Here is a 57,671-nt window from a genome sequence, read left to right on the forward strand (position 1 = left end):
GAGCGCGCACTGGTCGTCTCCGAGTGGAACCACACCGAACACGAGACCACGCCCAGCACTCTGCTCACCGCCTTCGAGGCTGCTGCGGCAGCTCGTCCCGACGCCACGGCTCTGGTGTACGAGGGCGACGTCCTGACTTACGGAGAACTGTCGGCGCGGGTGAACGGCCTCGCTCGCCATCTGATCGACATGGGCGTCGGCCCGGAGACTCTTGTCGGCTTGTCCATTCGACGCTCGTTCGATCTTGTGGTCGGCATGTACGCCATCGTGGCGGCAGGCGGAGCGTGGGTACCGATCGACCCGGATCATCCTGCCGAACGCACGGCCTACATCCTCGACTCCGCGCAGCCTCGGTGCGTACTGATCTCGTCGCGTGACGACGTGTCGCTGCCCGAGGGCACCGACACGGTCGCCGTCGATCTGGTCGATTTGTCCGCCCGGTCGTCCGCTCCGGTCCGCGATGCGGAACGGATTGCGCCGCTTCGTGTTTCGAACACCGCGTACGTCATCTACACCTCCGGCTCCACCGGCCGCCCGAAGGGCGTCGCCGTGGAGCACGCCGCCATCCACAATCAGATGGAGTGGATGCTGGCGGAGTATCCGATGGATACCACCGATGTCTATCTGCAGAAGACGGCGACGACGTTCGACGTCTCGCTGTGGGGTTTCTTCCTGCCGCTTCGAGTGGGCGCGACGATGGTGCTCGCCACCCCCGACGGGCATCGCGACTCGGTCTACGTGGCGAACAGGATCGCCGAGCATCGCGTCACGGTCACCGACTTCGTGCCCTCGATGCTGACCGTGTTCGTCGCCAACGCGCCAGCCAACACCTGTGCTTCGCTGCGTCACGTCTTTGTGATCGGCGAGGCGCTTCCGGTCGAGACGGCAGCAGCATTCCGATCCGTCTGCGCCGCAGGACTGCACAACCTCTACGGTCCCACCGAGGCGGCGGTCTCGGTGACGTACCACGAGAGCAGCCCACAGGACACGCGAACCGTCCCGATCGGTGTGCCAGAGTGGAACACCCGGGCCTTCGTACTGGACAGCCGGCTGCGACCCACTCCGGTGGGAGAAGCGGGCGAGCTCTACCTCGCGGGCGTCCAGCTCGCGCGGGGCTACGTGGGTCGCCCCGACCTGAGCTCGGATCGGTTCGTGGCCAACCCCTTCGGCGACGCCGGAGAGCGGATGTATCGCACCGGCGACCTCGTTCGGTGGCGCAGCGACGGAGTGCTGGACTACATCGGACGCACTGACTTCCAGGTGAAGTTCCGTGGCCAGCGCATCGAGCTGGGCGAGATCGAAACCGTGCTGCTCGCACACGAATCCATCTCGCAGGCAGTGACATTGGTCGTGCAGACGGTCACCGGCGACCAACTCGTCGCCTACGTCGTCGCCGGGCCGGGGAAGTCCATCGACTCCGCCGAGGCCATCGAATTCGCCGGGCATGCGCTGCCGTCCTACATGGTTCCCGCAGCAGTGGTCGTGCTCGATGCGCTGCCGCTCAACACCAGCGGGAAGCTGGATCGAAAAGCGTTGCCGGAGCCGGTGTTCACCAGCGCCAAGAAGTACCGAGCACCGCAGAGTCGCGCGGAATACGTCGTCGCCGGAATCTACGAGGACCTGCTCGGCGCGTCCAAGGTCGGTCTGGACGAGGACTTCTTCGAGCTCGGCGGCAACTCGCTGATCGCCACACAATTGGTGACACGAGTCGGCGGCGCACTCGGAGTACGCCTGGGAGTGCGCGAGCTGTTCGAGGCTCCCACCGTCGGCGCACTGGCTGCCCGGGCCGAGTCGGCCGCCGGCCGCGGATCCGACACCCCGATCCTCGAATCCCGGGAACGCCCCGAGCGCATCCCACTCTCGCCTGCACAGCAACGCATGTGGTTCCTCAACCGGTTCGATCCGGCCACTGCGGTGTACAACCTGCCGTTCTCGGTCCATCTGAGCGGCCCACTCGACGTGAGTGCCCTGTCGGCTGCATTCGCAGACGTCGTGGAACGACACGAGACGCTGCGCACCGTGTACCCGGAAGTGGACGGATCGCCCGAGCAGGTCGTGCTCAACGCGGCCAGGACACCGGCCACGATCACCCCGATCCGCATCGAACGGCACGAGCTCGGTGGCCGACTGCACGAGTTGGTGGCCAAGGGCTTCGACGTCACGATCGACACGCCGTTCCGAATCGCGCTGTTCGAGATGTCGCCCACCGAGTACGAACTGGCGATGGTCCTGCACCACATCGCTGCCGACGGAGCCTCCTTCGGACCGTTGGCGCGCGACGTCCTGCTGGCCTACTCGAGCCGGATACAGGGCCGCGCTCCCGAGTGGACGCCGCTCGAGGTCCAGTACGCCGACTACGCGCTCTGGCAGCGTGCGGTACTCGGTCCCGAAACCGATCCGCATTCGCTCGCTGCACGCGAAATCGCCTATTGGAGTGCCACACTCGAGGATCTACCCGATCAGCTGGCGCTGCCGTCGAGTAGGCCCCGCCCCGCCGTGTCGTCCAACGCAGGCAGCAAGCTGCGCATCGAGATTCCGGCCCGGTTGCACAGTGCTCTGGCCGATCTCGCCCGCGCGAACAACTCGTCGCTGTTCATGGTGATGCAGTCGGCGTACGCGCTGTTGCTGGCTCGACTGAGCGGCACCACCGACATCGCCATCGGCGCGCCGGTGGCCGGTCGCGGTGAGCCTGCACTCGACGACCTCGTCGGAATGTTCGTCAACACGTTGGTACTTCGTACCGATGTCGATCCTGCACTGTCGTTCGAGCAGCTGCTCGCTCGCGTCCGCGACACGGACCTGTCGGCATTCGCGCATGCCGACGTTCCGTTCGAGCGCCTGGTCGAGGTTCTCAATCCGGTCCGCTCGACATCACGGCACCCGTTGTTCCAGGTGGCGCTCTCCCTGGAATCGGCCATGTCTCGTGAACTCACCGTCGGCGGGCTCCGCGCCGTGGCCGCCGAATTCGATGTCCCGATAGCGAAATTCGACCTCCAGCTCTGGCTCACCGAGCATCAGGTCGACGGAACTGCCGCGGGTATCGATGCGGTGTTCGAGTACGCGACCGATCTGTTCGACGCAGATGTGGTCGACAGCTTCGCGCGGCGCTTCCTCGGAATTCTGGACGCAGTCACCACCGACGCGTCGGTTCCGGTCGGCGATGTCGACATCGTGGACGCCGCCGAATACGAGTCCGTCGTGTCCACCTGGAACGTGTCCGGGCCGGACGTCTCTCGCGACGTGACGTTGATCGACCTGCTCGACGCCGCGGCCTCGGCTCAGCCGGACGGAGTGGCCGTGCGCTTCGGCGACACGTCGTTGACGTACGCCGAGTTCGATGCTCGGACCAATCGCCTTGCCCGCGTACTGATCTCGCACGGCGTCGGCCCCGAGAGCCTCGTCGCGGTCGCCCTACCGAGGTCGGCGGAACTCGTCGTCGCGCTGGTTGCGGTCGTGAAGGCCGGTGGCGGTTACCTCCCCGTCGATCCGAGCTACCCGCTGGACCGCGTCGAGTACATGCTCGACGATGCGCGTCCGACATCGATTCTCTTCTCGGGAACGGACCCGATCGAGCTGCCCGCGGACGTCGAATCTCGTATCGGCGCAACGTTCGTCGACATCGACACGGTCGATCTGTCGTCGATCTCGGACGCACCGGTGACCGACACCGATCGCATTCGCCCGCTTCGCCCCACCAACGTCGCGTACGTCATCTACACCTCGGGGTCTACCGGTCGCCCCAAGGGTGTTCTGGTGCCGCACCGCAACGTGGTTCGGCTGCTCGCGAACACCGATGCGGTCTACGGCTTCGGAGCCGACGACGTGTGGACGATGTTCCACTCCTACGCGTTCGACTTCTCGGTGTGGGAACTGTGGGGTCCGTTGCTGTACGGCGGCACTCTGGTGGTCGTCGACTACTTCACCTCGCGCTCACCCGAAGCGTTCCATCAGCTGCTCGTGGACGAACGAGTGACGGTGCTCAACCAGACTCCGTCGGCGTTCTACCAACTGTCCGAGGCCGATCGCAGTGCGGCCTCGACCGGCGGCGAGCTGTCTCTGCGCTACGTGATCTTCGGCGGCGAGGCGCTCGAACAGCGTCGATTGAGCGGCTGGTTCGAGCGGCACGGCGATCGTGCACCGCAGCTGATCAACATGTACGGCATCACCGAGACCACGGTGCACGTGTCGTATCAAGCGTTGGGCTCCGCGTCCGTCGCAACGACCGCATCGGTGGTCGGCAAGCCGATCGCAGGGCTGCGCGTCTACGTTCTCGATACCCGGCTCCATCCGGTCCCGGTCGGGGTGCCCGGCGAGATGTACGTTGCCGGTGGACAATTGGCGCGCGGATACCTGGGACGCGCACCGCTCACCGCGGTGCGGTTCGTGGCCGATCCGTTCGCCTCCGGCCCCGATGCCGGGTCGTTGCTCTACCGCACCGGCGATCTGGCGCAGTGGAACGCATCGGGCGAGCTCGAATATCTGGGCCGCTCCGACGATCAGGTCAAAGTGCGCGGCTTCCGAATCGAGTTGGGTGAGGTCGAGGCCGCGGTCACCGCGCACCCCGCCGTCACCCAGGCCGCCGTCGTCGTCCGTGAGGATTCGCCCGGGGCGGCCCGGTTGGTCGCCTACGTGGTCTCGGCGGTGGCGAACGGTCGGCCGACCCTCGACCTCGAGGATCTGCGAACCGGTATCGCCGAACTGTTGCCGGAGTACATGGTTCCGTCGGCGTTCGTTGCACTGGAGACGATTCCGTTGACGGTCAACGGAAAGCTGGACCGGCGCGCACTGCCTGCGCCGGTGTTCGAGGTGCGAGATTTCCGCGCACCGACGACACCGATCGAAGAGATCGTCGCCGACGTCTTCGCCGAGGTCCTCGGCGTCGAGAGAGTAGGACTGGACGACGACTTCTTCGAGCTCGGCGGTAACTCGCTGATCGCCACCCAGGTGGTCTCGCGGCTCGGAGTGGCACTCGACGCCACCGTGCCGGTGCGCATGCTGTTCGAGGCGTCGACGGTCGCGCTGCTCGCGGTGCGCGTCGAACAGGCGGCGGGGGAGGGCGGCCGGACTGCACTGGTCGCGACCGTCCGTCCGGAGCGCATCCCGTTGTCGCTTGCGCAGCAACGCATGTGGTTCCTCAACAGGTTCGACGTCGACTCCGCCGCATACAACATTCCGTTCGCGCTGAAGCTGACCGGCGACCTGGATGTCGCCGCACTGCAGGTCGCCATCATGGATGTGATCGACCGGCACGAGTCGCTGCGCACCGTCTATCCCGACACCGCGCACGGACCGCAGCAGTCCATTCTCGACGCCGCTCAGACGGTGCCGAACCTGATGCCGATTCCGACCTCGGCAGCCGACATTCAGCGACAGGTCTTCGCGCTCGCGTCGACGACGTTCGACGTCACCGTCAACGTTCCGATCCAGGCGCGACTGTTCGAGATCGGCCCACGCGAACACGTGATCGCCATGGTGGTGCACCACATCTCGGCCGACGGATGGTCGATGGGACCGCTGGCCCGAGACATCATGATCGCCTACGCCTCGCGCACCGCGTGGGAGAACCCGGCCTGGATGCCGTTGGAAGTGCAGTATGCCGACTACAGCCTATGGCAGCGTTCGGTTCTGGGCTCCGAGGACGATCCGCAGTCGTTGATCTCCGGTCAGGTGAACTACTGGGCCGACATCCTCGCCGGTCTACCCGACCAGCTCGATCTGCCGACCGACCGGCCGCGCCCCAGTCGCCAGTCCTACCAGGGCTCCTCCATCGGATTCGACGTGCCTGCCGATGTGCACCAGGGCCTGTCCGCTCTGGCACATACCCACAACGCATCGCTGTTCATGGTCGTCCACGCCGCACTGGCCGTGCTTCTGGCCCGACTGTCGGGCACCGAGGACATCGCCATCGGTACTCCGGTCGCCGGCCGCGGTGACGCAGCGCTCGACGACGTCGTCGGCATGTTCGTCAACACGCTCGTTCTGCGCACCGACATCGACTCCGGACGCACGTTCTCCGAACAGATCGGCCGCGCGCGCGAAGTCGCGCTCGGAGCCTTCGGCCACGCCGATCTACCGTTCGAGCGTCTGGTCGAGGTCCTCAACCCGTCGCGGTCGCAAGCTCGACACCCGCTGTTCCAGGTCATGCTCTCGTTCGAGAACCTCACCCGAACACACGTCGACCTGCCGGGCCTGTCGGTGGACAGCGTCGCCCTCGATGCCGAAATCGCCAAGTTCGACCTGCAGCTCACCGTGACCGAGTCGATCGGACTGGACGGCCGCGGACAGGGCATGTTCGCCGAACTGACCTACGCGACAGACCTTTTCGATGCCGAGACCGTTCGCGGGTTCGCCGACCGGTTCGTACGGATGCTCACGGCCGTGGTGGCCGATTCGTCGGTGGCCGTCGGCGACATCGATCTGCTCGACGACGGCGAGCACGATCGCGTGGTGGCCGAATGGAACGACACCGAACACGAGGTCCCCGCCGACATCACTCTGGTGGACCTGTTCGACCGACAGGTCGCCCTGACCTCGGACGCAACTGCACTGGTCTTCGAGGGTGAGCGGCTGACGTATGCCGAGTTCGATGCACGGGTCAACCGTCTTGCGCGCCATCTGGTCTCGCTGGGCGTCGGGCCCGACACGTTGGTCGGCCTCGCGATCGCCCGCAGCCTCGACCTGTTCGTCGGCATGTACGCGATCGTCAAGGCCGGGGCCGGATACGTGCCGATCGACCCGACCCAACCGGCGGATCGCAACGACTACATCGTGGCCACCGCGGCACCGATCCGGGTGTTGTCCACCGTGCGCGATCACGTCGAATTCCCCGACGTCGACACGATCGACATCGACACGCTCGATACTTCGAACCTGTCCTCGGAACCGTTGCGCGACAGCGACCGACGCGCCCCACTGCGTTCGCGGAACCTCGCGTACGTCATCTTCACGTCGGGTTCGACGGGCCGTCCCAAGGGTGTCGGGGTGTCGCACGACGCGATCGTCAACCGACTGCTGTGGATGCAGGGCGAATACGCCCTGACTCCGCGCGACGTGGTGCTGCAGAAGACGCCGTCCACGTTCGACGTGTCGGTGTGGGAGTTCTTCTGGGCGCTCCAGGTCGGTGCCTCGGTGGTGATCGCCGTTCCCGACGGTCACCGAGATCCCATCTACTTGCTCGATGTCATTGCACGCGAACGTGTCTCGGTGGTGCACTTCGTGCCGTCGATGATGTCGGTGTTCGTGCCCGAAGTCGAGCGGCGTCGCAGCGCGGGAGCCTCGCTCCGACTGATGTTCGCCTCCGGCGAGGCGCTACCGCCCACCACCGCTCGCGCACTGCGGCGTGCGGTCGCCTCGGTGGAACTGCACAACCTGTACGGACCGACCGAGGCTGCCGTGGACGTGACGTACCATGCGGTCACGGATTCGGATTCCGACGTGATGCCGATCGGTGCTCCGGTCTGGAACACCGCTGTCTACGTGCTGGATTCGCGACTGCATCCCACCCCGGTCGGTGTTGCAGGTGAGCTCTATCTCGCCGGCACCCAGCTCGCGCGTGGCTATGTGGGACGCCCCGACCTGACCGCGGACAGGTTCGTCGCTCACCCGTTCGCCGATGGCGGCGCGCGGCTGTACCGCACCGGCGACGTCGTGCGCTGGAATCGCGACGGCGAGCTCGAATACGTCGGGCGTTCCGACTTCCAGGTCAAGTTGCGCGGCCTGCGCATCGAACTGGGTGAGATCGAAACGGCGCTGCTCGCGCAGCGGTCGGTCTCTCAAGCCGTTGTCGTGGTCCGCCGCGACCAACTCGTCGGATACGTGGTTCCTTCGGGGGTGTCGGTCGACACCGGAGCCGTTCTGTCGGCGCTACGCGGCCGTCTGGCGGAGTACATGGTGCCGTCGACACTGATCGTGCTGCCCGAGTTCCCGCTCGGCGCCAGCGGAAAGCTCGACCGAAAGGCGTTGCCCGACCCCGCATTCGAGGTCACCGAGTACCGCGAACCGACCAACGACATCGAACGCACCGTCGCCGAGGTGTACGCCCAGGTGCTGGGCGTCGAGCGCGTGGGTCTCGACGACGACTTCTTCGAGCTGGGCGGAAACTCGCTCATCGCAACGCAACTCGTGTCCCGACTCGGCGTCGCGCTGGACACCCGGATCGCCGTTCGCGAGCTGTTCGACGCGTCCTCGGTGGCCGACCTCGCAGCCAGACTGGGCACCCTGGTCGCCACCGGCAGCAGGCCGCCGCTGGTACCGCAGCAGCGTCCGCAGCACATTCCGCTGTCGCTGGCGCAACAGCGGATGTGGTTCCTCAACAAGTTCGACGTCGAATCGGCGGCCAACAACATCCCGATCGCCGTCCGGTTGTCCGGTCTGCTCGACCGCCGGGCCATGCAGATCGCGGTCGCGGACGTCGTCGCCAGGCACGAGTCTCTACGGACGGTGTTCCCGGAGACCGACGGCACGGCTCATCAGGTGATCGTCGACGCGCAGTCGGCCACACCGGAATTGACGCCGATCGAAATTTCCGCGCATCAGGTGGCCGATGCCATGCGCGAGCTGGCGACGACAGGATTCGACCTGTCGAAGGACCTCCCGTTCCGTACCCGGTTGTTCGAGGTGAGCCCCACCGAGCACCTGCTGGTGTTCGTGGTGCACCACATCGCCGCCGATGGTTTCTCGCTCGGCCCACTCACTCGCGACGTCATGAATGCCTATGCGGCGCGGTCGATGAACCAGGAGCCGTACTGGACTCCGCTTCCGGTCGACTACGCCGACTACAGCCTGTGGCAGCGCGAGGTGCTGGGCTCCGAGGACGACCCCACGTCCGTGGTCTCGCAGCAGATCGACTACTGGACGACTACGTTGGCCGGTCTGCCCGATCAGCTCGATGTGCCCTCCGACCGTCCCAGGCCGGCAGTGGCATCGAACAGCGGTGCGCTGGTGCGTTTCTCGATCGACGGAGAACTGCATCGCGCTCTGATCGAGGCGTCCCGACGTGAGAACGCGTCGCTGTTCATGCTGGTGCACACCAGCCTCGCGGTACTGCTGTCGCGGCTGTCCGGCGAGACCGACATCGCGATCGGCACACCGGTCGCGGGCCGCGGTGAGGCGGCGCTCGACGATCTGATCGGCATGTTCGTCAACACCCTCGTGCTCCGAACGGAGATCGACACCGCGCGCAGGTTCGACCAGGTACTCGCCGATGCTCGCGAGACCGACCTGTCGGCGCTGGCACACGTGGACGTTCCGTTCGAGCGTTTGGTGGAGATCCTCAACCCGGTACGTTCCACGGCACGTCATCCCCTCGTGCAGGTGGTGCTCGCGTTCCAGAACCTGGGGCAGAAGGATCTCGAACTACCGGGACTGTCGGTCTCGGGCGTCGACTTCGAGACCCTGGTTGCACTGTTCGACCTGCAGTTCACGTTCGTCGAATCGTTCGGACCCAGTGGCGCGGCGCAGGGTATGACGTTCGATGTCACCTACGCCACCGACCTGTTCGACGAGTCCACGGTGGTCACCCTGGGTGAGCGCCTGATCAAGGTCCTCGAATCCGTCGCCGACAACCTCTCGACCGTCGTGGGCGACATCGAACTGCTCGACGACGTCGAGTACAAACGCGTGCTCGACGACTGGAACGACACCGACCACGACGTCGACCGGTCGCAGACGCTGGCCTCCCTCGGGCGGTCGGTCGAATCCGACGGAACCGCACTGGTATTCGGTGACGAGTCGGTGTCCTACGGCGAGTTCGACGCACGGGTGGCTCGTCTTGCGCGGTACCTCGTCGATCGTGGTGTCGGGCCCGAGACCACCGTGGCGATCGCTGCCCGTCGTTCGGTGGAGCTCCTCGTCGGAATTCACGCGATCGTCGCGGCGGGCGGTGCCTACGTACCGATCGACCCGGATCAGCCTGCCGAGCGAATTGCGCACATCCTGCGCACCGCGGCACCGGTGTGTGTATTGAGCACGTCACGAGACTCGGTGGATGCCGACGGGCTCGACGTGATCGACATCGACCTTCTCGATCTGTCCGGGTTCTCCGATGCACCGATCACCGACGCGGACCGAATCGGTGCACTCGCACCGACGAACACCGCATACGTCATCTTCACGTCCGGGTCGACCGGGCAGCCGAAAGGCGTGGCCGTCACACACGAGGCAATCGTCAACCGTCTGCTGTGGATGCAGTCGGAGTACGAGCTCGCCGCCGACGATGTCGTGCTGCAGAAGACCCCCGTCACGTTCGACGTGTCGGTGTGGGAACTGTTCTGGCCGTTGCAGATCGGGGCGACGCTGGTCATCGCGAAGCCGGACGGGCACCGAGACCCGCAGTACCTGCTCGAGACCATCGAGGCGCAGGCGGTCACGACGGCACACTTCGTGCCGTCGTTGCTCGAGGTCTTCGTCTCCGTCGTCGCAGCCGAGTCGTCGTCTGCAGCCGCGTCGCTGCGGACTCTGTTCGCCTCCGGTGAGGCGCTGCCCGCCGAGGTCGGCGAACGCGTCCGACGCGTCCTGCCGGGCGTGGCGCTGCACAACCTCTACGGACCCACCGAAGCGGCTGTCGACGTCACCTATCACGAGGTGTCCGAGGCGGACGTCGACCTGGTTCCGATCGGTGTTCCGGTGTGGAACACCAGAACGTACGTCCTCGACTCCCGACTGTCCCCGGTTGCTCCCGGCGTCGCAGGTGAGCTCTATCTCGCCGGAGTACAACTGGCCCGTGGCTACCTCGGTCGAGTGGATCTGACGGCAGATCGATTCCTGCCGGATCCGTTCGGCGAACCGGGTTCTCGCATGTACCGCACCGGCGATCTGGTGCGCTGGCGGGAGTCCTCGTCTCACACCGGGCGTCTGGAGTACTTGGGCCGCACCGACTTCCAGGTCAAGTTGCGTGGCTTGCGCATCGAACTCGGGGAGATCGAGACCGTGCTGCGCCGGCACCCGTCGGTGGAGTCTGCCGTGGTGCTGGTTCGGCAGACGGCCGTCGCCGGAGATCAACTGGTCGCCTATGTGGTCCCCGCCTCCGGTGCTACCGTCGACGTGGCCGACCTGACGGCGTTCGCCGCCCGCTCGCTCGCCGGGTACATGGTTCCGGCTGCGACCGTCGTGCTCGACGCACTTCCGCTGACCGCCAACGGCAAGCTCGACCGGCGCGCGCTCCCGGCACCGGATATCGAGCAGCGTGCCTTCCGCGCTCCGACGACCACGTCGGAAATCGTGGTGTCGCAGGTGTTCCGCGACGTGCTCGGCGTCGACGTCGTCGGAGCCGACGACGAGTTCTTCGCTCTCGGCGGTAACTCGCTCGTGGCGACCAGGGTGGCGTCGCGCATCGGTGCCGCGACGGACACCACGGTCAGTGTCCGGACCATCTTCGAGGCGTCGACGGTGGCGGCTCTGGCGGCGAAGCTGGACGAACTCTCGGGATCGGGACGAAAGACTCCTCTGGTGCGCACCGAGTTGCCGGACTTCGTTCCGCTGTCGCTCGCCCAGCGCCGGATGTGGTTCCTCAACCGTTTCGATGTCGATTCGGCAACGGAGAATCTGCCCGTCGCCATCGAACTGATCGGTGACCTCGACGTCGTCGCGCTGCGCTCTGCCGTGGCCGACGTGATCGAACGGCACGAATCGCTGCGCACCGTCTACCCCGAGGTGGACGGGGTGGCCTCTCAGGTCATCGTCCCCGCAGCGCAGGTAGCTCCGGAGCTGGCACCGACGAAGGTCACCGCCGACGACGTCACCGCCGCCCTGGCCGAGTTCTTCGTGCAGGGTTTCGACGTCACGGCCGCACCCCCACTGCGCGCCATTCTGCTCGAGCTCGACTCGAACCGGCATGTGCTGGCCTTGGCCACACATCACATTGCCGCAGACGGTTTCTCGATCGGACCGATGACTCGCGACCTCATGGTCGCGTACGCGGCCCGGAGTGCAGGAAGCGAACCGGGTTGGGCACCGCTTGCGGTTCGCTACGCCGACTACACCCTGTGGCAGCAGACCGTGCTCGGTTCCGAGAGCGATCCCGATTCACCGGTGTCCGGCCAGATCCGACATTGGACGCGAACGCTGTCGGGACTGCCGGACGAGAGCACGTTCCCCGGCGACCGAGTGCGTCCCGATCGGTCGTCCTACCGCGGCGGCAACATTCGGCTGACGCTCGATGCGCAGACGCATGCGCGTCTCGGCGCGGTAGCCCGTGCCAATCAGAGCTCACTGTTCATGGTGTTGCACTCTGCTCTCGCGGTGTTGCTCTCCCGGTTGTCGGGCGAAACCGACATCGCCATCGGTACTCCGGTCGCCGGTCGCGGTGAGGCGGCACTCGACGACGTCATCGGTATGTTCGTCAACACCCTCGTGCTGCGCACCGAGATCGATCCCGGTGCTGCCTTCACCGAACTGCTCGCCCGTACGCGCAACACCGATCTGTCGGCGTTCGCGCACGCGGAGGTACCGTTCGAGCGACTCGTCGAGGTACTCGACCCACCGAGGTCGGCCGCGCGGCATCCGCTGATCCAGGTGATGCTCACCGTGCAGAACATGGAGCAGACCGAACTCGAGCTCCCGGGCCTGACCGTGCGCGGAGTCGATCTCGACGTCGAGACGGCGAAGTTCGACATTCAGTTCACGTTCACCGAGAACCAGGCGGACGGCAGCTCGGCCATCGACGTGACGTTCGCCCGTGATCTCTACGACGAGGACACAGCCCGCGCCTTCGGTGAGCGCCTGATCCGCGTGCTGGAGTCGGTCGGAACCGATGCCGAGCAGCCCGTCGGGGACATCCCGGTGATGGATACGGCCGAGCGCGATCACGTTCTCGCCCTTGCCCAGGACGCACCGGCGGTCGCGGATTCTGCCGACTCCATCGTCTCCCTGTTCGCGGCCAGGGTCGCGGAGAACCCGGACGCTGCCGCCGTCGTCTTCGACGGTCGGTCGCGCACGTACGGAGACATCGACACCGAGTCGACGGCACTGGCGAGAGTTCTTGTCGCACAGGGTGTCGGCCGCGAATCCGCGGTCGCAGTCGTACTGCCTCGCACGGCCGATCTCGTGGTGGCGCTGCTCGCGGTGCTCAAGGCCGGAGGCGCATATGTACCGATCGATCCGTCGTACCCGGCCGATCGCATCGAGTTCGTGCTCGCCGACTCGCGTCCCGCCGCGGTACTGACCTGGACCGGTGTCGAGGTCGCGCTACCGCCGGAACTGCCCAGGGTCGACATGGACACCCCAGCGGACGATTCCCGGTTCGCAACGGACGTCCTTCGCGCGGTGACGGCCGCAGAAGCTGCGTACGTCATCTACACCTCGGGTTCGACCGGTACCCCCAAGGGCGTCGTCGTCCCGCACCGCAACGTCGTCCGCCTGCTGGCGAACACCCAGCGGCACTTCGATTTCGGTCCCGCCGACATCTGGACTCTGTTCCACTCGTACGCGTTCGACTTCTCCGTGTGGGAACTGTGGGGCCCGCTCACCACGGGTGGCACCGTCGTCGTGGTCGACTACTTCACGTCGAGGTCGCCGGAAGCGCTGCGCGAGTTGTTGATTCGCGAACGCGTGACCGTGCTCAACCAGACCCCGTCTGCTTTCTACCAGTTCGACCAGGCCGACCGCACGGCATCGGGTGCTGCCGAGTACGCGCTGCGCTACGTCGTCTTCGGCGGAGAGGCGTTGGAGCTGCGTCGATTGAGCGGTTGGTTCGATCGGCACGGCGATCGTTCCCCACAGTTGGTCAACATGTACGGCATCACCGAAACCACCGTCCACGTCTCGCATCGGGCGCTCGATGCGCAGGCTGCCGCGGTGGCATCGGGGTCACTGGTGGGTCGGGCGATCTCCGGGTTGTCCGTGTACGTGTTGGATGCGCGACTCGGCCTCGTGCCGGCGGGTGTCCCGGGAGAGATGTACGTCTCGGGCGGTCAGGTGGCGCGGGGATACCTGGGTCGGCCGGACCTGACGGCGACACGATTCGTGGCAGATCCCTTCGCAGGCGACGGATCCGTGCTCTATCGCACCGGTGACGTCGCCCGGTGGTCGCCCACCGGTGAGCTCGAATTCGTCGGTCGCGCAGACGATCAGGTCAAGATCCGCGGCTTCCGCATCGAACTGGGCGAAGTCGAATCGTCGGTTCTGTCGGCTCCGGCCGTCGGACAGGCCGCGGTGATCGTGCGCGAGGACGCTCCCGGTGCCGCACGCCTGGTTGCTTACCTGGTGCCCGCAACCGGTTCCACGATCGACGTCGACGCCGTCCGTGCGTCGGTGGCCGAGCAGCTCCCCGAGTACATGGTCCCGTCGGCGTTCGTGGTGCTCGACGCAATTCCGTTGACCACCAACGGAAAGCTGGACCGGCGAGCGTTGCCCGAACCGGCCGCACGAACCCGTGAGTTCAGGCAACCGACGACTCCGATCGAGTCCATGGTCGCCGAGGTGTTCGCCGACGTCCTCGGTCTCGACCGGGTCGGTCTCGACGACGACTTCTTCGAACTCGGCGGCAACTCGCTGGTGGCCACCCAGGTGGTGTCCCGACTCGGTGCCTCCGCCGACACGACGGTCCCGGTTCGGGCATTGTTCGAGGCCCCGACGGTCGCGGCACTCGCCGCGAGGGTCGAGCAGGGCTCGGGCGCGCGGCCGGCGCTGGTGCCAGGGCCTCGTCCCGATCGAGTTCCACTCTCGCTCGCGCAGCAGCGGATGTGGTTCCTCAACCGGTTCGACTCGGACTCGACGGCGTACAACATCCCGTTCGCCCTGCGGCTGAGCGGCGATCTGAACGTCGGCGCGTTGCAGAGCGCGGTCTCGGACGTCATCGAGCGGCACGAGACACTGCGATCGGTGTACCCGGATTCGCCCGAGGGACCGCATCAGGTGGTCGTGCCGATGTCCCAGGTGCCGACGACTCTCGACGTGATCGACACCGACGCGGAATCGGTGACCGCTCGGGTGCTGGAGCTGCTGGCGTCGACGTTCGACGTGACCGCAGAGGTTCCGTTGAAGACCTCGCTGTTCCGAGTCTCCGACACCGAGTTCGTGCTGGCGATGGTGGTCCATCACATCAGCGCCGACGGTCTGTCGATGATGCCGTTGTCGACCGACGTCATGACGGCCTATGCCGCCCGTACCCGGCATTCCGATCCCGCATGGGCTCCGCTGCCGGTGCAGTACGCCGACTACGCGCTCTGGCAACGCGACGTTCTCGGCTCCGAGGACGACGCCGAATCGATTGCAGCGCAACAGATTCGATACTGGTCTGCCGCGCTGTCGGAGTTGCCCGAGCAGATCGAGCTACCTCTCGATCGCCCGCGTCCGGCGAGCCAGACGTTCCGCGGCAATCGCATCGATTTCCGAATCGACGTCGACGCGCACGCGCGTCTCGCGGAACTGGCACGTGCGCACAACGCGACCGTCTTCATGGCCGTGCATGCGGCCTTCGCAGTGCTGCTCTCGCGGATCTCGGGGTCCTCGGACATCGTCGTGGGTACACCCATCGCAGGTCGCGGCGAGGCCGAGATCGAGAATCTCGTCGGCATGTTCGTCAACACCCTGGTGTTGCGACTCGATGTTCCGGGCGAGGCGACCTTCGGTGATCTCCTCGACGCCGCGCGTGAAACCGATCTGCAGGCGTTCGCCAACTCGGACATCCCGTTCGAGCGGCTCGTCGACGTGGTCAACCCCACGCGCTCGACGGCTCGGCACCCGCTGTTCCAGGTCGGCTTCTCGTTCCAGAACTTCGCTCGCCGCGAGTTCGAGCTCGACGGGTTGGAAATCTCGGCGCTCGACACCGAGACCGGCAACTCCCAGTTCGATCTGCATCTGATCGTGTCCGAAGCCCAGCAGGGCGACGGCGCGGCAGGTGGCTTCGATGCCCTGCTGACGTACGCGACGGATCTGTTCGACGAGAGCACGGCCCGTTCACTCGTGGCCCGCTTCGAGGCCGTGCTGGCCGCCGTCGTGGCGTCGTCGTCGACACCCATCGGCGATCTCGACGTGCTGCTGGACGGCGAGCGATCTGCGATCGTCGAGGACTGGAACGACACGGTTCACGATTTCGGTGCCGTGGAACACACGACCCTGCCCGATCTGTTCGGTGCAGCCGCCGAACGCGACCGCGCTGCAGTCGCACTCGTCCACGACGACGGCGTGGTGACGTACGGAGAGTTCGCCGAGCGGGTCTCGCAGCTCGCGCGGCACCTGATCGGCATGGGTGTCGGGCCGGAAGTGCCTGTCGGCCTTGCCATTCGACGCTCGGTCGATCTCCTCGTCGGCATGTACGCCATCTCGACGGCAGGCGGGGCGTACGTTCCGATCGATCCGGACCAGCCGTCCGAGCGCAACGCGTTGGTCCTCGAGACAGCCGCTCCTGCGTGCATTCTGATCTCCGGCGATGTGGGTGCCGAGATCACCGATGCTGCCCCGATCGTGGATCTGGCCCGGTTCGACGCCGATGCCTACTCGGGTGCTCCGGTGGACGCGCCCGAACGCACCGGTGCGCTCACCGCAGCCAACACCGCGTACGTCATCTTCACGTCCGGATCGACCGGTCGTCCGAAGGGCGTTGCGGTCTCGCACGGGGCCGTCGTCAACCAGCTGAACTGGCTGCGTGCGGAGTACGCACTCGACGAGACCGACGCAGCGCTGCTCAAGACCGCAGCCACGTTCGACCTGTCGGTGTGGGAGTTCTGGTCGCAGCTGACCTCCGGCGGACGGCTCGTCGTGGCCGAGGCCGACGGTCATCGTGACCCCGACTACCTGCTGGAGCTGATTCGCACGCAGTCGGTGACGACACTGCACCTGGTGCCGTCGATGCTGTCGATGCTCGGCACCGTCGCCGCGGGCGAGGTATCGCCGAGCCTGCGGCGGGTGCTGGCGATCGGTGAGGCACTGCCCGCTGCCGTTGCACAGGAGTTCCGCAAGCGGAACGGATCGACCGACCTGCACAACCTGTACGGGCCGACCGAGGCAGCGGTGTCGGTGACCGCGCACGCGGTGACGGACGCCGATACGACCGCGGTGCCGATCGGTGTTCCCGAGGCGAACACGACGGTGTTCGTGTTGGACTCGCGGTTGCATCCGGTGCCTGCGGGTGTCAGCGGCGAGCTCTACCTGGCCGGCGCGCAGCTGGCGCGCGGCTACTTCGGGCGCGCGGACCTGACGTCGGAGCGATTCGTCGCCAATCCGTTCGACGCGAACGGTTCTCGGATGTACCGCACCGGCGACCTGGTGCGCTGGCGGGTGCCCGTCGTCGACGGAACGCCGGCCCCGGCGCACCTCGAGTACATCGATCGGGCCGACTTCCAGGTGAAGATTCGCGGATTCCGCATCGAGCTCGGTGAGATCGAAGCGGCCCTGCGGTCGCAGCCGGCAGTGGCAGATTCGGCCGTCGTGGTGCACAGCGGCGAGTCCATGGGTGACCAGTTGGTGGCCTACGTGGTCGGCCGAGCCGGGGAGGTCGTCGATGTCGCGCACGTCGAATCCGAACTCTCGCATCTCGTTCCGTCGTACATGGTGCCTGCGGCATTCGTGGTGCTCGAAGCGCTACCGCTCAATGCCAACGGAAAGCTGGACCGAAAGGCGCTGCCCGCGCCGCACTTCGAGGCCACCGAGTTCCGCGCACCGGTCACCCCGATCGAGGAGATCGTCGCGACGACCGTTGCCGAACTGCTCGGGCTGGACCGCGCGGGGCTGGACGACGACTTCTTCGCCCTCGGCGGAAACTCGTTGATCGCAACCCAACTGGTCTCGCGCCTCGGCCAGGCTCTCGACGCGCAGATTCCCGTGCGATCGGTGTTCGCGGCGTCCACGGTGGCGGGCCTCGCTGCACACATCGCGCCGCTCGTCGGCGGCGGTGCCCGTCGGGAACTGACGGTGCGCGAGCGTCCCGATCGACTACCCCTGTCGATCGCCCAGGAACGGATGTGGACGATCAACCGCATCGACCCGGGTTCGTCCGCGTACAACATCCCCGTCGCGGTGCGGTTGACGGGTGCCCTCGACATCGCCTCGCTCCGCGGCGCGTTCGACGATGTGCTCGGTCGCCACGAGATTCTGCGGACGGCCTACCCCGATTCGGTCGACGGCCCGGTGCAGCAGATCGGTGGCGTCGCCGACGTCGGGGTGGCGCTCGAACCCGAACAGGTGGCACCGGACGCCGTGGTGTCCCGTCTGACGGACGTCCTCGGTGCGGGATTCGACGTGACGAAGACCGTCCCGGTCCGGGCTGCGCTGCTGCAGGTCGGCGACGACGAACACGTCCTCGCCGTGGTGGCTCACCACATCGCCGCCGACGGGTTCTCGATGGGGCCGTTGATCCGCGATGTCATGGTCGCCTACACCGCTCGGGTGGCGGGGGAGATGCCGTCGTGGGCACCGCTGCCGGTGCAGTACGCCGATTTCGCGCTGTGGCAGCGTGACGTACTCGGCCGCGAGGACGACCCGGACAGTCCGCTGGCGAAGCAGCTGGCCTACTGGACCGCCGAGCTGGCGGGAGCGCCGGAACAACTGGCACTGCCGCTCGATCGTCCACGGCCACCTCGACCGACCATGGAAGGCGCGTCGTACGGCTTCACCTTCGGTTCCGACGTGGCGTCGGCCATAGAGAAGATCGCCCGCGAGCATGCGGCGACGACGTTCATGGTGGTGCACAGTGCGTTCGCGGTTCTGCTGGGCCGGTTGAGCAACTCGTCGGACATCAGCATCGGCACCCCGACCGCAGGACGCGGCGAGGAGCAACTGGACGACCTGGTGGGCATGTTCGTCAACACGTTGGTGCTGCGCACGCAGATCGATCCGAACGGCACGTTCCTGGACCTGGTACGTCAGGCGAAGGACAAGGACCTCGCGGCGTTCGGCCACGCGGACGTTCCGTTCGAGCGGCTGGTCGATGCGCTCGGCCGCGCTCGGTCGAGCGCCTACACACCGCTGTTCCAGGCGATGTTGACGTTCCAGAACCATGCGACGGGCACGTTCGAGTTGCCGGGCCTGCAGGTGCAGGCGCTGCCGGCAGGCGACGATCAGGCGAAGTTCGACCTTCAGCTGACGGCCGTCGAGAACTTCGACGAGACCGGAGCGCTGCAGGACATCGAGGCGACGTTCACCTACGCGACGTCGCTCTTCGATGAATCGACGATAGCGACGTTCGCCGAGCGGCTGTCGAAGATTCTGCGGACGGTCGTCTCCGATCCGGAGGTGGTGCTGCGATCCATCGACATCCTCACGGACGAGGAGAAGGCCGAGTTCGCGCCGCGCGCCAAGCCGAAGACGGTCGACGATCTACCGCAGTTGATTGCCGACGCAGCGGCGACCGCGCCCGATGCGGTGGCGCTCGAGCACGAATCGACGAGTGTCGATTTTGCGGCCCTGAACGCCAAATTGACGCAGATGTCGGCGACGATGGGCGCGGCGATGAAGCCGCAGGCTCTGGTGACGGTCACGCTGTCCGCACTGATTCCGGGCATCTTGCCCGCCCTCGGTGCAGAGGGGTTGTCGACCGCTCTGGCATCGTTGATCCAACGGGCGGAGTCGGTGATCGCGTCGTCGTGACGAAAGCCGAGCTCGCCGGTTGTGCACGTGGATCGATCAGGAGGAATAGTTAGATGGCGGTTGGACGTCGACGCGAGGCAGCATTGACGGTCGAGGACCTTCCGCGCTTGGTTCGGAGCGTCGCTGCGGTCGAACCGGACCGCGTGGCGCTCGCGCACCTCGGCACGGAGTTGACCTACGCCCGGTTGGACGAGGAGATCACCACCCTCGACACGGCCATGGGTGGGGTTCTGGGCTCGGACGCGCTGGTCCCGGTCGTGCTGTCCAACACCGTTCCCGGCCTCATCGAGGCCACCGACGGTGGTCTCGACGCCGTGGTCTCGTCGGTGGTCTCCGATGCCGCGACGGTTCTCGGTGACGACGACTCGGCGTCGAGCCCGGCCGGACCCGAGGCAACCACCCTCTACACCCTGTTCGCCGATCAGGCCGAGCGGACACCGGACGCACCCGCGCTCGTGTTCGGCGGCGAGAGTCGGTCCTATTCCGAGTTCGCAGAGTCGGTCGAACGCCTCGCCCGGGTTCTGATCGAGCGGGGTGTCGGCCCGGATTCGACGGTGGGGCTGTCTATCCGCCGCTCGTTCGATCTGCTGGTGGGTATGTACGCCATCTCGGCAGCCGGTGGTGCCTACGTTCCGTTGGACCCCGAGCACCCGGTGGATCGACTCGCCTACGTCCTCGATACCGCGCGACCGGTTCTGGTGCTCACGACATCGGAGGACCTGCCGCAGTTGCCGGACGGCACGCAGACTCTGCTCGTCGATGCCGTCGACGTCTCCGGCGTGACTGCAGGGCGCATCACCGATGCGGACCGGCTCGGCACCCTCGGCGAAGACGACCTCGCGTACGTCATCTTCACGTCCGGTTCGACCGGGCGTCCGAAGGGCGTGGCGGTGGGCCACCGCGCGATCGTCGCCAATATTTCCTGGCGGCAGCGGGAATACACGATGACCCCGGCCGACGTCGTCTTGCAGAAGACACCGTTCACGTTCGACGTGTCGGTCTGGGAGTTCTTCTGGCCGTTGCAGATCGGCGCGACACTGGTGATCGCCGAGCCCGACGGGCACCGCGACCCCGCCTATCTCGCCCGCGTCATCGCTGAACACGGCGTGACGGTGACCCACTTCGTACCGTCGATGCTGTCGGTCTACGTTGCCGAACCCACCGCCGCACAGGCCGATTCGCTTCGCATGGTGTTCGCCTCCGGTGAGGCGCTGCCGGCGCGAACCGTCAACGCGTTCCACGCGATCTCCGGTGCCGAGTTGCACAACCTGTACGGTCCCACCGAAGCAGCCGTCGACGTCACGTACTACCGAACCCAGCAGGTGGAGGACGGCTCGGTACCGATCGGCGCTGCCGTCGACGACACCGACCTCTACGTGCTCGACGAGGGTCTGCGGCGCTCACCCCGGGGAGTCGAGGGAGAGCTCTATCTCGCGGGCGTGCAGCTCGCTCGCGGATACCTCGGACGCACGGACCTGACGTCCGATCGATTCGTCGCCGACCCGTTCGGTGAGCCGGGGGACCGGATGTACCGCACCGGCGACCTGGTGCGCCGACGCGCCGACGGCCTGATCGAGTACATCGGCCGCACCGACTTCCAGGTCAAACTGCGTGGCCTCCGTATCGAACTCGGCGAGATCGAGCAAGCGCTGCTCGCCGAGCCGCAGGTGACCCAGGCTGCGGTACTCGTTCACGCCGACCGATCGCAGGCCCAGTTGGGTGAGCAGCTCGTCGGCTATGTCGTGAGCACCGAGCCCGATATCGATCACGACGGCCTGGCGGATGCGGTGCGCCGGCGCATGCCCGAGTACATGGTGCCGTCGGTGTTCGTCGTGCTGGACGAATTCCCCCTGAACGCCAGCGGCAAGCTGGACCGAAAAGCCTTGCCTGCGCCCGATTTCGCCTCGCTCGTACGCGAGTATCGCGCCCCGGGCACCGACACCGAAACTGCTCTGGCGGCAATTTTCGAGACGGTTCTCGGTATCGACCGTATCGGCGTGGACGACGACTTCTTCGTTCTCGGCGGAAACTCGCTCAACGCCACCCGCGTGATCGCGCGAGTCAACGCGGAACTGGGCACAGCAGTGGATGTGCGGTCGTTCTTCGACGCACCGACCGTCGCCGAACTCGCCGCGGCCGTCGATGCCGCAGGCTCGACGCACGCGCGACCTCCATTGGTGGCACAGCAGCGGCCCGAACGTGTGCCGCTGTCGCTGGCCCAGCAACGGATGTGGTTCCTCAACCGATTCGAGCCGGACTCGGCAGTCAACAACATCCCGGTCGCCATCGCGTTGAGCGGTGAACTCGATTTCACCGCCCTGCAGGCGGCCTTGATCGACGTGTTGGACCGGCACGAGTCGCTGCGGACGGTCTACCCCGATCGCGACGGCATCGGCTTCCAGCAAGTACTCGAATCCGATGCGGTGGCAGTGGAATTGGAGCGCGCGACGGCAACCGATGCCGACGTTCCCGCCGTGCTGCTCGAGTTCGCGCTCAGGCCCTTCGATCTGGCGGTACAGCTGCCCTTCCGGGCGGTGCTTCTCGAGACGGCCGAGACCGAGCACGTGCTCGCGTTCGTGGTGCACCACATCGCGGCCGACGGATTCTCGATGGGCCCGCTGACCCGAGACGTGGTGGCCGCATACGTGGCGCGCACCAACGGGCAGCAACCACAGTGGACTCCGCTCGAGGTGCAGTACGCCGACTTCACGCTGTGGCAGAGGGCCGTCCTCGGCAGCGAGGACGATCCGGAATCTCTGATCTCGGCGCAGGAGAACTACTGGCGGCACCGACTCGGCGGCGCACCCGACCAGTTGGAGCTACCCACCGACCGTCCCCGCCCGGCGGTCGCCACGACCAACGGCGGCACGCACACGTTCGAGATCGACGCCGAACTGGTCCGCGCGCTGGAGAAGCTCGGAAGAGACCACAACGCAACGACATTCATGGTCGTGCACGCGGCGCTGGCCGTGCTGTTGACCAAGCTCGCGGCCGCCGACGACATCAGTATCGGTACGCCGGTCGCCGGCCGTGGAGACGCGGCCCTCGACGACGTCGTCGGCATGTTCGTCAACACACTGGTGCTGCGCACCGAAGTCGATTCACGGACGTCGTTCGACGATCTGCTGCGCGAGATCCGGGAGGTGGACCTCGCTGCGTTCTCGCACGCCGACGTGCCCTTCGAGCGTCTGGTGGACGTGTTGGCCCCGGCGCGCTCGCAGGCACGCCACCCGCTGTTCCAGGTGATGTTGACGTTCCAGAACCTGGATCGAACCTCGGTCGAGCTCCCCGGCCTGACCATCGCAGCGGTCGACTACGAGGCAGACCTGGCAAAGTTCGATCTGCAAGTCACGCTGTGGGATTCGGCACCGGCCGGCTCCGAGCCCGCGGGCCTGACCGTCGCCCTGACCTATGCTGCGGACCTCTTCGACAAATCGACGATGGCTCGATTCGGAGAGCGGTTCGTTCGGGTTCTTCGTGCGATCACCGCAGCGCCCGCCGCAGCCGTCGGAGAGATCGACCTGCTCGACTCGGTCGAGCGGGAGTCGGTGCTGACGTTCGGTTCGGGACCGGCGCACGAGATCACCAGCGGAACAACGTTGGTGGGGCAGTTCGACGGTCGCGTCGAGCAGACCCCCGACGCGCAGGCCCTTGTGTTCGAGGACGTTCGGCTGACGTACGCCGAGCTCGATGCGCGCGCGAACCGCCTGGCGCGGTACCTGTTGTCGGTGGGTGTCGGGACCGATTCGACAGTCGGCCTCGCAGTCGGCCGCAGTATCGAGTTGTTCGTCGGTATGTACGCGATCGTCAAGGCCGGTGCTGCGTACGTGCCCATCGATCCGGCTCAGCCGTCGGAGCGCAACGAGTACATCGTGAGCACGGCCTCGCCGGTACGGGTGCTCTCGAGCACCCGAGATCACGTCGAGTTCCCCGGCGTGGAGACGGTCGACATCGACACCGTGGACGTGTCGGAATTCTCGTCGGCGCCGGTGACCGACGCGGAGCGGACGGCACCGCTGCGGGCAGAGAACCTCGCATACATCATCTTCACCTCGGGGTCGACGGGTCGGCCGAAGGGCGTCGGCGTATCGCACGCGGCGATCGTCAACCGGTTGTCGTGGATGCAGCACGAGTACCCCCTCGGTCCGCAGGACGTGGTGTTGCAGAAGACACCGGCTACGTTCGACGTGTCGGTGTGGGAGTTCTTCTGGGCCTTCCAGGTCGGCGCATCGGTGGTCATCGCGGTTCCCGAGGGTCATCGGGATCCGTCGTACCTGCTCGATGTCATTGCACGCGAACATGTCTCGGTAGTGCACTTCGTGCCGTCGATGATGTCGGTGTTCACACCGGAGGCGCTGCGTAGGCCCGACGCGGGCGCGTCGCTGCGTACGGTGTTCGCCTCGGGGGAGGCGCTTGCGCCTGCTACTGCACATTCGCTGCGCCGCGCGCTCCCACAGGTGTCGGTGCACAACCTGTACGGCCCGACCGAAGCTGCTGTCGACGTGACCTATCACGCGGTCTCCGACGCGGACACAGCCGTGGTGCCGATCGGTTCACCGGTGTGGAACACCGATGTGCGCGTTCTGGATTCGTCGTTGCGGCCGGTTCCGGTCGGGGTGTCGGGAGAGCTCTATCTCTCGGGTGTCCAGCTCGCCAGGGGATACGTGAGCCGACCCGATCTGACCGCGGATCGCTTCGTTGCCGATCCGTTCGCGGTCGACGGAGCGCGGATGTACCGAACCGGCGACGTGGTGCGGTGGCTGCCCGCCGGTGAGTTGGAGTACGTGGGGCGGTCCGACTTCCAGGTGAAGTTGCGTGGTCTCCGTATCGAACTCGGCGAAATCGAATCGGCTCTGTTGGATCTTCCCGAGATCGCTCAGGCCGTGGTGCTCGTGCGACGGGAACAACTGGTTGCCTACGTCGTCCCCACCGAAGGCCCGGTCGATGTGGACCGGGTACGCACCGCGCTACGTGGACGTCTGGCCGAGTACATGGTGCCGACCACCGTCGTGGAATTGGCCGAGTTCCCTCTCGGCGGAAGTGGCAAGCTCGATCGAAAAGCGCTGCCCGATCCGGAATTCGAGGCAACGCCCTACCGAGCACCGTCCGATCCGGTCGAAGAGATCGTCGCGAACGTGTTCGGCGCGGTCCTCGGACTCGACCGAGTCGGTGTGGACGACGACTTCTTCGCGCTCGGCGGCAATTCGCTCGTCGCCACTCAGGTCGCCGCACGACTCGGTGCCGAGCTGGGCACGACGGTGCCCGTCCGAACGATGTTCGAGGCAGGCACGGTGGCAGCCTTGGCTGCTGCGTTGGAAAGTCACGTCGGCCACGGAGTCTCCGCGCCTCTGGTGCCGCAGGAACGCCCCGAACGAATTCCGCTCTCTCTCGCCCAGCAGCGGATGTGGTTCCTCAACCGATTCGAGCCCGAATCGGCGGTCAACAACATCCCCGTGGCGATCCGGCTCACCGGAGCACTCGACACTGCGGCCCTGAACGCAGCGGTCGTCGACGTTCTCGACCGGCACGAAGCACTCCGCACCGTCTACCCGAGTGTGGACGGAGCGGGGCATCAGGTGATCCTGCCTGCCGAATCGGTGGCACCGGACCTGACACCCACCACACCGTCCGCCGACGGTGCGGTGGCCGACCTGATCGCTTTCGCCTCCGAAGGATTCGACGTCACCCAGTCGATTCCCCTGCGCGCGAAACTGTTCCAGGTCACCGACGACGAGTACGTGCTGGTCGTCGTGGTTCATCACATCAGCGCAGACGGTTGGTCCATGGGACCGCTGACCCGCGACGTGATGACGGCTTACCTCGCTCGTGTGGCCGGCGACGCACCGCAGTGGACGCCGCTGGCGGTGCAGTACGCCGACTTCGCGCTGTGGCAGCGCGCCGTGCTCGGCGACGACGCGGATCCGAGCAGCCTGATGGCAGCACAGGCGGACTACTGGCGTTCGGCCCTGGCGGACCTGCCCAGTGAGCTGACCCTGCCGTACGACCGGCCGCGTCCCGCGGTGCAGTCGTACTCGGGCGGGCGGTTCCAGTTCGACATCGATGCGGATCTGCGTGCCTCGCTCGACGATCTGGCCCGGTCGACCGGAACCACCCTGTTCATGGTGCTCCACGGTGCACTCGCGCTGTTCCTGGCTCGCATGTCCACCTCGGACGACGTTGCGGTGGGTACCGCCGTCGCAGGCCGCGGCGAGGCCGTCCTGGACGACGTGATCGGCATGTTCGTCAACACCCTGGTGCTCCGCACCTCGGTCGATCGAAGCAAGGGATTCACCGACCTCCTCGGCCACGTCCGGGACGTTGATCTCGATGCATTCGCACACGCGGACATCCCCTTCGAGCGGCTCGTCGATTTGCTCGAACCCGAGCGCACGACGGCCAGGCACCCGCTGTTCCAGGTCGCGATCGCGTTCGAGAACCTGCCGCCGAGCGAATTCCACCTTCCCGATCTGACGGTCTCGGCGGTCGACGTCGAGGTCGACACAGCCAAGTTCGACCTGTCGCTGACGCTGCACGAGAAGGCCGACGGCACCGGTCTGTCCGCCGGTTTCCTCTACGCGCGAGACCTGTTCGACGAGAACACGATCGAGGTGTTCTCGCGTCGTTTCCGCTGGCTGCTCGAAGCGATCGTGGCGACACCGAACACCCCGGTGGGCGATCTGTCCATCCTCTACGACGACGAATACGACCGGCTCACCCACGTCCACGGTGACGACGTGTTGGCCGGCGGCACTCTGGCCGAGATCTTCGCTGCCGGAGCCGCACTCGACCCGTCGGCGACCGCGATTCGCTACGAGGGCCGCTCGATCTCGTACGCCGAACTCGATGCGACGTCCTCGCAGCTCGCCCGGGTGCTCATCGAGCGCGGGGCCGGCCCCGAATCCGTTGTGGCTCTGGGGTTCCAACGCTCCTACTTCATGGTGCTCGCGGTCTGGGCAGTGGCGAAATCGGGGGCCGCGCACCTACCCGTCGACCCGACGTATCCGGTCGATCGCGTCGCCCACATGGTCTCGGACTCCGAGGCCCTACTGGGCCTGACCACCCGGGCACACTCGGATCGGCTCGCCGGCGGACAGCAGGACCTGACCTGGCTGAGCGTCGACGACGACGAGTTCGTGGCCGAGGTCCGCACCCGCTCTGCCGAGCCGGTCACCGATGCCGACCGCCTGCGACCCGTCACGTTCCAGAACCCCGCCTACGTCATCTACACCTCGGGCTCGACGGGCAAGCCGAAGGGCGTCGTCGTCACGCACGCCGGACTCGGGGGCGTCCTCGACGCAGCAACCGATCTCTATCACCTGAAGCCGGCCTCGCGGTTCCTCCACGTCTGCTCGCCGAACTTCGATCCGTCGGTTCTGGAGTGGATGGCGGCGTTCTCCGTCGGCGCGACGTTGGTGGTGGTACCCGCATCGATTCTCGGCGGCACCGAACTGGCCGAATTGTTGAAGGCGGAGAGGGTCACTCACACGATCATCACGCCCGCGGTGCTCGGCACGATGGATCCCCACGGGATCGATTCGCTCGAGGTGCTCTCGGTGGGCGGCGACGTGACCACTCCCGAACTCCTCGCCCGGTGGGCAGGGGACCGGAAGTACTTCAACGGGTACGGACCGACCGAGACCACGATCATCTCCAGCTTCGCCGAGTTGACGCCCGGCGAGCCGATCACCATCGGTCGACCGATTCACGGCATGTCCGTGCTCATCCTCGATTCCAGGCTCGAACCGGTTCCGACCGGTGTCGCGGGTGACCTGTATCTGTCGGGCGGTGCGCTCGCTCGCGGCTATCTCGGTAGGCCGAGTCTGTCCTCCGAGCGCTTCGTGGCCAACCCGTACGGCATCGACGGCGCACGGATGTACCGCACCGGCGACGTCGTGCGATGGACGGACGACCTGCAGCTGCAGTTCGTCGGCCGCACCGACTTCCAGGTCAAGGTGCGTGGGTTCCGTATCGAGCTCGGCGAGATCGACTCCGCGCTCACCGCTGTTCCCGAGGTCGACTTCGCCGTCACACTCGGACACGAACTGCCCTCGGGTGTCACCACCCTCGTGTCCTACGTGCTGCCGACGCGTGGTTCCGTCGTCGACGTCGACGAGCTGACCGCCTTCGTCGGAAAATCATTGCCCGCCTACATGATCCCGTCGTCGATCATCGTTCTCGACACCGTTCCACTGACCCCGGTGGGCAAGTTGGATCGCGCCGCGCTTCCCGCACCCGTGTTCGAGGCCCGGGAATTCCGCGCACCCACCACCGCGGTCGAAGAGATCGTCGCCGGAGTGTTCGCCGACGTCCTGCACCTCGAGCGAGTGGGACTGGACGACGACTTCTTCGCCCTGGGCGGTAACTCGTTGATCGCCACCCAGGTGGTCTCGCGGCTCGGCGCGGCCCTGGACACGGTGGTCCCGGTGCGGGCGCTGTTCGAGAGCTCGACCGTGGCCGCACTGGTGGCGCACGTGGAGAGCGCTGTCGGTTCGGGCGGGCGCGCTGCACTCGTGGCGGGTCCGCGTCCCGAGCACCCGCCGCTCTCGCCTGCGCAGCAGCGATACTGGTTCCTCAACCAGTTCGACACGACGTCGTCGGTGGACAACATTCCGTTCGCCGTGCGGTTGTCGGGTGAGCTCGACGTCGCTGCGCTGCAGTTGGCGGTGCGCGATGTCGTCGAGCGCCACGAGTCTCTTCGTACCCGGTACCCGGACTCGGCACAGGGCCCGTTCCAGCAGGTGTTGCCGGCGTCCGAGGTACCGATGGACCTCGCCGTCCGAGACGTGGCCGGTGCGAACGTCGTCACCGCCGTGACCGAATTCTTCACGCGTGGCTTCGACGTCACCGTCGAGGTACCGGTCGACGCGCGCGTGTTCCGCGTCGACGAGAACGAGCACGTCCTGGCCTTCGTCGTCCACCACGTGTCGGCCGACGGCGCGTCGATGGGCCCGCTGGCCGTCGACGTCATGACCGCATACACCGCGAGATCTGCAGGGTCGGCTCCGGACTGGGAGCCACTCGAGGTGCAGTACGTCGACTTCGCGCTGTGGCAGCGAACCGTGCTCGGTACCGAATCGGATCCCGATTCGGTTGCAGCGCAGCAGGTGTCGTACTGGAAAGATGCGCTCGCCGAGCTGCCGGATCAATTGGTACTGCCCACCGATCGCCCGCGCCCGCCTGCGCAGAGTTTCCGCGGCGATGCCGTGCGGTTCACCGTCGACGCCGGCACGCACGCTGCTCTCGCCGAGCTCGGACGCACCGAGCAGGCAACGTTGTTCATGGTGGTGCACTCGGCATTCGCGGTGTTGCTCGCACGCCTGTCCGGTTCCGAGGACATCGCGGTCGGAACGCCCATTGCCGGCCGCGGTGAGCGGGCTCTGGACTCGATGATCGGTATGTTCGTCAATACTCTGGTCTTCCGGTCGTCGGTCGAATCGTCGATGACCTTCCGCCAGTTGCTCGCTCAGGCCCGAGAGCGGGACCTGGCCGCGTTCGCGCACTCCGACGTTCCGTTCGAGCGTCTCGTGGAGGTGCTGAACCCGGTGCGGTCGACGGCACGCAACCCGTTGTTCCAGGTAGGACTGTCCTTCCAGAACCTTGCCGAGTCGACGTTCGAGCTGCCGGGTCTGACGGTGAGTGCCGTCGAGGCGGATGCGGTGACTGCGAAAACCGATCTGCAACTGTCGATCTCGGATCGCTACGCCCCGGACGGCTCGCCCGCGGAACTGTCGGCCGAATTCAGTTATGCCACCGATCTTTTCGATCGCGCCACGATCGAAGTTTTTGCAGACCGGTTCGTTCGCCTCCTCGCCGCCGTGGCCGAGGACCCGTCGGCCGTCGTCGGCGATCTCGAGCTGCTCTCGCCCGAGGAACGCACCCGGATCGTCCGCACGTGGAACGACACCGATCACGATGTCGATGCGTCGCAGACGCTGGTATCGCTGTTCGATCGACAGGTGCAGGCGCAGCCCGACGCGGTCGCGGTGGTCCATGCCGGGCAGTCACTGTCGTACGGCGAGTTCGATCGTCGAATCAACCGGTTGGCCCGCGTCCTGATCGGTGCCGGTGTCGGCCCGCAGGTGACGGTTGCCCTGGCGATCAGGCGCTCGGTGGATCTGCTCGTCGCGATGTATGCCGTCGCCAAGGCGGGTGGGGCGTACGTGCCCATCGATCCGGATCAGCCGGCGGACCGCAATGCCTACATCCTGGAGGTAGCTGCTCCCGCTCTGGTCCTGAGTACTGCGCGGGACGGTGTCGATGTCGACTCGGTTCCGGTGCTGTTGGTCGACACCGATCCGCGAGTGCTCGACGCAGAGGTCTCGGACGCGCCCGTCACCGACAGTGAGCGCACCTCGCCGCTGCGGCCTGCGAACACCGCGTACGTCATCTTCACGTCCGGATCCACCGGCCGCCCCAAGGGTGTCGCGGTGAGTCATGCCGCCATCGTCAACCAATTGCTGTGGCAGAGCGCTCATTACGGACTGGGCAGCACCGACCGAGTACTGCTCAAGACCGCGGCCACCTTCGATCTGTCCGTGTGGGAGTTCTGGGTCGCCGCCGTCTCCGGTGGTGCGATCGTCGTGGCCGACGCCGAGGGTCACCGCGATCCCGCCTACCTCGTCGATCTGATGAACCGGGAATCGGTGACGACACTGCACACCGTGCCGTCCGTGCTCGAAGCGCTGGTCACGGCGTCGGCGGGCACCCTGCCCGAACCCCTGACGCGGATCCTGGCGATCGGCGAAGCACTGCCGGTCGCTACGGCCGAGCGCGCGCTGCGCAGTTCGGCTGCGCGACTGGACAACTTGTACGGACCGACCGAGGCCGCGGTCTCGGTGACTTCGCATCGGGTGACGACCGTCGACGGCACCACGGTTCCGATCGGTGGCCCTGAGTGGAACACCCGTGTCTACGTGCTGGATTCGCGTCTGGCTCCCGTTCCGGTCGGCGTCGCAGGTGAGCTCTACCTCGCGGGTGCGCAGCTGGCCGACGGGTACTTCGCGCGGCCGGATCTGAGCGCCGAGCGATTCGTCGCGGACCCGTTCACCCCCGGCGGCCGCCTGTACCGCACCGGTGACCTCGTATCCTGGCGCGCCGACGGCGAACTGGAGTACGTCGGGCGCACCGACTTCCAGGTGAAGATTCGCGGTTTCCGTATCGAGCTCGGCGACATCGATGCCGCTCTCGGATCGCTCGACGAGATTCGCGACGTCGCCGTGATCGCTCTCGCGGACACGGGATCAGGCGCGCGGCTCGTGGCCTACCTCGTGCCCGCCGATGGGGTGACGCTGGATCAGGACGGCATCCGTCGTGCACTCGCCGAACGTCTGCCGTCGTACATGATCCCGGCGGCCTTCGTCGTGCTCGAGGCTCTTCCTCGCGGCGTCAACGGAAAGCTGGATCGACAGGCGCTCCCCGAACCGCAGTTCGAGACAGCCGAATTCCGCGCGCCGACCAATCCGGTGGAAGAGGCCGTCGCGGCGGTCTTCGCCGAGGTGCTCGCTGTCGAGCGCGTGGGTCTGGACGACGACTTCTTCGCGCTCGGCGGTAACTCGCTCATCGCCACTCAGGTGGTCTCCCGGCTGGGGGCGGCGCTCGATACTCAGGTGCCGGTCCGCTCGATCTTCGAGTCTCCGACGGTGCAGTCGCTCGCACGTGCGATCGAGTCCGAGGTGGGTACCGGTGCGCGCCGGGCACTGACGGCTCGAACACGACCGGACTCGGTGCCGCTGTCGATGGCTCAGCAGCGCATGTGGTTCCTGAGCCAATTCGATCCGACCTCCGCCGTGAACAACATTCCGGTCGCAATTCGGTTGTCCGGCAGCATCGATGTCGATGCACTCACCAACGCCGTGCACGACGTGCTGGCGAGGCACGAAATTCTGCGCACCGTGTACCCGGAGGTCGACGGACGAGGCCATCAGGTGGTACTCGGTACCGCGGAGGCCGGCGTGACGGTTGTCGTCGACGACGTCGACGAGAGTTCGATCGAGCAGGCCCTGCGCGACTTCGTGTCCGCGGGATTCGACGTGACCCGAGCTGTTCCGGTCCGAATCCGGATCCTGCGGGTCAGCGAGACCGAGCACGTACTGGCCTTCGTCGCCCATCACATCGCCGCGGACGGGTTCTCGATGGGACCCCTGACGCGCGACGTCATGGTGGCCTACACCGCCCGTGCCGCGGGGGAGAACCCGCAGTGGGCACCACTCCCGGTGCAGTACGCGGACTACGCGTTGTGGCAACGCGAGGTACTCGGTTCCGAGGACGACCCCGATTCGCCGTTGGCGAAGCAGCTCGCCTACTGGACGACGGCTCTGGCCGGTGCCCCGGCACAGCTCGATCTCGCGACCGACCGGCCGCGTCCGGCGGTGGCGTCGTATCGCGGTGCGGCATACAACTTCTCGATCGACGAGGCCCTGCAGTCGAACATCGCTCGCGCGGCCCGCGCCAACAACGCCACGAACTTCATGGTGGTCCACACCGCGCTCGCGGTGCTCCTCGGCGCGATGGCGGGTACCGACGACGTGACGATCGGAACCCCGGTCGCCGGCCGCGGTGACGCCGATCTGGACGAGCTCGTCGGCATGTTCGTCAACACGCTCGCCCTGCGTACCGCGGTGCACCCCGCGGCAACGTTGCGCGAGCAACTCGCCGCAGTTCGCGAGGCCGACCTCGGAGCCTTCGGGCACGCCGACGTGCCGTTCGAGCGGCTCGTCGACGAGCTGGCCCCGGACCGATCACAGGCTCGCCACCCGATCTTCCAGGTCATGCTGACGTTCCAGAACCTGAACCGCCAGACGTTGGCCCTGCCGGGGTTGAGTGTCGAGGGCATCGATCTGGGTAGCGCGTTCGCGAAATTCGACCTGCAGGTGACGCTCTGGGAGAACACGGACGACCGCGGTGCTCCCGCCGGAATCGACGTGCAGTTCGACTACGCCACAGATCTATTCGAAGAATCCAGCATGGCCTCCCTCGGGCGACGGCTCGTCCGGGTACTGCACGCGCTGACCGACGCACCGGACGGAGTCGTCGGCGACATCGACATCCTCGAGGAAGGCGAACGTACCCGCGTCCTCGAGGACTGGAACGCCACCGCGCACGAGGTGGATCCCGGTGCAACTCTGGTGTCGCTGTTCGAGTCCCGAGTTGCCGAGTCCCCGGACAACACCGCCACGAGCTTCCTCGACGATCGGGTGACGTACCGCGAATTCTCCGAGCGGGTCAACGCGCTCGCGCGTCTGCTCATCGCCGAGGGAGTCGGCCCGGAAACCGTGGTGGCGACGGCCATGCGCCGCTCCATCGACATGCTGGCGGGTATCTACGCCGTGCTCGCCGCCGGTGGTGCCTACGTTCCGGTCGACCCGGATCTACCGGCCGAACGAATCGGCTACATCCTGGACACGGCGGCACCCGTGGTGCTGCTCACGACCGAGCGCGACGGTACAGATCTCGTGACCGACGCCGCCAGAATCCTGGTCGACACCGTCGACACGACAGGTCTGTCCACGGCACCGGTGACCGATGCCGAGCGAACCGCACCGCTGCGACCGGCGGACACCGCGTACGTCATCTTCACCTCCGGCTCCACCGGTCGCCCCAAAGGCGTTGCGGTCAGCCACGAGGCCATCGTCAACCGTCTGCTGTGGATGCAGGCCGAATACCGTCTGACCGAGCAGGACAAGGTGTTGCAGAAGACGCCGGTCACGTTCGACGTGTCGGTGTGGGAGCTGTTCTGGCCGTTGCAGATCGGTGCCGAACTCGTCATCGCGGTGCCCGACGGCCACCGAGATCCGGCATATCTGGTGAGCACCGTCGCCGAACGCGGCGTCACGGTCGCGCACTTCGTACCGTCGTTGCTGGCCGTGTTCGCCGCCGCGGACGGCGTGTCGAACTGCACCGGCCTGCGTGCGGTGTTCGCCTCCGGTGAGGCGCTGCCTGCATCGGTTGCCTCGGCCCTGCGCACTGCACTGCCCGCCACCGAGCTGCACAACCTCTACGGCCCGACCGAGGCCGCTGTCGACGTCACGTATCACCATGTCCTGCCGTCGGACACCGTGTCGGTTCCCATCGGCGCACCGGTGTGGAACACGAGGGTGACGGTGCTCGACGCGCGACTGCACCCCGTTCCCGTCGGGGTGCCCGGGGAGCTGTATCTCGCCGGGCGTCAACTGGCCCGCGGATACCTCGGCCGCCCGGACCTGACTGCCGACCGATTCGTCGCCGATCCGCACGGCAGTCCCGGCTCGCGGATGTACCGCACCGGAGACCTGGTGCGGTGGAGGCGCGACGGTGAACTCGAGTACCTCGGCCGCACCGACTTCCAGGTCAAACTCCGAGGCCTGCGGATCGAGCTCGGCGAGATCGAAGCCGCGCTGACTGCAGATCCGTCGGTCGACCAAGCCGTCGTTCTCGTGCGCCGGACGCCGTCGGCAGGTGAACTCCTGGTCGGCTACGTCGTTCCTGTCGCCGGTGAGACGATCGACACCACAGCGGTCACCGCCTCGGTTGCGACCCTGGTTCCGGAATACATGGTTCCGGCCGGGCTCATCGTGCTCGATGCCCTGCCACTCGGGCCGAACGGCAAGCTGGACCGCAGAGCACTACCCGAACCGGAATTCGGCAGCGATGCCGAATTCCGCACCGCGACAACCGACACCGAACGCATCATCGCCGAGGTCTTCGCAGACGTCCTCGGCCTCGACGCCGTCGGGGTCGACGATTCGTTCTTCGCGCTCGGCGGCGACAGCATCGTCTCGATTCAGCTCGTTTCTCGCGCCAAGGCCAGGGGAATTCAGTTCGGGCCGCGAGATGTGTTCGAGCGCAAGACCGTTGCCGGTCTCGCCGAGGTCGCCGTGATCGTCGGTGAGGGCAATGACGCGGTCGTGCTCGAGGAACTCGACGGCGGCGGCGTCGGTTGGATGCCGCTACCCCCGTTCGGTGTAGCGATGATCGAGCGCGGCGGCGGGTGGTCACGCTTCCATCAGGCCGTCACACTGGAGCTGCCGCTCGGTATCGACCGAGCCGGGATTCTCGCCACGGTGACCGCAGTGGTCGATCGACACGACGTGCTGCGGTCGACCCTGGTGCACGACGACCGCGGCTGGGGTCTCGATGTTGCGGGCGCCGGTACCGTCGACGTGGATACACTGCTCACCCGGGCCGATACCGATTCGGCTGCAACAGTATTCGACGATGCGGTGGGAACGCTCGACCCCGCGGCCGGTCGCATGCTCGCCCTCGTCTGGGTCGATCGAGGACCCGAGGTGCCGGGCACGCTGACCGTGGCGGCGCACCACCTCGTGATCGACGGAGTGTCGTGGCGAATCCTGGTCCCCGACTTCGTCTCCGCCTGGGCTCAGGTGTCGGGGGGAGTGACCCCGACCCTCCCCGAGGTCGGGACCTCGATGCGGCGTTGGACCCATGCACTGGTCGACGCGGCAGCGAGCGAGGCGCGGCTGGCCGAATTGCCGCTGTGGCGTTCGATCGCCGACACCGAGGACCCCGTGCTGGGCAACCGCCCCTTCGATCCCGCGGTCGATGTCGTGGCGAAGCTCGAACGGGTGAACATCGAACTGACACCCGACGTCACGCGCACCTTGCTGACCACCGTTCCGGAGATCTTCCGCGGCGGAGTGGGCGACGGGTTGCTGGCCGCGCTCGCCTTGGCCGTCACGAGACTGCGGTCCGAGCGCGGCATCACTGCACCGGCAACACTCGTGCAGCTCGAAGGCCACGGCCGCGAGGAAGCGGTGGTTCCCGGAGCTGATCTGGGACGTACCGTCGGCTGGCTGACCAGCCTGTTCCCCGTTCGCCTCGACCTGACCGGGATCGACGTCGATGCTGCGTTCGCGGGAGGGTCGCAGCTCGGCGATGCAGTGAAGGCAGTCAAGGAGCAGATGCTGGCGCTGCCCGATCGAGGCATGGGCTGGGGACTGCTCCGCTACCTGAACTCGGAGACCGCTGCGGAACTGGCCGAACTCGGCACCGGACAGATCAGCTTCAACTACCTGGGCCGGGTCGACGCCGGCGAGGTCCCGGACGAGATGAAGTCGCTCGGCTGGTTGCCGGCCGCCGACGGTGAGCTCTCCGCGCCCGGTGACGCCGACATGGCCGCGAACAAGACCGTCGACATCAACGCGATCGTGCTCGACACCGACGAGGGCGGGGTCCTGAGCGCCAGCTTCGCGTTCCCGACCGGAGCCGTGTCCGCGGACACGGTCGAGCGTCTCGCCGGGCTGTGGTCCGAGGCGTTGACGGCGCTGGCCTCGTACGCCGAGGTACCCGGCTCGGGCGGCCTGACCCCGTCGGACGTGCCTCTGGTGGCGCTGTCGCAGGCCGACATCGCGTCGTTCGAGGCGCGTTACCCACAGCTGACCGACATCTGGTCGCTGTCACCGTTGCAGCAAGGACTGCTGTTCCACGCGTTGTTCGCCGACGCGTCGATCGACGTCTACACCATGCAGGTCGTACTCGACCTGGCCGGCGAGGTGGACGCCGAACGGTTGCATCACGCTGCCCAGACACTGCTGGACCGGTACGACAATCTGCGTACCTCGTTCACCGCGACCGCAGACGGCGAGACGGTGCAGATCGTCCATCAGGACGTCGTGTTGCCCTGGACCACGATGGACCTGTCGCACCTCGACGAGCCGGAACGTGGCACAGCAGTCGCCGATGCCCTGGCGGCCGAGCAACGACGGCATTTCGACGTCTCCACTGCACCGCTGCTGCGTTTCGTCCTCGTGCGAATCACCCCGACCACCTACAAGCTCGCGATGACCAACCATCACGTGCTCCTCGACGGGTGGTCTCTGCCGCTGGTGATGAAGGAACTGTTGTACCTGTACGCCGCTCGGGGTTCCACCTCGTCGATGCCGAGGGTTCGCTCGTATCGCTCCTACCTGGCATGGCTGAACCGACAGGACCCGGCCGTGTCTCTCGGTGCGTGGACCACCGCGCTGGCCGGAGTCGAGGAGCCGACGTTCGTCGCACCGCCGAGTGTCGGACGAGAGATCTCCGCGCGCTCGGCAGAGACGGAGCGATTCGTCGATCCCGAGACCACCGCGTCGCTCGTGGCGCTCGGTGGCAGGCTCGGCGTCACCGTCAACACGCTGGTGCAAGCGGCCTACGGCCTGCTGATCGCACACATCACCGGCCGCACCGATGTCGTGTTCGGTGCCACGGTCTCCGGCCGTCCCGCTGCTCTTCCAGGCGTCGAGTCCATGATCGGCCTGTTCATCAACACCATCCCGGTGCGCGTTCGATTCGATCCGGCCGACACTGTCGAGAACTACCTGGTCCGGATTCAGGGAGAACAAGCAGACCTGCTCGACCACCATCACATGGGACTCGTCGACATCCAACGGGCGATCGGAATGGGGAATCTGTTCGACACCCTCACCATCTTCGAGTCCTACCCGGTGGACGAAGCCGAGCTGACGCAGCAAGCGGCAGCGATCGACGGAATGACCGTCGAGTCGGTGAGCTCGAACGACAACACTCACTACCCACTGACGTTGTTGGTCGTGGCCGAGGATCGAATCTCGTTCACGCTCAAGTACATCAGCGATCTGTTCGACGCTGCGTACGTCGAATCGATCCTGTCCCGTCTCGTCGGTGTTCTCGAAACCTTCGTCTCCGACACCACGACGGCGGTCGGCGATATCGATCTGCTCGGCTCGGAAGAACGAACCCGCGTGATCGACACCTGGAACGACACCGCGCACGAGGTCGACGCCGGCATCATGTTGACCGCGCCGTTCCGGGCTCGGGTTGCGGCGAACCCGGACGCCACGGCCGTGCTGTACGAGGGCGCCGCAGTGACCTACGCCGAGTTCTCGGTGCGGGTCAACCGTCTTGCCCGACACCTGATTTCGCTCGGCGTCGGCCCGCAGTCGCTCGTCGCTCTCGGCATGAGGCGAGGCATCGACCTGATGGTCGGCATGTACGCCGTCCTCGAAGCCGGCGGCGCATACGTACCCATCGATCCGGACCACCCGGCCGAGCGCATCGAGTACATCCTCGACACCGCGGTGCCGGTCGCCGTTCTCTCGACCAGTCACGATCGGACGGGACTGCCGGAACGGTTCCCGATTCTCGAACTGGACACCCTCGATCTCGCGTCCTACCCGGCAGACGCCGTGGCCGACGCCGACCGACTGGCACCGGTACGCCCGGAGAACACCGCCTACGTCATCTTCACGTCCGGGTCGACCGGGCGACCCAAGGGCGTCGCGGTGCCGCACCGCGCGATCGTCAACGAGATGGCGTGGATGATCGACCAGTACTCGCTCGACGAGAACGACGTCTACCTGCAGAAGACGGCGACGACGTTCGACGTGTCACTGTGGGGCTTCTTCCTCCCACTCCAGGTCGGTGCGAGCGTCGTTCTCGCGACCCCCGACGGCCACCGCGACCCGGCGTACGTCGCGGAGCGCATCGCCCGGCACGGCGTCACCGTCACGGACTTCGTGCCGTCGATGCTCACGGTGTTCGCCGCGTACGCCACCGAGGAGCAGTGCCGGTCGTTGCGACACGTCTACGTGGTGGGTGAGGCACTGCCGCCGGAGACGGTGACGGACTTCCGCGCGATCACCTCTGCCAGGATCCACAACCTGTACGGCCCCACCGAAGCCGCAGTGAGTGTGACGTACTGGGAGACGTCTGCCGACGAGGGCGCGACCGTCCCGATCGGGGCGCCGGAGTGGAACACCCAGGCCTACGTTCTCGACGGCAGACTGCATCCGGTCGCCGCAGGGACCGCGGGTGAGCTGTATCTCGCGGGGACGCAGCTCGCCGACGGATACCTCGGGCGCGTCGACCTGACGATGGACCGCTTCGTCGCGAACCCGTTCTCGGCTGCCGGCGAGCGCATGTATCGCACCGGAGACCTCGTCCGATGGCGATCGGGGCCGGGCGCTGCAGGAGTCCTGGAGTACATCGGGCGCACCGACTTCCAGGTCAAGTTCCGTGGCCAGCGGATCGAGCTCGGTGAGATCGAGACCGCACTGCTGGCCCATCCCGACGTCAACCAGGCCACGGCCGTGGTGGCGACCACCGGTGCCGGCGACCAGCTCGTCGGATACGTGGTGCCTGCGCCGGGTGGAACGCTGGACCCGGCCGAGGTACGCACCTTTGTCGGCGGCGCTCTGCCGAAGTACATGGTGCCGGCGACGGTGATGGTGCTCGCGGAATTCCCGCTGAACACCAGCGGCAAGCTGGATCGAAAAGCACTGCCGGAGCCGGTGTTCGAGGTTCGCGAGTTCCGTGCTCCCGCAACGCCGGTCGAGGAGATCGTGGCGGAGATCTACGCGGAGCTGCTCGGCGTGCAGCGGGTCGGATCGGACGACGACTTCTTCGATCTCGGTGGTAACTCGCTGATCGCCACGAGAGTGGCGGCACGGGTGTCGGCTGCGCTCGGGAAGAAGGTCGGTGTCCGAGACCTGTTCGAGGCCTCGACGGTCTCGGCACTCGCAGCGCGCGCCGAATCACGCATCGACGACGCGAACGATATTCCGCTGCGTCGCCGACCGGCCGGACAGACCGTTCCGTTGTCGCTCGCGCAACAGCGCATGTGGGTACTGAACCGACTCGACCCCGAGTCCGGGGCCTACAATATGCCGCTGGCGCTCCGTCTGCGAGGCGAGCTGGATGTCGCGGCACTGCAGGCAGCCGTGTCCAGCACCGTGGAACGCCACGAGGCATTGCGCACGCGCTACCCGGAAGATGCGAACGGTTCGCCGTACCAGGAGTTCGTCGACGCCGGATCGGTCGTACCCGATCTGACTCCGATCGACGCGACCGACGACTCCGACACCGCCGAACGGATTCGCGCACTCGTCTACGAGGGCTTCGACGTCACCGTCGCACCCCCGGTCCGGGGAGCACTGTTCCGCTTCGGCCCGGACGAGTACATCTTCGTCATCGTGATGCACCACATCAGCGGAGACGGCGCATCGATGGCACCACTGGCCCGTGACGTCATGACTGCGTACCTCGCTGCCGCGTCGGGAACCGACTACACGCCCGAACCGCTGACGGTGCAGTACGCGGACTTTGCGGTATGGCAGCGGCAGGTGCTGGGCTCGGACAGCGACCCCACGTCGATTCTGTCGCAGCAGTTGGCCTTCTGGGCGGACGAGCTCAGCGGGATCACCCCGGTCGTGTCGTTGCCGTGGGATCGGCCGCGGGCGGCTACCGCCAACCTGCGCGGAGCCAGTGTGAGTGTCGAGCTGGACGAGTCGGTACACACCGGGCTCGCCGCGATCGCCCGCGAGAACAACGCGACCCTGTTCATGGTGTTGCACGCCGTCCTCGGGGTGCTGTTGTCTCGGATGAGCGGCTCCCGCAGCTTCGCCGTCGGCACGCCCATCGCCGGGCGCGGGCACGAGGCGCTCGACGGACTGGTGGGCATGTTCGTCAACACGTTGGCGCTGCGCACGGACGTGGACCCGGATGCGACGTTCGCAGAGCTGCTGACCGCTCTACGCGAGACCGACCTGCGGGCCTTCGCGAATTCGGACGTCCCGTTCGAGCGGGTCGTCGACACCATCGCACCGGACCGGAACGCCGGGTACACCCCGCTGTTCCAGACGGTTCTGTCGGTGGAGCCCCACGGCGAGGCGCGCTTCGAGCTGCCGAACCTGGTGGTCGAACCCGTCAGCGGCTTCGAGCCGACGGCGAAATTCGACCTGCAGGTCACGGTGGAGACCCAGCACGCCGACGGGAACAGCGGCACCGGAACCCTGAACGTCGAATGGGTGTATGCCGCCGATCTGTTCGACGAGTCCACGGTCGCGTCGCTGGCGGAACGATTCGCACGCATCGCCGGTGCAGTGGCGACAACACCAGCGGTCGTCGTCGGCGACATCGACGTTCTCGACGCCGCCGAGCGGGCGGCACTGACCGAGACCCCGCAGACCGCTGACTCCACTGCGGCACCGGTTCGGTCGGACCTGACCTTGCCGCAGGTACTCACCTCGACGGTGGACGCAGATCCCGATGCGCCCGCGTTGTCGTCGGACGGAGTCGAGTCCACCTACCGTCAGCTCGACGAGCAGTCCTCACGTATGGCTCGGGTACTGATCGAACGTGGCGTCCGAACCGGAGTCGTGGTCGGCGTCTTCGTCACCGACGCTGTTGCGGCAGTCGTGACGCAGTGGGCGGTGGCCAAGGCAGGCGGAGCCGTGGCTCCGATCGCCCCGTCGAACTCCTCCGACGTTCTGCAGCGGGCAGGCGCGTCCGTCCTCGTCCTGGACGGTGACGACGCGCCGAGCTGGGCCGGGTCCGTCACGACCATCCACCTCGGGCATCCGGACGTCGTCGACGCCATTGCCGCGAGTTCTGGGCGGCCGGTGACGTATTCGGACCGAACGGCGGTTCTGGGACCCGACAGCCCAGCGTTGGTCGTGGTCGACGACGGCACCGTGATCGACCACGGAACACTCGCTGCACTGGCGACGAACGCAGTGGCGGAGTGGGCAGTGGCCTTCGATTCGCGGCTGGCCGTCCCCACCCGGTTCGATTCCGGTGCAGCAGTTCTGGCCGGTGTGGTCGCCGTGACCGCAGGTGCAGCCCTGGTGACCGATCGGGCGGAGTCCGCCGAGGACGCCGCCGACATCGTGTCCGCAGAATGGGTCACCCATGCGTTCCTTGCCTCAGCAGATGCTGCCGCGGTCGATCGACTGCAACCCGAGGACATCGAGGGCCTCGTTGCGATCGTGTCGGTCGACGGTGACGGTGCCGAGATGAGCGGTGTCGACATTCCGGTGCATCGTCTGCCCGGGTCGATAGGAACCGCCGCCCGATAAGGTGAGGCGAACTGCAACGCTCGCCGCGTCGTGGACGATGAACGGTCGGATCGGCCGACGCGTCGTCCACGACCGAGCGCGGGGCAACACTGGTGAGGAGTCATAGTTCAGATGAGTTCGGATGGATCGACCGGCACACCGTCCGAGTCGGGCGGCCGAGTGGGTGGACGGTCGAGCCGCCCCAGGCCTACCCGTGCACGACCCACCCGACAGCGACCGGCTCGTACGGTCGCGCTACCGACTCTGCTCGCCGCGGCGGTGGAAAAGAACCCGGACGGTATCGCGGTGGAGTGCGGCACCCGGTCGCTCACCTATCGGGAGATCGACTCCCGGTCGTCCAGGCTGGCCCGGCTGCTCATCGAACGCGGGGTCGGCCCCGAGGATTTCGTGGCACTGGCACTGACCCGTTCGATCGAATCTGTCACGGCCGTGTGGGCCGTGGCGAAGACCGGTGCTGCATTCGTGCCCATCGACCCCAACTACCCGGCCGCCCGCATCACGCACATGGTGAACGACTCCGGCGTGCGAATGGGTGTCACTGCAACACAATTCGAAGAATCGATGCCGACGTCGGTGTCGTGGATCAGCCTCGACTCGTCCGACATCGAAGGTGCACTCCAGGGGTTGTCCGACGATCCCGTCGTGGCGGACGACCGACGGGCACCGATTCGCCCGTCCACGCTCGCGTACGTCATCTACACCTCCGGCTCGACCGGTCTGCCGAAGGGCGTCGCCGTCTCCCACGCCGGGCTGGCACCGCTGACCTCCACTCAGGTCGAGATCTACGGGCTGGACTCCGATTCGCGCACATTGCATTTCGCGTCCCCCAGCTTCGATGCGTCCGTGCTGGAGCTACTGATGGCTGTGGGCGCGGGGTCGACGATGGTCATCGTCCCGCCCGGTGTCTACGGCGGTTCCGATCTGGGTGACATGCTCCGCCACCACCGCGTCAGCCATGCGTTCATCACCCCGGCGGCGCTGGCCTCACTCGATCCGGCAGAGGTGCCCGACATGCGAGTGCTCGCGATCGGCGGCGAGGCCTTCACCTCGGAACTGATGTCGAAGTGGGCACCGGGCAGACGTTTTCACAACGTCTACGGCCCCACCGAAGCGTCGATGGTGTGCAACATCTCGCCGCCCTTGAACGCGGGCGAAGCCGTGCTGCTCGGGCCGTCCACCAAGGACATGGGCTACCACGTGCTCGACGACCGGTTGCGGCAGGTGCCCGCCGGGGTGCCGGGGGAGCTGTATCTGACCGGTGCCGGCCTTGCGCGGGGATACCATCGACGATTCGCGCTGACCGCGGCGCGTTTCGTCGCCAATCCGTATGCAGCCGAGGGTAACTCGGAGCAGAGCCGACTGTACCGCACGGGTGACCTGGTGCGCTGGCGGGAAGTGGCGTCCGGACGGGCCATCGAATACCTGGGCCGCAACGACTTTCAGGTCCAGATCCGAGGCTTCAGAATCGAACTCGGTGAAATCGACGCCGTTCTCACAGCGCAGGACGGGGTCGATTTCGCTGTGACCCTCGGTCACCGCAGTCCCACCGGCGCAACCGTTCTCGCAGCGTACGTACTGCCGGTGGCAGGGACGGACGTCGACCTGGACCGGGTGCTGGACGAGGCCGGGCGGAGTCTGCCTGCGCACATGGTGCCCTCGGTGATCACACGGATCGATTCGATCCCGCTGACTCCCACCGGCAAGCTGGACCGAGACGCACTGCCGGAACCGGTGTTCGAGGCCGCGGAGTTCCGGTCCCCGTCGACCACTACCGAACATGTGGTGGCCGATATCTTCGTCGAGCTGCTCGGGGTCGAACGGGTCGGCCTGGACGACGACTTCTTCGCACTCGGGGGCAACTCCCTGATCGCCACACAGCTTGCGGCTCGATTGGGTTCGGCTCTGGGCGTCCATGTTCCGGCGCGCTCGGTGTTCGAGTCCTCCACCGTCGAGGCCTTGGCGCAGGCCGCCGATTCGGCGGACGGTCCGGTTCGAGCTGCGCTCGACACGTCGAGGCAGCGGCCCGAGCGCATCCCGCTGTCGTCTGCACAGCAGCGCATGTGGTTCCTCAACCGCCTCGACACCGATTCCGCCCTCAACAACGTGCCGGTCGCTCTGTTGCTCCGCGGAGAACTCGATGTCGACGCGCTGCAGGCCGCCGTGGGGGACGTGGTCGGTCGACACGAATCGTTGCGCACCGTGTATCCGGAGATCGACGGTGTCGGGTATCAACAGGTGCGGGACGAGGCCGAGACGCACGTCGGGATGGACGTGGTCCGCATCGCTCGTGACGACGCGCTCGCTGCGGTCACACAGTTCTTCACCCGGGGATTCGACGTCACCGTCGAGATCCCGTTTCGTGTCCGGCTGTTCCACATCACGGACCCCGCCGGTGCAGCACCCGAGTACGTGCTGGCCTTCGTTGCCCACCACATATCGGCGGACGGGCTCTCGATGGCCCCGCTGTCCCGCGACGTCATGACGGCGTACCTCGCGCGGCACGGCGGATCGGCACCGCAGTGGGCACCGCTGCCGGTCCAGTACGTCGACTACACACTCTGGCAACTCGACATGCTCGGCTCCGAATCGGATCCGAAGTCGCTGGCCCGCAAGCAGATCGACTATTGGCGTCGCACGCTCGACGGCCTCCCCGAGCAGTTGGATCTGCCCTCCGACCGGCCGCGCCCGCGGGTCGCGTCGGGGCAGGGGGCGGTGACGGCGTTCGAGATCGACGCTGCACTGCACGCCCGCGTACTCGAGTGTGCACGCGAGCACGACGCCACCGCGTTCATGGTGGTGCACGCGGCGCTGGCGGTGCTGCTGGCCACGTTGTCCGGGACGGCTGACATCGCCGTGGGAGCACCCGTGGGTGGGCGCGGCGACGCACGATTGGACGACCTGGTGGGCATGTTCGTCAACACGGTGGTCCTGCGAACACAGATTGCCCAGGATGCCCCGTTCGGCGCGGTACTCGACGCCGTACGTACCTCCGACCTGGAGGCTTTCGACAATGTGGACGTGCCCTTCGAGCGTCTCGTCGAGGTACTCGATCCGGTGCGTTCACAAGGGCGGCACCCGCTGGTCCAGGTAGCGCTGTTCTTCCAGAACTTCTCCCAGGGGTCGTTCGAGCTCCCGGATCTCGGCGTCGAGGCATTCGGGTCCGGGGCGGCGTCGGCGAAGTTCGATCTTCAGGTGACGCTCACCGAACTCGGGGACGGCGCAGGTCTGGCCGGCGAGCTCATGTACGCGACGGATCTGTTCGACGAGTCGACGGTGGCGTCGTTCGGGCGACGGTTGGTGGCTGTACTCGAGGCGGTGACCGCTCGTCCGGATGTCGTGGTCGGTGATATCGACGTTCTCGATTCGGCCGAGCGTGAACGAATCATGTTGCGCGGCAACGGCGACGAGGTGGCCATCGAATCCGCCGAGGTGTTGTTGGACGGCTTCGATCGGGTGGTGGCCGACACGCCCGACGCGGTCGCGGTGGTGTTCGGCGAACGGTCGCTGACGTATCGGGAGTTCTCGGCTCGGGTGGACGCGACTGCGCAGCTGTTGCAGGAGCACGGTGCCGGGCCAGGGGTTCTGGTAGGGCTCGCGATGCGGCGGTCCGTCGAGTTGGTCGTCGGCATGTATGCGGTGCTGCGATCGGGCGCGGCGTACGTTCCGGTGGACCCGGATCAGCCGACCGAACGTAACGACTACATTCTCGACACGGCCGCTCCGGTGGTCGTGTTGTCCACGGCCAGAGATGGTTTCGTCACGGCGACCGCTGTTCCGGTCGTCGACATCACCGATCCACCGGAGCCGTCCGGGTCGGTGGTGTTTCCGCGCGCCGCCGGGGACGACCTGGCGTACGTGTTGTTCACGTCCGGGTCGACCGGTCGTCCGAAGGGCGTGGCGATCGAACACCGGGCCATCGTCAACCAGATGGCGTGGATGGCGCAGGAATACGGTCTCGATGCGTCGGATGTGTACCTGCAGAAGACGGCGACGACGTTCGATGTCTCGCTGTGGGGTTTCTTCCTGCCGCTGCGAACCGGCGGTCGGTTGATCGTGGCGGCCCCGGGCGCGCAGCGTGACGTCGAGGCGGTCGCCGCCGATATCGCGCGGCACGGGGTGACCGTGACGGACTTCGTGCCGTCGATGCTGACGGTGTTCGTCGAAGCGGTGTCGGCGCAGTCGATCTCGTCGCTGCGGCATGTTTTCGTCATCGGTGAGGCGCTGCCCGCGGGTACCGTCGATGCCTGGCGGGCAGTGTCGGATGCGCGGGTGCACAACCTGTACGGGCCTACCGAGGCGGCGGTCAGCGTCACCTATCGCGATGTCTCCGAGGACGGGGCGGGGTCCGGATCGGCGTCCATCGGTGTGCCCGAGTGGAACACCTCGGTGCACGTGCTGGATTCGCGTCTGCATCCGGTACCGGCGGGCGTTCCGGGGGAGTTGTACTTGGCGGGTGTGCAGTTGGCGCGGGGTTACGTTGCGCGGCCGGACCTGTCGGCGGAGCGGTTCGTGGCGAACCCGTTCGACGGCGTGGGGACGCGGATGTACCGGACCGGTGATCTGGTGCGGTGGTCGATGGATGCCGATCGGCTCGAGTACATCGGTCGCACCGATTTTCAGGTCAAGTTCCGTGGGCAGCGAATCGAGTTGGGAGAGATCGAGACTGCGCTGACGGCGCGGTCGTCGGTGAGTCAGGCTGTCGTCGTGGTGTCGCACTCGGCGGTCGGTGAGTCGTTGGTGGCGTACCTGGTTCCTACTCCCGGTACCGACATCGATGTCGAGCTCGTTCGGGCGGAGGCAATTTCTGCGCTGCCGTCCTACATGGTTCCGTCGGCCTTCGTGGTGCTCGACGCTCTACCGCTCAACGCTGCGGGAAAGCTGGATCGTCGGGCGCTGCCGAGTCCGGAGTTCGAGACCCGCGAGTTCAGGTCGCCGCAGACACCGGTGGAGGAAGCTGTTGCCGGTGTGTTCGCGGACGTTCTGGGAGTCGAACGCGTGGGACTCGACGACGACTTCTTCTCGCTCGGCGGCAACTCGCTGCTGGCCGTCAAGTTGGTCTCCGCGCTGAAGGGGGCCCTCGGTGGTCGGCCTGTTCCTCTGAACTGGTTGTTCGTGGACGCGTCCGTTGCCTCCCTTGCGGCACGGATCACTGCTGCCACGGCATCGGGAGTCGACGGAGCGGAAGCAAGCGGGCTCGAGGTCCTGGTACCTCTACGGGTAGGCGGTTCTTCGGCCCCGCTGTTCTGTATCCACCCCATCGTGGGTCTGTCCTGGGCCTTCGGTGCCCTGGCGTCACACATCGGCGACGACCGTCCGATCTACGGATTGCAGTCGCCCGCGCTGTCCGGTGCAGAACCTGTGCCGCAGTCGATAGAACAGTGGGCTGCGGTATTCGTGGACAAGATTCGCGCCGTGCAACCGTCGGGCCCGTATCACTTGCTGGGGTGGTCCATGGGCGGACTGATCGCGCATGCGATGGCCGTGCAACTGCAACGTGAGGGCCACGAGGTCTCGACGTTGGCCATGATGGACTCGTTCGTTGCGGGTGGGTCGGACCACCTCGTCGACAGGCCGGTATCGGCGGACGAGATTCTCGGCGGGCTGGGTGTCGGTGCGGACAACCACCTTGAGATCGGTGAACTCACGGTCGACTCCGTGGCCGAACTGTTGAAGTCGATGCCGGCACCTTTCGACTCGATTTCCCGCGAACGGGTCGCCGGGATCCTCGACGGGATCGCACAATCGGCAGAGCTCATCGAAACCTATGTGCCACAGACCTTCACAGGACGAGCGCTGCTGTTCGCATCGGTCACCGACGATCCCACGGGCAACGTGGCGGCGGCGACGTGGCGCGGTGCGCTGAGCGAGGGCGTGACGGTCGTCCCGGTCCATTCGACCCACTGGCAGATGGCGTCGTCGCCGGCATCGACCGAGATCGGGCCTGTGCTGGACGCGGAATTGCACCGGTAGTCCGTTCGGCAACGACGAAGGCCTCACGACATCGTGTCGTGAGGCCTTCGTCGTTGCGTGTGGAGAATGTTCAGCAGGGTGCGGGCGTGGTGGTTGCGTAATCGGGATCGAGTGCGGTCTTCACCATGTACAGGGGAGCGGGATCGGCGACGAGACCGACGTGGGACGTCGTCGCCGTGGGGCACACGTCCTGAACCCAGACGTTGTGCACCATCGCAGGGTCGCCGGACTTGAGGAAGGTGTTCGCGGGCGGTGTCGAGACGGTGTCGTTGCGCGTGGCGATGACGGTGTACTCGACCCCTGGTTCGACGTCTCCGCCTTCGTTCAAGCTCGTCAGCGTCGTCGAACCGACGAGTTGCTGGGCACCCGCCATGTTGTATGTCAGGGGGGTGAGTGCGTCGCCGGGCAGGCCGAGCGAGGTGAGCAGTTCGGAGAGCTGCTGCAAACCGCCGAAGGTCGTGCCGTGGTTGGTGGCACCCAGTGTGACCAGTGTGTGCACCTTGTTGCGGGCGGGGTCCTGCGCATCGGTGCCGCCATCGAACTTCATGTACTGCCGAGTGGCGGTGCCACCCTGCGAATGGCCGACCATGTCGACTTGCTCGGCACCGGTCGCCGCGAGTACTTCGTCGACGAAACGGCCGATCTGACGGCCCGACTCAGCGATGTCGCCGGAGCCCCAGATGGTCGTGCCCGGGTCGAGCAGCAGCGATACTCCGCCGTAGTTGGGTGCGAAGACGCAGTAACCCTCGCTCTTCAGCTGCGGTGCCAGGATCTTCCACGTGGACGCATCCATCTTGGTTCCGTGGACGAGCACGACCGGACGGGGATGGGCCGCGCTGGGAACACAGCCGAAGTCGTTGGCACCCTCGAGGGTAGGCGTGGCAGAAACCGAGGTTCCGGTGGGCGAGGGCGCAGCGACCGCCGTGCCCGTCCCGGTGAAGGACAGGGCACCGGCCACCGCGACAGCAATCGCCGTGGGCAATACTCTCGTGAACTTCTTCGGCATGGCCTCTATCTCGTCCGGGGCGTGGGAATCCGCCGCTGTCACCTGCATCTGCGTCACCGACCGTAACAGCCGGACACACAGGCGTAACAGGCGTGCAGGTCAAGGGTGCCGGTCGGGCAGGCCGGTCGGCGAGCCCGTGTGGTGGACATCACCAACCGATGGCTCCGTATCTGATTCCTGCGCGAAGCTCGCCGACCCGGATGACGAACGCACGCAGCCAATGGCCGCGTGACATCCCGGTCAGCGACGTCGGCAGCAGGGGATTGCGCAGCAGCAGCGCCATCCACCAGGACGCGACTCGGCGCACTTTCAGTGCCGGGCACCCCTGAGGCCGGTAGATTCCGCGAAGCTTGGCGAAGCCGAACCCGAGGCGGAAAGACTGGCGCAGGAGAGGGCGTAGCTCGTCACGCAGTCGATACGCCACTACTGCCTCGGTACTGAACCCCAAGGTGTAACCCGCCAGTTGCGCCCGCCAACTGAACTCGACATCCTGGCTTGCTCGGTAGCGGTTGTCCATGCCGCCGAGATCGCTGTAGACCGATGCCCAGCAGGCCATACTCGCGCCGATCGCGAACGGCAGGAAGTCGGTGCGGCCCTGGTTCTCCGGCGCTGTCGTGGGCGTCCACGACAGCGCCCGGACGCTGTTCAGCGTGTCGGTTTCGACCGCAGTACCGACAACATCGAACGACGACGCCTCCTGTACGAGCGTGGTGAGCCACGACGAGTGCACGACATCGTCCGAGTCGCAGAACGCCAACAGATCGCCGGACGCCTCTCGGGCACCGCAGTTGCGTGCGTAACCCGCTCCGGTCTCGCGGGAGGCATCGACCGACCTGAGCCGCAGCCGCTCTCGCAAAGGATGGGTGAGTACGTATTCGCCGAGGTCTCCGTCTCGCGTGTTGTCCGCAACGAGCACCTCGAACGGAAACCCGACATCCTGATCGGCCAGAGCCTGCAACTGTGCGTCCAAGTGCGGATCGAGGCCGCCGACGGGAACGATCACCGATACCGACGGATGCTCAGGTCGTGCCCGGTCGACCACAACGAATCCCCCAACGTAGAAATGTCGGCCCGGACGACGCGATCAGCCCGACGCAGATGCCTTCTTGTACCCCCGAATCGCAGGGTAGAGGAAGATCACGACCATTCCCAGAGACCACGCGAGAGTTTGGAGAATCGGAGTCATGACGGGCCCTCCGAGTGCCAGCGCGCGCATCGCGGAGACCGCAACCGACATCGGCTGCGCTGCGACCACCGGCTGCAGCCAGAGCGGATACGCGAGGACGGGGACGAATCCGGCATTGAAGAACATCAACAACGTGCAGAAGATCGACACCACTTCGACCAGTGGTGCGTCGCCGGCCACCGTGGCGAGGAACGTGACCATGACTGCGAACCCGATACCGAACACGACAGGAATCAGCAGCAACAAGATGCCGGCCTGAATTCCCTGGGTGAACCTGAACCCCAGCGCTACACCGGCACAGATGATGACCACGGTGGTCACGAGCACCCGAACTGCTTCGGCAATCATCCTGCCCAGGAGGCCGGCCGCACGGTGAGTGGGCGTTGTCCAGAACCGAGCCAACAGACCCGACTTTCGTTCGCCCTTGAGGCCGACAGCGCTGACGATGGACCCGAACATGGCTCCGACCAGAGCGATCATCGGCACCTGGCCGTAGATCGCCGGCGATCCGGTGGCCGCGGAAATCGAGTTCCCGAGCACGACACGGAACATGACCAGCATCAACGCGGGGTACAGCAACGCCTGAATCATCGTTGACGGATCGCGCATCCACCGCATCAGAAGTCGTTTGGCCTGGATCAGGCTGTGTGTCCCGAGCGCACGAATCGACCCTTCTCGCAGGGCCATGTTGGGTTCGGGAAAGGTCAGGTTGGATACGCGTGCAGCGTTCACCGACGCTTCTGTCATCGTCATCTCGGACTCGTCATTCTGGTCTCGAGCTCGCCCAGATGGCGAGCGGGACGAAGAACAGGAGCAGGCCGGCCACCCAGGCGAGGGATGGCCACAACACCTGGAAGCTGACTCCGCCCTCGGCCATGTCGCGCATAGCGAACGAGAACTGCGAAATCGGTTGATTGCGAACGAACGGTCGGATGAGTTCCGGGAAGCCGCTTTCGGGAACGAATCCGCACGAGGCCATGCCGAGGATGAGCTGGGGCAGGGTCAACACCTGGCTGGTCGCTTCGGGGCTCTTCGACAGCGTTCCGATTGCGTCGGCACCGATCGACAACGTGGTGCTGATCAGCATGGCGAGCGCGCAGAACAGCAGGGCCTGACCGAATCCTGCGGAGAAGCGAAAGCCGATGACGTAGCCGAAGCCGAGTGCGGATACGAGCGATACCAGTGAACGGACGACACCGCTCGAGATTCGCGACACCAGCGGGACACCGCGTACGACGGGCATCGTCTTCAGACGGGAGTTGAGTCCACTCATTGCCTCCGTCGATGCCCTCTGCGCGGCGGAGATGGCGGTGAACGCCATTGCCTGCAGCACGATGATCGGCATCAGAAACTGTGCGTAGTCGATGCCCTGCAGGCCCATCACGAACTTGAGCGGAAGGTAGAAGCCGATGGTGAAGATCAGGGGAGCGATGACCGCGATCAGCAGCTCACCCTGGGTGAGCATCGTCCACAGTGCACGCCCGGTCAGTGCCTGCCACTGCACGAAGCCGGACGGCCGCGTTCGTGACCGGCGTTTGGGCTGCTGCGTCGTCGACCCGGTGGTTGTCCGAGGAGCGGTGACCGCACGCGTATTCGAGACGCCTCGCGTCGTGGCCGTCACGGCGTGGGGCTCGCTTGCGAATGGCCGGTGAGGGTGAGGAAGACGTCGTCGAGCGAGGGGCGGCGCAACGCGATGTCGGCCAGCACGATGCCACGGGCGTCGATACGGCGGAGGATCTCGGACAAGGTTGCGGCACCGTCGGGGGCCGGCACGGACAGGCGGTCGGACGCGGCTGTGATCTCGGCGTGCACCGCCGGAGGGACCATCTCACCCAGCGCCTCGGCCGCTGCTCGTAGCTGACCCGGATCGAGAGGCACCACTTCGCAGTAGCTACCGCCGGTCATGGCCTTGAGCTGATCGGACGTACCTTCGGCGATGACCGTGCCCTTGTCGATGACGATGATGTTGTCGCTCAGTACGTCTGCCTCTTCGAGGTATTGCGTCGTCAGCAACACGGTGATGCCCTGGGCTTTCAGTGCCTCGACCAACGACCACACACCCTGTCGGCTCCGAGGGTCGAGTCCGGTGGTCGGCTCGTCCAGGAACACGACTTCGGGACGCACGACCAGGCCACATGCGATGTCGATACGACGGCGCATGCCACCGGAGTAGCCGCGGACCGGACGCTTGCCGGTATCGGACAGGTCGAATTCGTCGAGCAGGGCCTTGGCGCGAGCCTTGGCAGCCTTCTTGTCCAGACCCATGAGGCGGCCGAACAATTCGATGTTCTCGCGCCCCGAAAGAGTGTCGTCGAGGGCGGCGTACTGACCCGTCATCATGATCGACCGCCGCACCGCGGGAGCGTCGGCAGCAACATCGTGGCCGGCGACGAAGGCCCGGCCGCTGTCGGGCGCGATCAGCGTCGACAGCACTTTCACAGTCGTGGTCTTGCCCGCACCATTGGGGCCGAGGATGCCGAGTACGGTTCCCCGCTCGGCCGAGAAGCTGATGCCGCGCAGCGCATGCACATCGCCGAAGGACTTGTGCACGTCCTCCACGTGTACGGCTGCGTGCTGAGCTGACGACATCGGATCTCCGAGCTGTGGGGTGAATGGGGCCGGGGCAGTGCCGGGGCCCGTGGAGGGTAGGGCCACTACTTGATACGGGAACTGCCGGGAAATGTTACCTGTGGATTGCAGTCGCAGATGTTCTGCCGTCAGCCCCAATCGATATCGATACTGTCCTCGACGTCCAGCTTTCGGCACAGGGATCGCAGTCCGCTGTAGTCCTGAACCAGCGCTCGACGGCTCTTGTCGGCCTCGACGTCGGCGATCATGGCCTCGGCTCCGCGGACACCTTCGAGTTCGAGAATGCGCGCCCACGTCGAGAAGTCGCTGCTCGAGAACGCATCCATGCCGTCGACGAGACCGTCGAGAAACTTCTGTCGATCGTTGGATCCGAGCCTGTCGAAGACGATCGCCGCCATGTCGTCGGCAATCGATGCGTGGCAGTACTCGTCGCGATTGTGGAGCTTGACCGTCGCCCGATTGATCGGCTGAATGACGTCGTCGTCCTCGATCAGATCGAGGTACGACGTGATGGAAATCTCTGCGACCGTCATGAAGGCGAGCGAGCTGATCGCCGCAGACCACGGGTCGTCGCTCTTCGCCTGAGCGGTCCGCTGGCGACGGACGGTGGAACTGAACGGCAGGGATCGTTCGGACAACGCCCAACCGCGACCGCGACGGGTCGCCGCACTGGCGTTGAGGTGCATCAGCGTGTGGTACTGCTCGTCCACCATGGCCTGAGTCACCGCGACCGCGAGGGTGTCGCCCATCCCGGTCTCGAACACATCCTGGGCGAGCAGGGAAAATCCGGGGTGAACGACGTGCTGCTCGACATCCATCACGTTCTTGTTGAACGCGATCCAGCCCCAGGCCCGCAGCCGATCCTGCTGTTCCGGTTCGGCACCGAGGAATGTGTCGTGTTCTCCGAACGGGATCAAGGCGTCGGGAAAATCTCGCTTGGTCGTGTCGAACAAATCGTCCAACTGGGGTTCGGGCTTCTTGACGGTGGCACGCTGCGACCAGTTCTTCGCCAACCGCGCTACGACCGCGCTCTCGACGACATCGTGGGGGTCGTGCTCCGGCAAGGTCGGCTGTTCCAACATCGTGTGCCCCGCCTCCGCGTCCGGACCGGCGATCACGAATTGTCGCCGGAACCTCGAACGATACCGAACAACTCGGCACAGACGGATCGATAACGATCGGCGGAGCTGCCGAGGGCGCTGCCTGCTCGGTTCATCAGTTCGGCGAACTCGGACTCCGAGCCGGATTCGACGGTCTCGCCGAGCAGTTGCGTCGCGCGGTGGAGCGCCGCCCGCGCGTCGGCGGCGTGCGGGTTACCTGCCTGAACGTCCCAGTACACCTCGGGCTCACCACCGGTGATGCGTGCGAGGACGGCGAGCATCGTCGTGTGTGGGGGAGGAGCGACGGCGTCGATGTCGGCGAACGGCAGATCGAGCTCGGCCAGGGCGAGCCCGAACGCGAGAACACTGGCGTGGGTGAGCGCTTGGGTCGCCGCAGCGAGTCGGTCGTGACGCTCGGCGTCGAGGAGAACGGTCCGGCCACCCCAGTGCTGCAGTCTGTCGACGAACGCGTCGGCCGAGGTGCCGGGTCGGTGCACGACGACGGCAACGGGGCGTCCGTTCATGCCCAGGGACGGTGCGAACATCGGGTTGATGCCCAGCGTCGGGCCGAGGTGTCCGCCGCGGCCGGCGTACTGCGAGTAGCCGGACTTGACCGACAGCGTCTCCACCAGCAGTGCGTCGGGGCGTACCGCGGTCAGATCGGCCGACAGTGCCACGGACTCGGGCACAGCGAGCACGACCGTCGACGCAGTCGACAATGCAGCTGTGACGCGGTGGTCGGGTGCGGTGATGTCGCCGACGAGCGTCGCGGCGTCGACCGATGTCGAAGCGGCTCGAGCGTCGACGACGGTCACCTGCACGCCGTCGCCGCGCAGGAGATCGACCAGTAGCCGGCCGACGGCTCCGGAGCCCCCGACCACCACTACCGAATTCTGCTGCTCCGACCGCGTCACCGTGTCCATCGGTCGAGTATGTCAACGAGAGGCTGCAGATACCCAGATCGTGATGTCGGCGTGCACCACCTCGACGCCCGCGGTGTCACGGATGGCAACCGGCACGACGATCTCGCATCCGTCGGTGATGGTCGCGAAATCGGGAATGGTCTCCAGTTCTGCCACCGCGCGCAGTGACGTGGTCGCCTTCGTCAGGTACTGGACGGTCATCGACTTGGGGATCCAGCGGTGCGACGTCGGAACGGTGGCCTCGGCGAGCATCCCCATCGCAACCTCGGCGAGGTTGCACGCGGCGATCGCGTGGAACGTGCCGAGGTGGTTGCGGATCCCCAGCCATTTCGGGGCCGTGACCTCGCAGCGCCCCGGTTCCAGCGCAACCACCCGCGGCAGCACGGACGCGAAGTAGGGCACACGTAGACACATGCCGATGGAGAACACGGTGGATCCGATAGTGTTGTTCGGGAGCTTCGACCAGGCTCGATACGTGGCCCCGGTGGTGGTTGCGACTGTGTTCATGGGCTTACCTTACTGCTGAGTAAGGTCGTGCGGAGCGTATGGATCGACCCCGAGTTGATCTGTCGCGCATACTGCGGCATACTGGTCGGGTTGCCTGGACACGGGACGCGCTTGCGTGCGGCCTGAACCGGGTGAGTTGATCGAGAGATCGGCTGAGCAGAACATGAGACCAGCGCTCCACGTGAGCGCGTCCGGACCACCAGCTCGATCGGTGTGGGTTTCCTCCCTCGGATGGTTGAAGCGAAAGTTTCAGCGCAGAAGAATGAGCGGAATCGCGACACGCCCGACCGCGTGGACCGGAGAACCATGACAGATGAAGAGCGGCAACGGATACAGGTCACGCCTGGTCGTCAACGTTTTTCACTGTCGTGTGTGCACGAAGGCAGTTCGAGTCGGAGGGATTCCCCCGGCTCGGGGACTGTGCAGACGAGGTGGAGCAGGCCGAACGGCCCGTTCTACGACCAAGCGGCAAGAAAAGGACACTAAGCGTGGCGGGACAAAAGATCCGCATCAGGCTCAAGGCCTACGACCATGAGGCGATCGACGCGTCAGCGCGCAAGATCGTCGAAACGGTCACCCGTACGGGTGCCCGCGTCGTCGGACCGGTGCCGTTGCCGACAGAAAAGAACGTGTACTGCGTCATCCGTTCGCCGCACAAGTACAAGGACTCGCGCGAACATTTCGAGATGCGTACTCACAAGCGGCTCATTGACATCCTCGACCCGACACCGAAGACGGTGGACGCGCTCATGCGCATCGACCTCCCGGCCAGTGTCGACGTCAACATCCAGTGAGCGCGGAGACAACGATGACTGATAACAAGAACCGGCCTGCGACAGGAATTCTGGGCACCAAGCTCGGAATGACCCAGGTCTTCGACGAGAACAACCGCGTCGTTCCGGTGACCGTGATCAAGGCAGGCCCCAACGTGGTCACCCAGATCCGCACCCAGGAACGTGACGGCTACAGCGCCGTCCAGGTCGCATTCGGTGCGATCGACCCGCGCAAGGTGAACAAGCCCACCACCGGCCAGTTCGAGAAGGCAGGTGTCACGCCGCGTCGCCACATCGTGGAGATTCGCGTTGCCGACGCCTCGCAGTTCGAGGTCGGCCAGGAGCTCACGGCTGCAGTGTTCGAGGACGGCGCATACGTCGACGTCACCGGCACCAGCAAGGGCAAGGGCTTCGCCGGAACCATGAAGCGTCACGGCTTCAAGGGACAGGGCGCGAGCCACGGTGCACAGGCTGTGCACCGTCGTCCCGGATCCATCGGTGGCTGTGCAACGCCGGGTCGCGTGTTCAAGGGAATGCGCATGTCCGGACGTATGGGTGGCGACCGCGTCACGACGCAGAACCTCTCGGTCCACAAGGTGGACAGCGAGAACGGTCTGCTGCTGATCAAGGGAGCGATCCCGGGCCGTCGCGGCAACGTCGTGATCGTCAAGTCTGCATTGAAGGGTGGTGCACGGGCATGACCAGCCTCGAGAAGAACACCGAGACCAAGCTGACGCTCGATGTCAAGGAAGCCGGCGGCAAGACCAACGGCACCGTCGATCTCCCCGCGGAGATCTTCGACGCACCGGCGAACATCGCGCTGCTGCACCAGGTCGTCATCGCACAGCTGGCAGCTGCTCGTCAGGGAACCCACTCCACGAAGACTCGTGGCGAGGTTCGCGGCGGCGGCAAGAAGCCGTACCGGCAGAAGGGCACCGGCCGCGCCCGTCAGGGCTCGACCCGCGCTCCTCAGTTCGTCGGCGGTGGCACGGTCCACGGACCGCAGCCGCGCGACTACAGCCAGCGGACCCCCAAGAAGATGAAGGCCGCCGCACTGCGCGGAGCCCTCTCCGATCGGGCCCGCAGCGAGCGCCTGCACGTCATCACCGAATTGGTTGCCGGACAGGTTCCGTCCACCAAGGGTGCGAAGACGTTCCTCGCCGAGATCTCGGACCGCAAGAAGGTCCTGCTCGTCGTCGGCCGCGAGGACATCGCAGCCTGGAAGAGCGTTCAGAACCTGGACGGCGTGCACCCCATCGCACCCGACCAGCTCAACACGTACGACGTGCTCAACGCCGATGATGTCGTTTTCAGCGTGGAAGCGTTGAACACCTTCATCGCTGGGCCTGCAAAGAACGAGGAGGCAAGCAAGTGACCACGATCGCCGATCCCCGCGACATCTTGCTGGCACCGGTCATCTCCGAGAAGTCCTACGGACTGATCGAAGAAGGCACGTACACGTTCCTGGTGCACCCGGACTCGAACAAGACGCAGATCAAGATTGCCGTCGAGAAGATCTTCGACGTCACCGTGACCAGCGTCAACACGATGAACCGTCAGGGCAAGCGTAAGCGGACCCGGTTCGGTTACGGCAAGCGCAAGGACACCAAGCGCGCGCTCGTAACGCTCTCCGCCGACAGCAAGCCCATCGAGATCTTCGGAGGTCCGGTCGCGTAAGCGACTGGGACTCTTCGGATATAGAGGACGAGAAGACTCATGGCAATCCGTAAATACAAGCCGACAACCCCGGGCCGTCGTGGCTCCAGCGTGTCCGACTTCGCTGAGATCACGCGTTCGACCCCCGAGAAGTCGCTGATCCGCCCGCTGCACGGTCGCGGTGGACGTAACGCACACGGTCGTATCACCACCCGGCACAAGGGTGGCGGTCACAAGCGTGCGTACCGTCTCATCGATTTCCGTCGCAACGACAAGGACGGCGTGCCGGCCAAGGTCGCTCACATCGAGTACGACCCCAACCGCACCGCGAACATCGCACTGCTGCACTTCGCAGACGGCGAGAAGCGCTACATCGTCGCACCCAAGGGCATCGCCCAGGGCTCGCCGATCGAGCAGGGTGCCAATGCCGACATCAAGCCCGGCAACAACCTGCCCCTGCGCAACATCCCGACGGGTACGACCATTCACGCGGTCGAGCTCCGTCCGGGTGGTGGCGCGAAGATGGCCCGCTCCGCCGGAGCGAGCATCCAGCTCCTCGGTAAGGAAGGCCCCTACGCCACGCTGCGTATGCCGTCCGGTGAAATCCGTCGCGTCGACGTGCGCTGCCGCG

Annotated in this window: 16 protein-coding genes, 1 tRNA gene and 1 pseudogene (2 of these 18 cut by a window edge); 9 read left to right on the top strand and 9 right to left on the bottom strand. The window is 66.2% G+C overall.

Translation table 11 applies throughout. The features are described from left to right. Window positions 1-8,202 (top strand): annotated as a pseudogene (locus CH266_RS26045) (amino acid adenylation domain-containing protein) (its annotated part extends 1,266 nt beyond the left edge of the window); the annotation flags it as partial. Window positions 8,203-8,557: 355 nt separating this feature from the next. Here CH266_RS26045 and CH266_RS25515 read toward each other — a convergent pair. Further along, window positions 8,558-8,664: transfer RNA gene (locus CH266_RS25515), tRNA-OTHER, on the bottom strand. Between CH266_RS25515 and CH266_RS25520 the strand changes: the two genes are divergently transcribed. From CH266_RS25520 to CH266_RS17405, 3 genes are all read left to right on the top strand, one after another. Beyond that, complete coding sequence (locus CH266_RS25520; protein WP_255175946.1) at window positions 8,617-19,521, top strand: non-ribosomal peptide synthetase; 10,905 nt, start codon at window positions 8,617-8,619, stop codon at window positions 19,519-19,521. The genes CH266_RS25515 and CH266_RS25520 overlap by 48 nt on opposite strands. Window positions 19,522-19,574: 53 nt before the next feature. Further along, window positions 19,575-41,330 carry a non-ribosomal peptide synthetase gene (locus CH266_RS17400; RefSeq protein ID WP_094715833.1) on the top strand — a complete coding sequence of 7,252 codons (21,756 nt, stop codon included), beginning with the start codon at window positions 19,575-19,577 and terminating at the stop codon, window positions 41,328-41,330. A gap of 111 nt (window positions 41,331-41,441) precedes the next feature. Then, window positions 41,442-47,300, top strand: coding sequence for an amino acid adenylation domain-containing protein (locus CH266_RS17405; RefSeq protein WP_094715834.1), 5,859 nt, complete (start codon window positions 41,442-41,444; stop codon window positions 47,298-47,300). 70 nt (window positions 47,301-47,370) lie between these two features. Here CH266_RS17405 and CH266_RS17410 read toward each other — a convergent pair whose 3' ends face one another. The 8 genes from CH266_RS17410 to CH266_RS17445 all read right to left on the bottom strand — a co-directional run bounded on the left by CH266_RS17410 (window position 47,371) and on the right by CH266_RS17445 (window position 54,611). Beyond that, window positions 47,371-48,306: an esterase/lipase family protein gene (locus CH266_RS17410; RefSeq protein ID WP_032365693.1), complete on the bottom strand. Its 936-nt coding sequence runs from the start codon at window positions 48,304-48,306 to the stop codon at window positions 47,371-47,373. 148 nt (window positions 48,307-48,454) lie between these two features. Then, the gene (locus CH266_RS17415; RefSeq protein WP_094715835.1) at window positions 48,455-49,348 is read right to left on the bottom strand and encodes a glycosyltransferase; all 894 of its coding nucleotides are present in this window, start codon (window positions 49,346-49,348) and stop codon (window positions 48,455-48,457) included. Window positions 49,349-49,390: 42 nt separating this feature from the next. Beyond that, window positions 49,391-50,245, bottom strand: a complete 855-nt coding sequence (locus CH266_RS17420; RefSeq protein WP_032365640.1) for an ABC transporter permease — start codon at window positions 50,243-50,245, stop codon at window positions 49,391-49,393. A gap of 10 nt (window positions 50,246-50,255) precedes the next feature. Further along, the gene (locus CH266_RS17425; RefSeq protein WP_032365639.1) at window positions 50,256-51,113 is read right to left on the bottom strand and encodes an ABC transporter permease; all 858 of its coding nucleotides are present in this window, start codon (window positions 51,111-51,113) and stop codon (window positions 50,256-50,258) included. Then, entirely contained in the window at window positions 51,110-52,081 is a 972-nt protein-coding gene (locus CH266_RS17430) for a daunorubicin resistance protein DrrA family ABC transporter ATP-binding protein (RefSeq protein ID WP_027496305.1), read from the bottom strand. Before CH266_RS17430 ends, CH266_RS17425 begins: the two co-directional genes overlap by 4 nt. Before the next feature lie 128 nt (window positions 52,082-52,209). Continuing rightward, window positions 52,210-53,163 carry an AurF N-oxygenase family protein gene (locus tag CH266_RS17435; RefSeq protein WP_027496306.1) on the bottom strand — a complete coding sequence of 318 codons (954 nt, stop codon included), beginning with the start codon at window positions 53,161-53,163 and terminating at the stop codon, window positions 52,210-52,212. Between the two features lie 32 nt (window positions 53,164-53,195). Continuing rightward, window positions 53,196-54,104: a prephenate dehydrogenase dimerization domain-containing protein gene (locus tag CH266_RS17440; protein WP_094715836.1), complete on the bottom strand. Its 909-nt coding sequence runs from the start codon at window positions 54,102-54,104 to the stop codon at window positions 53,196-53,198. A gap of 12 nt (window positions 54,105-54,116) precedes the next feature. Next, a complete protein-coding gene (locus CH266_RS17445; protein ID WP_027496308.1) occupies window positions 54,117-54,611 on the bottom strand; it encodes a hotdog fold domain-containing protein in 495 nt (164 codons plus the stop codon). A gap of 488 nt (window positions 54,612-55,099) precedes the next feature. Here CH266_RS17445 and rpsJ point away from each other — a divergent pair, with 488 nt between their 5' ends. The 5 genes in view from rpsJ to rplB are tightly spaced (at most 39 nt apart) and all read left to right on the top strand, a layout consistent with a single transcriptional unit that may run on beyond the window. After that, complete coding sequence (gene rpsJ / locus CH266_RS17450) at window positions 55,100-55,405, top strand: 30S ribosomal protein S10 (protein ID WP_003938093.1); 306 nt, start codon at window positions 55,100-55,102, stop codon at window positions 55,403-55,405. Between the two features lie 14 nt (window positions 55,406-55,419). After that, window positions 55,420-56,085 carry a 50S ribosomal protein L3 gene (gene rplC, locus CH266_RS17455; protein ID WP_027496309.1) on the top strand — a complete coding sequence of 222 codons (666 nt, stop codon included), beginning with the start codon at window positions 55,420-55,422 and terminating at the stop codon, window positions 56,083-56,085. Next, window positions 56,082-56,759 (top strand): 50S ribosomal protein L4, encoded by a 678-nt coding sequence (gene rplD / locus CH266_RS17460; protein ID WP_008718317.1) that lies wholly within the window; start codon window positions 56,082-56,084, stop codon window positions 56,757-56,759. Before rplC ends, rplD begins: the two co-directional genes overlap by 4 nt. Beyond that, on the top strand, window positions 56,756-57,061 hold the full coding sequence (rplW, locus tag CH266_RS17465) for a 50S ribosomal protein L23 (protein ID WP_027496310.1): 306 nt from the start codon (window positions 56,756-56,758) through the stop codon (window positions 57,059-57,061). Before rplD ends, rplW begins: the two co-directional genes overlap by 4 nt. 39 nt (window positions 57,062-57,100) lie before the next feature. Beyond that, window positions 57,101-57,671 carry the 5' portion of a 50S ribosomal protein L2 gene (gene rplB / locus CH266_RS17470; RefSeq protein WP_008718311.1) on the top strand. Its footprint extends 266 nt past the window's final position, so 571 of the gene's 837 nt are visible here — the first part of the coding sequence; the start codon lies at window positions 57,101-57,103; the stop codon falls past the right edge of the window.

Source organism: Rhodococcus sp. 06-1474-1B (assembly GCF_002258885.1).
Classification (GTDB): domain Bacteria; phylum Actinomycetota; class Actinomycetes; order Mycobacteriales; family Mycobacteriaceae; genus Rhodococcoides; species Rhodococcoides fascians.

What these genes read in the sequence shown, in the direction of transcription:
- CH266_RS17400 (WP_094715833.1), top strand. Translation starts at nt 19,575, where the DNA reads ATGGCGGTTGGACGTCGACGCGAGGCAGCATTGACGGTCGAGGACCTT.
- CH266_RS17405 (WP_094715834.1), top strand. Translation starts at nt 41,442, where the DNA reads ATGAGTTCGGATGGATCGACCGGCACACCGTCCGAGTCGGGCGGCCGA.
- CH266_RS17410 (WP_032365693.1), bottom strand. Translation starts at nt 48,306, where the DNA reads ATGCCGAAGAAGTTCACGAGAGTATTGCCCACGGCGATTGCTGTCGCG.
- CH266_RS17420 (WP_032365640.1), bottom strand. Translation starts at nt 50,245, where the DNA reads ATGACGATGACAGAAGCGTCGGTGAACGCTGCACGCGTATCCAACCTG.
- CH266_RS17430 (WP_027496305.1), bottom strand. Translation starts at nt 52,081, where the DNA reads ATGTCGTCAGCTCAGCACGCAGCCGTACACGTGGAGGACGTGCACAAG.
- CH266_RS17435 (WP_027496306.1), bottom strand. Translation starts at nt 53,163, where the DNA reads ATGTTGGAACAGCCGACCTTGCCGGAGCACGACCCCCACGATGTCGTC.
- CH266_RS17440 (WP_094715836.1), bottom strand. Translation starts at nt 54,104, where the DNA reads ATGGACACGGTGACGCGGTCGGAGCAGCAGAATTCGGTAGTGGTGGTC.
- CH266_RS17445 (WP_027496308.1), bottom strand. Translation starts at nt 54,611, where the DNA reads ATGAACACAGTCGCAACCACCACCGGGGCCACGTATCGAGCCTGGTCG.
- rplC (WP_027496309.1), top strand. Translation starts at nt 55,420, where the DNA reads ATGACTGATAACAAGAACCGGCCTGCGACAGGAATTCTGGGCACCAAG.
- rplD (WP_008718317.1), top strand. Translation starts at nt 56,082, where the DNA reads ATGACCAGCCTCGAGAAGAACACCGAGACCAAGCTGACGCTCGATGTC.